This window comes from Bradyrhizobium sp. LA2.1 (genome assembly GCF_040547725.1).
In the GTDB taxonomy this organism is placed as follows: domain Bacteria; phylum Pseudomonadota; class Alphaproteobacteria; order Rhizobiales; family Xanthobacteraceae; genus Bradyrhizobium; species Bradyrhizobium barranii.
The window spans coordinates 111,970-167,542 of the sequence record NZ_JBEPQI010000018.1; the positions used below are offsets into that span (position 1 = coordinate 111,970).

Consider the following 55,573-nt stretch of genomic DNA (forward strand, 5'->3'; position numbering starts at 1 on the left):
AGCTACGCCGAAAACGTCGCGCGTCTCATGGTCGGCAAGCTGAGCGGTTTGCGCGACGAGACACGTCGGGCCCTGCTGGAGCTGGCCTGCCTGGGCAACAGCGCCGAGATCGCAACGCTCTGCCTCGTGCACGGAGCATCGGAGCAGACGCTGCACGCGGATCTGCGAGACGCGACGCGTCTCGAACTGGTCCGACGCCTCAAGAGCTCTTACGCGTTCGTCCACGATCGTGTGCAAGAGGCCGCTTATGCGCTTCAACCGGACCAGGACAGGCGAACGACCCTGCACCTTCGGATCGGTCTGGTCCTGGCAGCGCAGCTGACGCCCGACGAAACCAACGAGCGCGTCTATATCGTTGCCAACCAGCTGAACCGCGGCATCGCCGCTCTGACGAACGGCGCTGAACGCGAACAGGTCATTGCCGTCAATCTCGCCGCGGGCCGGCGCGCGCGAAATGCAACGGCCTACCACGCGGCAGCAACCTACCTTGAAATCGCCCGCGAACTGCTCGGGGAGGAAGGGCATCCGCGGTGCAGCCGGGACGCCTTCGCGATCGGCCTGCTCCACGCCGAATGCAAATTCCTGCTCGGCGAGCTGAACACGGCGGAAGCGGAATTGACGGTCCTGTCGCAGAGCTGTTCGGACATTCAGGCGAGCGCCGAGGTCGCCAGACTCCAGGCGCAGCTATACACCACCGCGGGACAGCTCGAGCGCGCGGTCGACGTTTGCCTCGCATTTTTGCGCAGAACCGGGATTGACTGGTCTCCTCATCCCAGCCGGAGCGAGGTGGACGAGGATCGGCGACGCCTGCGGAGCTTGACCGAAAAGCTGTCCGACGACCAGCTTCATGCGCTACCGCCGATGACCGATCCGGATCATCGTGCGACCATGGGCGTCCTGGCCGACCTCCTCACACCTGCGTTTCTCACCGATCGCAACCTCTCCGACACCATGCTCATGGAGGCCACTCGACTGACGCTCGAGCACGGGACCAGCCCTGAAGCGTGCTACCCGCTGACCGCCATATTCGGCGTGCTCGCGAGCAATTCAACCGATGCCGAACTTGGATTCCGATTATCACAATTTGGCGCAGCCCTTGCTGACAGGCAGCCGCAGACAGGGCTGAGCGGCCGGGCGCTTTTGGTATTCGGCCTTCACGTGACCCCATGGATTCTCCCGATCCGATCGGGACGGCCGTTCATTCGGCGCGCTCTTGCGATCTGCTTGACGACCGGAGATCTGGCATTCGCGGCGTATTCGCATCGCGGACTGATATCGGTGGATCTCTTCTGCGGCGATCCGCTCATGGACGTCTGCTCGAACGCCGAGCGGTCCCTGGCATTCGCCGAGGGTCTGGGCGTCCGATTGGCTGCGGAGGGCCTCATCAGGCAACGAGATCTGGCTCAGAGCCTTATGGGGCGCGATGGCCGGAATAACTTCGAGAGCCCCGCGGCGCTTCAGCCCTCGGATGCGAGCGAACCGATAAGCGCCTTCTTCTACTACGCGACGCAAATTCAGATCGAAGTCATTGCCGGACGTGACGATGTCGCGATTGCCCTCGCCGCACGCGCAGAAGCGCTCTCATGGTGCGCCCGCTCTTATTCGGATTTCACCGAATACCGGTTCTACACGGCGCTCGCTCATGCCGGGGCTTATCACGCATCACGCCCCGAGGATCGCGAGCGACGCCTCAACGACCTCCGCGAACACCACCGTAAGCTGACAGTCTGGTCCAACCGTTGCCCCGCGAATTACGCTGCCCGGCAGAAGCTCGTCGCGGCGGAGCTTGCGCGCATCGAAGGTCGCGAACTCGAGGCGGAACAGCTGTACGAGGAATCGATCCGATTGGCGCAAGAATCCGGCTTCGCGCAGATCGAGGCGATCGCTGCGGAACGCGCGGCAGGGTTCTACGAGGCGCGCGGCATTCGAACGGTCGTTCTTTCCTACCTGACAAAAGCGCGCGATTGCTACGCGCGCTGGGGCGCCGAGGCGAAGGTGAGCCAGCTCGAGAAACTTCATCCCAACCTGCGGGAGCGAGGATCCGCGCTCAGCGCCGCGGGGACGATCGGAGCACCTGTCGAGCAGCTGGACCTTGCGACGGTTCTCAAGGTGTCGGAGGCTGTTTCAGGCGAGATCGTGCTGGAGAAGCTCACGGAGACCCTGCTTCGTTCGGCCATCGAGCACGCGGGTGCGGAACGCGGCGTGCTGATTTTGCCGAGGGGTTCCGAGCTGAGAATTCGGGCGGACGCCGTGACTGGCGGCGGTTCGATCGCTCTCGATCTCGCCGATTCGCCGATCTCCGCCGCTGAAGTCCCGATGTCGATCGTGCTTTACACGGCTCGCACCCAGGAAAGCGTCGTGCTCGACGATGCCTCGACGAGCAGCGCGTTCGGCGGCGACGAATACATTCAGAAGAAGCACGTCCGATCGGCCTTGTGCGTGCCGCTCGTCAAGCAAGGCAGGGCGGTGGCATTTCTATATCTCGAGAACAATCTCGCCTCGCGCGTGTTCACGCCCGCCCGGATCGCGATTCTCAAATTTCTCGCATCCGAGGCTGCGACCTCGCTCGACAATGCCCGTCTGTACCGGGAGCTTCAGGAGCGGGAGTCGCGGATCCGGCGGCTGGTCGAGGCCAACATCATCGGGATCTTCATCTTCGATCACACCCCCGACATCCTCGATGCCAACGACGCGTTCCTGAAGACCATGGGATATGATCGCGAGGATCTCGCCGCGGGCCGGTTGCGCTGGGCAGATCTGACGCCGCCCGAATGGCAGGAGCGCACCGACCGCGCCCGGGCCGAATTGAAGGCGACGCGGGTTGTCCACCCGTTCGAAAAGGCGTTCTTCCGCAAGGACGGCAGCCGGGTGCCGGTGCTGACCGGCGGAGCCTTGTTCGACGACGAGCAGGAGCAAGGCGTTGCGTTCGTGCTGGATCTCAGCGAGCGCAAGCGCGCCGAAACCGAGGCACGCGAGAACGAGCAGCGTTACCGCGAGGCTCAAACGGAGCTGGCCCACGCCAACCGCGTGGCGGTGATGGGACAGCTGACGGCGTCGATCGCCCACGAGGTCAATCAGCCGAACACCGCCGTCATCGCCAGCGCGCAAGCGGCCTTGAGCTGGCTCGATCACCAACCACCGGCACTGGAGCAGACGCGCAGGGCGCTGACACGCGCCATCGAGAACGGCATCCGCTCCAGCGAGGTCATTGAGCGAATCCGGGATCTCGTCAAGAAATCACCGCCCAAACGGGATTCCCTGGCGATCAACAACGTCATCGGACAAGTCATCGAACTCACGCAGGCTGAAGCAGCGCGGCACGATGTGTCGATCCAGACGATATTCGCCGATCGTCTGCCCAAGGTCATCGGGGATCGCGTCGAGCTGCAGCAGGTCACGCTCAACCTGATCCTGAACGCCATCGAGGCCATGAGCGAGACAACGGGGGGCAAGCGCGAGCTGTTGATCCAGACCGCGAGAGCGGATGCCGAGAGCATACGCGTATCGATCACGGATTCGGGACCGGGCTTGTCGGCGGAGGGCCTCGCGCGGCTGTTCGAACCCTTCTACACGACCAAATCTGGCGGCCTGGGTGTCGGACTGTCGATATGCCGTTCGATCATCGTTGCGCATGGCGGCAGGCTCTGGGCGACTGCAAACGAACCGCGCGGAGCCGTCTTCCAGTTCACTGTTCCGATCGATGACGGCTTTACGGTTGGTTGAATCATCTCGGCTGGCGTCATCACACCGCAAGATTGGTGGGATGACCTGTAACCAAGGCCGGGCCGCGGACGAAATATAGGCATCGGATCGCGCCGGCGAAGCCAAGCACGGGCCGGAACAGGTCCGCCACCGACTGACGGTGCGCTGCAGGGAGAGATCAGTTGGGACTGTCCTGGCAACAAGGCCCGCTTTCAACGGGAGCAATCGGCCGCTTTCTCGTCCCCGAGCCGCTGCCCAAGCGACTCCTGTACGTCGAACCGTTACGCCGCCGCCTCCGCGTGCGCTTTGGGGGAAGCTGGATCGCCGAGAGCGAACGGGCGCTTCTGCTTTTCGAACCGGGCCGTTATCCCGTGGCCTATTTCCCGGAGGCCGATGTTTCCGCACATGTGCTGGAACCTACCGAGCACATCACTCAACACGCCGATCTTGGGCCGACGTCCTGGTACAGCGTTCGGGTCGACGAGCAACACATCGCGGCGCGAGGAGCATGGCGGCACACCAACCTGCCCGCCCATGCAGGCGATTTGCAGGGTCTGATCGCTTTTGCCTGGCGGGCCATGGATGCCTTCTACGAGGAAGACGAACGCATCGTGGGCCATGCCGCCGATCCCTATCACCGCATCGACATCCGCCAGACCTCGCGTAACCTCGTGGTCAACCACCAGGGCCGGGTCATCGCCGATACAAAGCGGCCGCTGGTCCTTTACGAGTCCGGCTTTGCACCGCGTTGGTATGTTCCACGTGCCGACATCGATGAGGCTGCCCTCACTCCGGTAAAGCTCCAGACCTTCTGCCCGTACAAGGGCCTCTGCAGCTATTACTCCATCGGAGACGCGCGCCAGGCGGCATGGTCGTATCCCGACGCCTATCCCGAAGTCCGCCGCATCTCCAATTTTGTATCGTTCGAGCCGGACATCGTGACCGTCCATCTCGATGGCACGCAGATACGTCTCGAACCCGGCCAATCGGTGGTGCCGCATGGCCCCGATCGTAATCTCGACATCGCCGAGGTGGTCGCCGAGCCAACGCCTGGTAGCCGGCCCCGCTGAAGCTGCAACCAGTCCCCTCCATCGACGCTCGTGAGACGAACGAGCATATCTTCGAGATCGCGCGGCATTCAGCCTTTCGCGTCCACGACTATTGTGTCCCGCAACGGAGCCGCTCATCCCGAGCCTCCACTACGGGAGCGCCACAATGTCCCATCGTTCGAACCAGACACGCTCGATCCGCTCCGCTTTTGCGGGCCTTCTCCTGATCGGCTTGCTGTCGCCCGCACATGCCTCCGACCGGAACAGCTCTCTCGACGTCCTCCCCGATCTGCCGTCGCGGGCCGCCGCGCGTCTCGCCTCGGCCGAGCCGACGTCGCGCCTGCCCTGGCTCGCTCCGGTCGGCCACCGTCAGCCGAGCCGGGCCGATGCGCCTCAATCGGATGCTCTGTCGGCCTGGGAGCGTGAGCAGCAGCAGCGCGATCAGATGCTGGATCGCAAGCTCATCATCTGCCGCGGATGCTGAGCTAGCCCGGCCACCTCACGCTCGCCTGCCTAGGCATTCTCGCCAGCCGATGCCGCCTCTGCACTCTTCGCCAGCTCCAGATCGTCAATCGTCGCAGGCGTCTGCGCAGACTTTCGCCATTGCGCGGGGGTGATGCCCATGTGGCTCTTGAACGCCCGCTGGAACGCCGCCTCGGACAGATATCCGACCGCTTCGGCCACCGCTCCGGTCGAGAGCGAGGATTTCCTCAGTTCGTTCGTTGCCAGCGTCATGCGGATGTCGGTCAGCAGTTCGCTGGGCGAACGTCCGACCTTCTCCTGGAATTGACGGGCGAGTGTCGCACGCGACATGTTGGCGAGCTGCGCGAGCTCGGGCAGCGTCCATGCGCGCGCGGGCGCATTGAACATGGCCGCGACGACCGGCGCGAGGCGTGGGTGACCTGCGAGCGCAAGCAGCCCGCGTGGCGCGTCTCCGATCTCGCTGGCGAGGCGCAGCACGAGCGCGAACATCGCCGTCGACAACGCGTTCAGCATCGCGCGGCCACCCAGCTGATCGTCTGCGGTCTCGCCGCGCATCAAGGCAACGAGGCCTGCGAGCTGCCCCGCCGTGTCCCGCTCTCCGGCCTGCGCGCCCGCCCTCACGATCAGCACCGGCGGCAGATAGTTGCGCAGCAGCCGGTCGTGCGGCGGGGCGATCGAAAAATGTCCGCACAACAGATCGAGCCGCGCGTCCGAGCCGGGATTCTCGCTGATCGTGAAGTTGAGTGACGCGCGGTTGCGGGCCTTCAGCGGCGCGGCTCCGCTGCCGTCGTGCATGACGTGCCGGGGGTTGCGCGGCAGCAGCAGAATGTCGCCGGCCTCCAGTAGCAACGGCCGGCCTCCCGCCGGATCGTCCAGCACCGCCGAGCCTGCGAGCACCGCATGGTACGGGATCTCGTTGGCCTCGCCCGGCCCCTGCTCGATCCGCCAGGGCGCGCCGTAGGAGCAGCGCAGGTCCAGACGGCCGCGTACCGGCATCATCTCGAACAGCCGGCTCAGCCAATCCATCGTATTCCTCTCTCTCGGCACGTCATTTGAGACGATTGAGCATATATACAAGCCTATCAAGCATTCAACATCTCAGATCGCGACCCTACTGTCACTCCGCAATCGTTCACCACCTCAACACGGAGTGCCATCATGTCCCGACTTTCCGTCCCGAACCTCGAAACTGACGCCGGCCCCTCTGGCCAGGTCTATGCCCAGATCAAGAAGGCCATCGGCAGCGTGCCGAACACCTTTGCGGCCATCGCCGCCCATGGCCCCGCTGCGCTCAAGGCCGTGCTCGCTGCCGACACTGTGCTCGCCTCCGGCGGACTGACCAAGTCCGACAAGGAGATCATCAAGCTCGTCATCAGCGAAGCCGCCGGCTGTGACTATTGTGTCGCCGCCCACAGCCATCTCGCAAAGCTCGTCGGGCTGGCGCCGGAGATCCTGAAGCAGATCCGCGATGGCCCGCCCACCGGTGATGCCCAGCGCGATGCGCTGGTCGCTTTTGTCGACAAGCTTGCGCGCACCAGCGGCACCGTCAGCCACAAGGATTTCGTCGCGATCAAGGCCGCCGGCTACAGCGACGCGCAGCTCGTCGACATCAGCCTCGCCTTTGCCACCACCGTGTTCACCAACGTCTTCAACCGCATCAACGACACCGAGATCGACTTCCCGGCGGTCGCCTAACGCGACGGCCGCCACGTCGATCATCACACATCAGGGATCACGACCATGACCACGCTTGCCAACACCCACACCGCCCAAAATCCTCTCGTCCGCGCCCTGCAGGGATCCGGCCTGCTCGCGGAAGATCTCGACTACCATGTCGTCCGCGCCTCGATGGTGATCATGTTCTTCTTCTTCGGCTACCAGAAGTGGTTTCCGTACGAATTCGAACGGCTGGTCCCGTTCATCAGCAACGGCCCGTTGATCTGGTGGCTCTATCCCGTGTTCGGCCATGCCGGTGCCAGCTATTTCCTCGGCGTCTCCGAATGGACCTTCGGCGCGCTGCTGCTCGCGGGCTTCTGGAGCCACCGGCTTGGCGTGCTCGGCGCCCTCGGCTCGACCGGCACCTTCATCGCGACCGTCACCATCATTCCCTTCATGCCGGAGGGTTGGGACCTCGCCGCGGGAGGCTTCCCCGCGATGACGGGCAACGTGCCCTTCCTGATGAAGGACGTCGTGCTGCTCGCAGTCTCCTTCTATCTGCTGAGGCAGGATCTGGTTCGCCTGACGCGGTGACGGGTGGCACTCTGCCCAGCGACGTGTCGTCGGCGAGCTTTCCCGCTCGCCGGCGATGGCACGTCGCGACGATCACGGCAGTGTGCCCGCAAGCAGCCGTTTTCGCAGAGCATCAATGAACGCTCTTACCCGGACCGGCATTTGCGCGCGAGTCAGGAAAACCGCCCATATCCCAAGCTCAACCGGCGCGGCATCCGCCAGAACGATGCGCTTCAACTCTCCGCGTTCAATCTGCTCGTACACATCCCAATAGGTCATCATGGCGACCCCCACGCCCGCAAGACAAGCCGCTCGAACAGCGTCGACTGTGCTGGCTGACAGCGGGCCGGCGATCCGGATCTGCTCCAATTCGCCTCCACGTACGAACGGCCAGGTCTCCATCGCATGAAGCTTGATGCAGGGGTGGCTCACCAGATCGCCCAGCGTTGCCGGTTCGCCGAAGCGAGCGATATAGGCTGGCGATGCGCAGAGGATGTAAGGATTGTCGGCGAGCCTTGTCGCGATCATGTCGGAAGGCTTCATCGGCGCAACGCGGATCGCGACGTCGAGACCCATCGAAGCGATGTCGACGCGATCGTCGCTCAGGACAAGATTGACCCGAAGCGCCGGGTTGTCCGCGATCAGCTTGGCCACGACGGGTACGATGACCGCATGGCCGATGACGTTCGGCGCGGTGACCTTGAGCACACCTGAGAGGCCCGAGCCGGCGGACGACACGGACTCGAATGCTGAATCGCGGGCGGCGATCAGGGCCGCGGCGTGAGGCAAAAAGGCCTCGCCCTCAGGGGTGAGCGATAGCGAGCGCGTGGTCCGATGAAACAGGCGCGCGCCGAGCTCAGCTTCGAGCGCTGCGAGCCTTCGACTGACCAACATTGGCGTGGTGCCCATCTCTCGCGCCGCGGCAGACAGGCTACCGGCGGTCACGATGCTGCGAAACAGGGCCACATCTGCAAAATCCATTTTATAACGATAATCGATAAAGTGCTTAGCTTCCAGCCGGGCTTCTGTCGGCTCACGACGAGCTTTAAATCGATCTCCAGCAAGGGAGGCCACTCCCGAAGGTAAAACCCCTGGAGATTCAAATGATGGACAGCGAAGCGAAGACGCTTTTCACGCCGATCGATATAAACGGCCGTACCGCGAAGAACCGTCTTGCTGTTGCGCCAATGACGCGCATCACGGCGACCCAGGACGGCCGGGCCACCGAAACCATGACGCGATACTACGAGCGGTTCGCGCGAGGCGGGTTTGGAACGGTCATCACCGAAGGCATCTACACAGACCAGGCGTTCTCGCAGGGCTACGTCCATCAACCCGGCATGACCGACGAAGTGCAGGCCATGGCCTGGAAGCCGGTCGTCAACGGCATCAAGTCGCACGGAGCGGTGGCCATCGCCCAGATGATGCATGCCGGAGCGATCAGTCAAGGCAATCGCTTTCGCGACAGCACGGTGGGGCCGTCTGCCATTCAGCCCAAGGGCGAGCAGATGACATTCTATCACGGAAAGGACCGCTACGTGCTGCCGGCAGCCATCAAGGAGGAGCAGATCGCCGACGCCATTGCCGGCTTCGCGGGCTCGGCTGCGCGAGCGATCCACATCGCCGGGTTCGACGCCATCGAGATTCACGGCGCCAACGGCTACTTGCTCGACCAGTTCCTGACCGACTACGCCAACAGCAGAACCGATCGCTGGGGCGGCGCCACGGAGAACCGCGTGCGGTTAATCGTGGAAACCTTCAAGGCGGTGCGCGCGAAGGTCGGGAGCGCAGTGCCGGTCGGCGTCCGCATCTCGCAAGGCAAGGTGAACGACTATCATCACAAATGGGCGGGTGCGGAGCGTGACGCCGAAATCATCTTCGGCAGCCTCGGCGATGCCGGCGCCGACTTCGTCCATGTGACCGAGTTTGAGGCGTGGAAGCCCGCTTTCGCCGAGGACGGCCCGTCATTGATGCGCCTCGCCAAGCGCTACGCCCCCAAAGCGACGATTTTCGCCAATGGCAGCCTGCACAACATCGAGCAGGCGGTGGCTGCGCTCGACGATGGCGCCGATGTCGTCACGATAGGCCGCGGGGCCTTGGCGAACCCCGACCTGCCCAAGCGTCTGTTGGACCGCAGCTCTCTGGATGAATTTGACCCTGCGATCCTCGGCCCCATCGCCGACATCAAGGACACCGAACTGATGATGTGAGCGCGTCCCGCGACGTCGATGCCGAGGGCCGACGCTCTGAAGATCGTGCACGCATCGAAAGGAACGATCATGACGGACGCGATCTCCGATGCCTCGGTGGCGTTGTCGCTCATGCTGGAAGCATTGCGCATGCTCGATGGGCCCGAGCATTCGAAGGCTGCGGCCCACCTTCGAGCGGCCATCGAGCAGCTATCGCCTCACACCGCGCAACAGTTGCTTCCACCTCTCGGTAAGGCTCCGAGCAGGTCCTAAGTCGTCGTCGGGGGTGTGACCGCAACGATCTCATCATCGTTTCGGCACCGCTCATCTCACCGCACGACCCGTGAAGACGGCAAGGCCGTGATGGTCGAGACCACCGGTGATTTCATAAAAAGACTTCTGATACAGTTCTTATGAATTTTCAAATTCATTCTGGATTACGACTCGCTATCGAAGATATGACTTGCACCAAGTATCTGAAATTACGCGGCTATATTATTTTCTTCGATCACGACAAAGCGAACCAATCCCACGCGTTCTTTGATGTGTTTTTATAAAAACGCATTTTATATAGAGATGCACAATAGTCGGATGCAACCGAAAGGATCAATGGCATGGCCAAGTTCGCCTTCTTCGTCGAGTTGAAAGCCAATCGGGGCAAGGAAGCGGAAGTCGAAGCTTTCCTGAAGCAGGGCGCCGCGATGGCGAAGGCAGAGGCCGGAATAGCGGCGTGGTACGGGCTCAAGGAAGAGGAGCCGGGACGCTACGGAATCATCGACACGTTCAATGACGAAGTTGGACGAGACGCGCATTTGAACGGCGAACTTGCAAAGGCGCTGTTCGCGAAGGCAGGCGAGCTGTTTTCCGAAGCTCCCAAGGTGCACCGGCTTCACGTCATCGCCCAGAAATAGAGCGTCTTACCGAGGCTCTTCGTTGCAAGGCAGATGATGAGCTTGGGCGACGCGACTTAACGAACACTTCAGCGAAGCGACCTCCCCCTAATTCTCCTGAAAAAGGACTCACGATGAACCAGGAATCGCCCAAGCCCACTGTCGTCCTTGTGCACGGGGCCTTCGAAGACGCGTCGATCTGGAATGGAGTGATTGAGAGGCTGCAGCGCGACGGCTACCCGGTCGTCGCCTTCGGCAATCCGCTGCTGGGCCCGGCAATCGACACCGCGTACCTGCGCAGCCTGTTGGACAAGATCCAGGGGCCCGTGATCCTGGCGGCCCACTCCTATGGCGGGGCCGTCATCACGCAGGCCGGGGACGACCCCAAGGTCAAGGGCCTTGTCTACGCGGCCTCCATCATGCCCGCGGTCGGAGAGGCCGCAACCCATTTGCTCGAACGGTACCCCGGCAGCACATTCCCCACGTCCGTCGAGCCGACCACTTACACCCTGCCCGACGGTACCAGCGGCACGTATCTCCTCTACCAGCCCGACAAGTTTCACAGCAACGTTGCCGCCGACGTGCCCGCGAGCGTGGCCGCCCTGATGCTCGCCGGCCAACGCCCCATGAACCTGGCGGCCCTAACCGAACCGCTGACATCCGCGGCATGGACGAGCAAGCCGAGCTGGCAAGTCAGGCCGCTGCAGGATCGCGCCATTCCGGTCGATGAATACAAGTTCGAAGCCGATCGCGCCCACTCCACCGTCATCGAGGTGAACGCTTCGCACGCCGTCCCCGTCTCCAACCCTGAAGTCGTGGCCGACGCAATCGAACAGGCCGCCCGCGCAGCAGCGAAATAACGGCGTCCGCAAAGGGCGGTTGTCTGGCATCATTCAAACAGGAGGCCCATCCGATGACGCAGGACGGTGAGCAAGAAGCAGCGCCGCCCTGGGATGCGGCTCGGGTGAACCTCACATCGAACGAACTGGCCCCCGGCGTTTTCGCGGTCATGCCTGACGACGTGTTCGAGAAAGACCACGTCGCCACCACGGCCGGCTTCGTGATCGGCGAACGCAGCGTACTCGTCGTCGAGTCAATGCTGAATGGCGATCTCGCCTCGCAGCTTATCGGGCTCGTACGGCAAGTGACGTCGAAGCCGATCCGCTTCCTCGTCAACACCAGCTATCATGGCGACCACGCCTACGGGAATTACCTGTTTCCCGACAGCACTGTCGTGATTCAGCATCCGGCGACCAAGCGCTACATGGAAGAAAGCTTCGAGGACGATCGCCGTTTCATGATCAGCCTCATGGGTAAGGGGAAGGGCATCGAACGCGTGCAGGCACGCGCCGCTGACATCACCGTCCCCGACATGATCAGCGTCGATCTGGGCAGCCGCATCGTCGAGGTCCGTCACTTTGGGTTCGCGCAGACGCCAGGCGATTTGGTCATATGGGCGCCAGACGCGAAGGTGCTTTGGGTCGGTAACATGATCCAAGCACCATCTCCGGCGCTTCCGTGGCTCCTCGAAGGGCGGCACAAGGAGACGATGACGACCCTTGCGCGCGTGCGCGACTTCCTGCCGGAAGACGCAACCATCATTCCAGGCCACGGCCGGCCGATGCGTCCCGCGGACATCGAATTCCCGCTTCGCTATCTTCGCGAGCTCGACAGCGCCGTGCGCACGGCGATCGCAGAAGGTCGATCGATCGAGGCCACGCTCGAGGCGGTCGCCATGGCGCACTACGGCGAGTACAGCCTGTTCGATTGGGCGCACAACTCCGTCAACGTGCCCGCCGCCTTCCGCCACCTGCAAGAGCCGGACGGCGGATTGGCCTAGGGGAACACGCATCGGAGTCGACCGCGAGCCTGGAGCATCTCGCCGTGTTCTCAACTCTATCGATGTAGCTGATATTACGTCGATTTCTCCCTTGCGTCGCCGGGAGAACGTCGATGCCGCCGACGTGTGAACGCAGCAGCGATCGAAGCGCTTGCTGTGTGCATCACCTCATTGTCGGCTCGCAAGGCAACCCCTTTCGCTGATAGACACGGGATCGGAGGCAGCTTTCGCCATGGAGCAGTTCGACTCGCTCCGAATCTTCCGGACCGCAGGTCAGAATCCGACTGCGGATTGGTCGGCGCAAGGAAGTCTGCCCCCGTTGTGGTCTTCGCCCCTTGGGCGATCAATTTGCGGGAGCAACCCTTGGCGAAAGGGTTACAGGAAGGGGAAATCAAGCAGGAGCTGCAAAATGGCGGGCACCTGCGCAATGTCCTCATCATCACCAAGACGATTGAGGGTATGGCCGAACACCTGGCCTATGTTCGGCCGAGCTGGCGACGCGAATTCCTGCCGCTGCGAACCTGGGGCGACAAGGAAGATCGTACCTACAAGGATCTGGACCGGCTGCTCGTGCTTCTCCGCGACGACTTCGGCTATCGGGGCTTCATTGGGCTCTACATGGATGGTGATCCCGATCTCGTGCGCTATCGCGCGCTTTCGGAAAGCGAAGAGGCCGACGACAAGCCGTAAAGTTCGGATCCGACGGTGCCGCTGCCTCACTGCGAGGCTCGCGGGGACATCAGGACTCTCACCCGCAGAATAAAAATGGCTCGCTTGATGCGAGCCATTTTCTCATCGGGACCGGTGAAGTCCGAACGTGGCGGCGGGATACACTACCGCGACCATGCTGGGACGACGCCGTTCAGCAATTTCGGGCCGCCAGGGCACGTCGCGCGTCAGCGAAGGCCGCCGGTGACGTGAAGTGTCTCGCCCGTGACGTAGGAGGCTTCGTCCGAAGCGAAGAAGGCCACCGCGGCAGCGATCTCCTCAACCTTGCCGATGCGGCCGAGCGGGGTGGTGGATTCGATCCAGTTGCGCATGTCGCCCTCGTGCAGGCCGGCGGACACGACGCCTTCGGTGGCGATCATGCCCGGATTGACGGCGTTGACGCGGATCTTGCGCGGCGCAAGCTCCTTCGACAGCACGGAGGAGATCGCATCCACCGATGCCTTCGTCGCGGTGTAGACGGCGGTATTCGCCGGCGCGATGGTCGATACGCCGGAGCTGATGTTGATGATGCTGCCCCCATTGGGATTGAAGTGCTGCACCGCTTCCCCCGAAATCAAGAGAAGCCCGAGCACATTGAGGTCGAAATGCTTGTGGAAATGCTCAGGCGTGATGGCCTCGAGCGCCGCGAACTCGTAGATGCCCGCGTTGTTGACGAGGATGTCGATCGCACCGAACGCCTTCACGGTCTCGGCGACGACGCTCTTCACGTTTTTGGCATCGGCCAGGTTGCCGTGGACGGCGACGGCTTTGCCACCCTTGGCGATGATGGCGGCGACCACGCGGTCGGCGGCCTCTTTGCTGGCGCTGTAGTTGACGGCAACCGCCGCACCCTCGGCCGCAAGCCGGGCGGAGATTTCGGCACCAATGCCTTTGGATGCGCCGGTCACGAGCGCAACTTTGCCTTCGAGTCTCTTGGTCATCGCATGTCTTCCGTTGTTCGGCGGGATGCCGATATTCAATAGTTCAATACTAGTGAACTATTGAATGAGTTCAAGGGACGTGCTATATTTTGAGCATGGTGCAGTTCGTTCACCCACCGCGGGACGAGATTACACTCGCCGGGGTGCTTGGAGCTCTCGCGGATCCAATGCGGCTGCGCATCGTCAAAAGCCTGGCCGCGCAAAACGACTGCATGTCGTGCACCGAGGCGGCGCCCTGCCCTGACATGGCGAAGTCGACCCTCTCGAACCATTTTCGGATCCTGCGGGAGGCCGGCCTGATCCGGACGTCAAAGCAAGGCGTCCAGCACCGCAACGTTTTGCGCGAAGAGGATATCAACGCGCGGTTTCCAAAGCTGCTGAAAATGATCCTGAGCTTTCCAGACTGAGGGCATTCGCGCACGACTGATTTGTGGAGTGCGCAAGGGATCGGCTGATGTTGCCACCGGGCGTATCCCAAAACAAAAATGGCCCGCGCTTACGTCCCGGCGCAGCGCGTTGCCCGGCGTTCGCGCCATGATCGATTTTCTGGCTACAGCGCTGAAGGCCCAGGTCTAGCGCGCCGTCTCTACGCCGACCTGCTAGGGCGGCAAGACATGTTGCTCCGCGCGCGTGACGGAGCCTCCAAGCAGGCAACCCACGGGCCGGCTGTCGGCGAAGCCAAGCCGCACCCGGATCTCGGACAACGACCCCATCGCCCGGCCCTGCATGATGGTGATCCGCGCGCTGTTGCGCTCGACCAGGCCGTTCTTGAGCAGTCCGAACGCGAGCGCCGCGGCGGCAATGCCGGTGGCTGCATCTTCCGGGTAGCCTGATGACTTCGGAAACTGTCGCGCCTCGAAGCGCCGTTCGCCCTGATGTTCGATGGAGTAGGGGTAAAGTCCGGTGGACCCGATCCGCCCGCAGCACGCCTCGATCTGCGCCGGGCCCGGCACCAGCTCGTTGAGCTCGCGGAGGCCCTTGATCGGGATGAGCGTCTTCACGCGTGACGTGACGGCGTTCTGCACCGGCATATCAAGCAGATCGCGGCGCGACAGCTTGAGGGTCGACAGAACGTCCTCCTCTTCGGCACGCGAGAGATCGACAACCTTGCCGACAGGCTGGCTGATCTCGACGGACGGTTCGCCCGAGTCCACACGATCGACATAGCCCGTCACCGATCCGCTGCGTGTCTCGATGCGGACCTGTTCGCCCGGCAAGCGCCCCTTGCTCGCGAGGACCCAGAGCGCGCCGATGGTCGCGTGACCGCACATCTCCATCTCGTGTCGCGGAACCCAGAACCGGAAGGCATAGTCGGCGTCGCCGCTGGGAGCCGGCAGGACGAAGCCCGACTCATGCCCGAAGTGCCGGGCCACCGACTGCATCCCCTCAGCAGTCAGGTTCGATGCATCGATGACAATTGGACAGGGGTTGCCGCCGCGCCCCATGTGGGTGAACACGTTGACAAGCTCGATCTCGGTCATTGGACAGCTCACTTCATGGAGTGCGCGACGGCGTCAACGATCGCGTTGGCAACAGTTTGATGGACCATGGTCAGATTCTGATGGCGCTCGAATGCCTCGCTGGGCGGAAGCGACAACCTCTGCATGTCGAATCCAAACCTGGGAAGTCGTAACGCTATTCAAGTTTTAGTGACATGTCCGGCTAGATCATTTCTTACAAGCGTCGAAATATTTGCACCGCGCCGATGTTTCTTATGCTGATGACAGCAACACCAGGATCCCCGATGCCCCCGGCTGCGCTGGTCTCCCTGGCGACGTCGGTGCCTCCCCACGTGTTTTTGCAAGAGGACGTGCTGACGGCGGCATGGGATGTCTTCGGCGCCCGCTTTCCCGAATTCGAACGGTTCTCAAGCATTTTCTCGAATACCGGCATAGTCAAGCGTCACGGCGTCAAGCCGTTCGACTGGTATCTCGAACGACGAGGCTGGCCCGAACGCACCGAGGCCTTTCTCGAGGGAGCTGAAGCGTTATTTGTCGATGTCGCCGAGAAGGCGCTGGCGAGCGCGCAACTTGCTGGCGGCGATGTCGACACTGTCGTGACCGTCTCTTCCACGGGAATCGCGACACCAAGTCTCGAGGCGCGCGTTGCTCGCCGGATGGGCTTCCGGTCCGACACGATGCGTGTACCGGTGTTTGGTCTTGGCTGTGCGGGCGGGGTTTCGGGTCTATCGATTGCGTCGCGCCTCGCCCAAGCGCGCCCTGGCACCAACGTGCTGCTGGTCACGATCGAGCTCTGCTCACTCGCACTTCGCCTGGACGAACTTACCAAAGCCAACATCGTCGCCGTCAGCCTGTTTGGCGACGGTGCTGCTGCAATCGTGTTGCGCGCGGGCGATGGCGGTGCGACGCAGATCGAGGCTGCCGGCGAACACCTTTGGCCGGATACGCTTGGCATCATGGGATGGAGTGTCGATCCGGAAGGATTCGGTGTCATCTTTCGCCGCACCATACCTGACTTCGTCACGAGGCATTTCAACTCCGCCGTGACCGAAATTCTCTCCAGAATGCGTCTTTCGGTGGAAGACATTGACCGGTTCATCTGCCATCCCGGCGGCGCGAAGGTTATCTGTGCATTGGAAGGCGCGCTCGCGCTCGACCAAGGAACGCTTTCCCACGAACGACAGATTATCGCCGACTTTGGTAACATGTCGTCACCCACTGTATTGTTCGTGCTTGAGCAGGCTCGCGCGAAAGGGCTGCCGGCGCGCTCACTGTTGACGGCGCTCGGACCCGGCTTCACCGCGAGCTGCGTCACGCTACGGCACACTGCGTGACGTTTGCTGAACTCATTCTCGGCGCCATCACGCTGCAGCGCGTCGGCGAACTCGTCATTTCGCGCGCCAACACTCGAAAGCTCCTGGCCCGCGGCGCCGTCGAGGTGGCACCCCGGCATTATCCGTGGATCATCACGGTTCATGCCGCCTGGCTGTTGTCGCTGTGGGTGTTCGGCCGCGACCAACCGGTGAACGTCGTTGCCCTGGCCGGCTATCTTATCCTTCAGTGCCTTCGCTTCTGGGTCATCTGGACGCTCGGCTCACGATGGACGACGCGGATTATTGTTCTGCCCGAACAGCCGCTCGTGTCAGCGGGCCCCTATCGATTTCTGTCGCATCCCAACTATGCCGTGGTTGCCGGCGAGATCGCCGTGCTCCCTTTGGTTCTGGGTCTGCCGCTGCTGGCCATCGTCTTCACCATCCTCAACGCCGCGGTTCTCGCGATCCGCATACGGGCCGAAAACCTCGCCCTCGCCGCATCCCGTGAGACATTATGCGTGGCGCATGATGACTGAACGGGTTACCGAGCCGAGTGCAGCTACGTGGCTTGGCTTCGTCCTGATGTGCCTCGGCATGTTCATGGCGATCCTCGACATTCAGGTCGTCGCCACTTCGCTACCCACGATCCAGAGTACACTCGCCATATCGCGAGAGGCGATGAGCTGGATTCAAACCGCGTATCTGATCGCCGAGATCATCGCCATTCCACTGACCGGGTGGCTTACGCGCGTTCTGACGCTGCGATGGCTGTTCGTTATTGCGATCAGCCTCTTTACCCTTGCCTCCATCGGCTGCGCGTTCAGCAGCAGTTTTACGACGCTTGTCAGCTTCCGCGTGCTTCAGGGCTTCGCTGGCGGCGTGCTGATTCCGGCGGTTTTTTCCGCTGTCTTTATGCTGTTTCCGATCCGTTTGCATCCCGTCGCCACCACCATGGCCGGCATTATGGCCGTGCTGGCGCCCACGGTCGGGCCGGTGGTCGGTGGCTGGATCACCGACACCTGGTCCTGGCATTGGCTGTTTCTGATCAATGTCGCTCCTGGGGTGGTCGCCGCACTCGCCACGCCAATGCTGCTGCCGCGCGAACGACCCCGGCTTTCTGATCTGGCTACACTCGACGTGCCGTCTCTCGGACTTCTTGCGGTTTCGCTTGCATGCCTGGAGATCGGTCTGAAGGAAGGCCCGCAACGCGGGTGGCTTTCTCCATTCTGCTCCATCCTGATCGTCTTGAGTGCTGCCGCGGCAACCGCCTTCGCCATCCGAACACTCAGGGCCGCGCATCCGGTGGTCGAACTGTCGACATTTAGATCGCGCTCGTTTGCGATCGGTTGCGCATTGAGCTTCTTCCTCGGAGTTGGATTGTTCGGCTCGGTCTATCTCATGCCGGTCTTCCTCGCCTATGTTCGACATCATGACGCATTTGAAATCGGTACGATCATGCTCGTCACCGGCGTTGCGCAGCTTGCCACCGCGCCGATTGCGGGCCTGCTGGAAAGCAGGTTTGATCCCCGTTGGTTGTCGGCGGCGGGGTTTGGTCTGTTCGCGATCGGGCTGGGTTGCAGTGCATTCGAGAGCCGTGTCGCCGACTTCCAAGAAATGTTCTGGCCGCAAGTCTTGCGCGGCGTTGCGATCATGTTTTGCCTGCTGCCTCCGACCCGGCTGGCGTTGGGTTCGCTGACCGCATCACGGGTACCCGACGCAAGCGGCCTGTTCAACCTGATGCGAAACCTCGGGGGCGCAATCGGCATCGCGCTGATCGATACGATCCTTTACGGACGCACCGGCGGGCATGCCGACGCTTTGCGCGAGCGCCTGATTGCGGGCGATGTGACTGCGGCTCAGGCGATCGGGCTTGACGTCACGCTGTTTACCCACCGCCCTCCGCATGTCTCCGATGCCACGGTTGAAGCCTATCTGCGTCCCATGGTCGAAAAGGCCGCGTTCGCGCTCAGCGCCAACGAAGCCTGGGCCCTCCTCGCTTGCGTGGCGCTGCTCGGACTGTTGCTCATTCCGTTCGCGGCCGGTCCCTTGGAAGGCGCTGATGAGAATTCAGGTGATGGCGCACTCAATTGAGCGGTGAATAGAGATCGCAATTGCCGCGACGCCCCGCCCAACCAGCGAAGTTCGGCGTGGTTCGCTTACCTATCTGAGGAAGGCCGCACTGACCGAGGGACTCGTCGTGACCTGAGACGGTAGGTGCCCGCCCCACCAAACAAAAATGGCCCGCGTAATGCGGGCCATTTTCGTATCGGAACCGGTAAAAGTCCGAACTTGGTTGCGGGGATAGGATTTGAACCTATGACCTTCAGGTTATGAGCCTGACGAGCTACCGGGCTGCTCCACCCCGCGTTAAACCGTTGCGCGCCTTCGCCGAAATGCCGGGGACGATGAATGAGGGCCGGCGCTATTCGCGTGGCTTGCTCTCGCGTCCCAAAGGCTTCCTTGGAAGGCAACCCCGGGGCAAAGCCCCTCGGGTGCGAGGCGTATGTACCAACCCGGGCTGCCTTTGGAAAGGGCTGCGGGGACGTTTTTTTCGACTTTATGACAGTGAGTTGGGCCGATTTCCGGCCCGTTTGGTGCGCTCTTGCCAGAAGTTCCACAAAGGGCCAGCTTGCGGCAACAAAACGTGGGGGGCCAACGCCATTTTCGGGAGGAACGCCATGGACCAGCCCCTGGATAAGTCCCCGGCGGGCGCCCCGCTTCGGGCCCTCAACGAGGCCTTCCACGCCATGGTCGCGCGGGCGCGGGCCGAGCCTGCACCTGACCTGGCCGAGCGGCTCGACCGGCTGGCGCGGCTGCGCACTGTTGTCGCCGACAACGAGGAGCGTTTCCGGCAGGCGATCTCGGCCGATTTCGGCCACCGCTCGGCCGTCGAGACCACCATCGCCGAGACGATGCTGGTGTTCTCCGAGATCCGGCATGCGACCAAGCACCTGAAGAGCTGGATGGCGCCGCAGCGCGTGGCCACCGCGCTGCAATTCCTGCCCGCGCGCAACCGCCTGATCCCGCAGCCGCTCGGCGTGGTCGGCATCATCGCGCCCTGGAATTATCCGCTCCAGCTCACGCTTGCGCCGGCGATCGGCGCGATCGCTGCCGGCAACCGTGTCATGATCAAGCCGAGCGAACTCTCGCCGCACTTCTCAGTGCTGCTGAGGGAGACGGTGGCCGCGAAATTCGATGCCACCGAACTACTGGTGACAGGCGTCGAGGACGAAATCGCAAAAGGCTTCGCACACCTCCCCTTCGACCATCTCGTCTTCACCGGCTCGACCCGGGTCGGCCGGCTGGTCGCGGAGGCCGCCGGGCGCAATCTCACGCCCGTGACGCTCGAGCTTGGCGGCAAGTCGCCGGCGATCATCGACGCCTCCGCCGATCTCGAGGAGGCGGCCGAGCGCATCGCCTACGGAAAGCTGCTCAATGCCGGGCAGACCTGCATCGCGCCGGACTATGTGCTGGTGCCTGAGCGCTCGTTGCAGGCCTTCGCCGAAAAAGTGCGCGCGCAGATGCGGCGCATGTTCGGCACCGATCCGGCCAACAAGGACTACACCTCCGTCATCTCCGACCGGCACTATGCGCGGCTGGAAAATCTCGTCGCGGACGCCGCCCAGCGCGGCGCAAAGATTTTGCAACCGGCGAAGGCGGACGACCCGAACTGGAAAGCACACCGCAAATTCCCGCCGACGCTGATCGTCGGCGCGACCGAGGCGATGGCGGTGATGCAGGAGGAGATTTTCGGCCCCGTTCTGCCGGTGCTGGGCTATCGCGATCCGGCGGAGGCGATCGCTTTCGTCAACGCCCGCGACCGGCCGCTCGCGCTCTACTGGTTCGGCAAGGATCGCGCCGCCCGCGACGACGTGCTGTCGCGCACGATCTCCGGCGGCGTCACCGTCAACGACTGCCTGTTCCACTTCGCGCAAGCCAACCAGCCGATGGGCGGCGTCGGCGCATCCGGCACCGGCGCCTATCACGGCGAATGGGGCTTTCGCACGTTCAGCAAACTGAAGCCGGTGTTTTATCGCTCCAAGTTCAACCGCCTCGCCGACCTCTATCCGCCCTACGGCGGCAAGATCGCGCGGCTGGAGAAGTTGATGCGGTTCATGTCGTAGCTTTCAGTCATTGCGAGCGAAGCGAAGCAATCCAGAATCCCGCCGCGGGGACAGTCTGGATTGCTTCGCTTCGCTCGCAATGACGAGAAGAAAATGCAGAGGGGGAAACATCAGTGACTGACACATTCGACTTCGTCGTCGTGGGCGCGGGCTCCGGCGGCTGCGCGGTGGCGGGGCGGCTGTCGGAGGATCCGGCGACATCCGTGGCGCTGCTCGATGCCGGCGGACGGAACGACAATTGGCGGATCACCACGCCATTCGGGCTTGCCCTGCCGTACAGCGCGGCCAATTGGGCCTTCGATACCGTGCCGCAGAAGGGATTGAACGGCCGCATCGGCTATCAACCGCGTGGCAAGGGCCTCGGCGGGTCCTCGGCGATCAACGCCATGGTCTATATCCGCGGTCATCGCGCCGACTACGACCATTGGGCCGCGCTCGGCAATGCCGGCTGGTCGTATACGGACGTGCTGCCCTATTTCAAGCGCTCGGAGAACAATTCCGATTTCGACGGCGAGTATCATGGCAAGGGCGGCCCGCTGCATGTCAACAGACTGCGCTCGGACAATCCGATCCATGACGTCTTCCACCAGGCCGCGCGCGAGGCACAGTTCCGCATCCGCGAGGACTTCAACGGCGAGGACCATGAAGGACTCGGCAGCTACCAGGTGACGCAGCACCATGGCGAGCGCTGGAGCGCGGCACGCGCCTATCTGCATCCCCACATGGAAAAGCGCGCGAATCTGCGCGTCGAGACGGGGGCGCAGGCCACGAAAATCCTGTTCGAAGGCGGGCGCGCGGTCGGCATCGAATATGTGCAGGGCAAGCAGACGAAGCAGCTGCGCGCCCGCCGCGAGGTGATCCTCGCCGGCGGCGCCTTCCAGTCACCGCAGCTATTGATGCTGTCGGGTGTCGGCGATGGCGATGCGCTTGCCGCGCATGGCATTGGCGTCGCGCATCATTTACCGGGCGTCGGGCGCAATCTGCAGGACCATCCGGATTTCGTGTTCGTCTACGCCTCCGACTATCCGCACTTCGTTCATTCATCACTCGGCCGGTTGCCATCCCTGCTCCGTGCGATCCAGCGGTATCGCCGCGAGCGACGCGGCCTGATGACCACCAATTTCGCCGAATGTGGCGGCTTCCTGAAGACCAGGCCCGACCTCGCGGTGCCAGACATCCAGCTGCACTTCGTCATCGCGATGCTCGACGACCACGGCCGCAAGAAGCACAAGGAGGCGGGCTTCTCGTGCCATGTCTGCCTGCTCAGACCGAAGAGCCGCGGCAGCGTCTGGCTGAAGAGCGCCGATCCGCTCACTGCACCCATGATCGATCCGAACTTTCTGGGCGAGGCGGAAGATCTCGAGTCGATGGTCGCGGGCTTCAAGACCACGCGGCGGCTGATGGAGACGCCCGCGCTGCGCGCGTTGCAGAAGAAGGACATGTTCACGTCGGATGTGAGAACGGACGACGACATCCGCGCCATCCTGCGCAATCGCGTCGACACCGTCTATCACCCCGTCGGCACCTGCAAGATGGGCACCGATGCGATGTCGGTGGTCGATCCGAAGCTGAAGGTGCACGGCATCGAGGGCTTGCGCGTCGTCGACGCCTCGATCATGCCGACGCTGATCGGTGGCAACACCAACGCGCCGACCATCATGATCGGGGAGAAGGCGGCGGATATGATCAGGGCGGAGGTGCGTGCGAGTTAGCGCGACGCCGCCACCCAATTCTCCGCCGTCGTCCCCGCGACCGAGGGGATCCATAATCACAGGGAGATGTTGTGGGGCGAGATGGCAACTCCGAGTCTTCGCCAAACATCTCCCTGGGGTTATGGGTCCCGGGCTCGCGCTACGCGCGCCCCGGGACGACAGTGGAGCTCAATTCAGCAGGAATCCACCGTCGACAGTGATGACACTCCCCGTCATATATCGCGACGCCTTCGAGGCCAGCAGCAGGATCGCGCCGTCGAGATCGGACTCGGCGCCGACGCGGCGCTGCGGGATGCGATTGGCCAGGCGTTCGCCCGGCGGGGTAGACCAGAAGGCGTGATTCATTTCGGTGTCGATATAGCCCGGCGCCAGCGCGTTGATCCGGATGTTCTGGCCTGCGAGCTCCAGCGCCATCGCCCTGGTCGCCTGGAGGATGCCGGCCTTGGAGATCGCATAGGGCGACACCGCCTTCAGCACGCCGGTGCCGAGCACGGAAGCGATGTTGACGATGTTGCCTTCCTGCTTGCGCGCGATCATGCGGCGCGCGACTTCGGTCGCGAGGAAATAAGCGCCTTTCAAATTGGCGCCGATCACGGCGTCCCAATCGGATTCGGTCTGCTCGGTCGCGAGCTTCTCGATGGCGATGCCGGCATTGTTGATCAGCACCGTGATCGGACCGAGCGCGGCTTCCGTGGCATCCACAGCCCTCGCGATCGATGACATGTCAGTGACGTCGAGCGCGACCGCGGCAGCGCGGCCGCCCTTGCCGCGGATCTCCTCCTCCAGGCTCTTCAGCTTGTCGGTCTGCCGCGCCGCGAGCGCGACGGCCGCGCCATGGGCCGCCAGAACCCGGGCAAATTGCCGCCCCAGCCCCTGGCTCGCGCCCGTCACTAGGATGGTTTCTTGACTGACGTCGAATAAGTCTGACATGACGCTTGCCTTGAGTGTTTTCCCTGAGCTTTGGAGCCACCAATACAGACGATTTTAACGATCTGAAACCGGAATGATCGGTCCGGCGTTCATTCGTTCCATTGACGCAAGCGTTCCATCGAGGCAGGCCTGACGCTCATGAACAGTTTCGATCTCGCGGTCTATGCGGCACTCGCCGTCGCGATCGGCTTCGGTTTCAGGACTGGCCTGCTCGGCAGCGCCATGACCATCCTCGCCTATCTCCTGGCCGCTCCCATCGCCGTCGCGCTGATGCCGCTGATCGTGCCGCAGGTCGCGAGCAATCCGAACGCGCCGCTGCTGCAAAACTGGATCTGGTTCTTCGGCATCTTCGTGGTCGTCGGCATGCTCCTTGGATATATCGGTCGCCTCGCGCTGAACGACACGATACGCGAAGCCGGGATCGGCGACCGGCTCGCCGGCGCCGCACTCGGCGCCGTCAGGGTCGGCCTCGTCGCCACCACGCTGGTGCTGGTGTTCGACCAGATCGTGCCGGCCAACCGCCAGCCGCCGTTCCTCGCCGGCTCGCATCTGCGGCCGCTGTTCTCGGCGGCCGGCAAGATGGGCTTCAAGACATTGCCGCCGGAGGCCGCCGCGGCGATCGACCGCCTCAAGCAGGAACGGCGCATCTAGCTTATTGTCTGGGCATGATCTTTTCGGAAAACCGCTGCACACTTTTCCGGATCATGCCCGCACATTTGCATCGCCGCGCGACCGCGCCATGCATTTTGACGCGGCCCCCTCCCTTATCAGCGGCGCCACGATTGGCTAGAGTGCGGCCCGTCTAAAACCTGCCTGACATTACGGGAGTGAAACAGTGGATCTTGGGATCAAAGGTCGCCGCGCCATCGTCTGCGCATCCAGCAAGGGCCTCGGCCGCGCCTGCGCCATCTCGCTGGCGGAAGCCGGCGTTGACGTCACGCTGACTGCGCGCGGCGCCGAAGCCCTGAAGAAGACGGCCGACGACATCCGCAAGGCCTATCCGAGCGTGAAGGTCACCGAGATCGTCGGCGACATCACGACGCCTGCGGGCCGCGAGGCCGTGCTGAAGGCCTGCCCCGAGCCGGATATCCTCATCAACAATGCCGGCGGCCCGCCGCCCGGCGATTTCCGCAACTGGACCCGCGACGACTGGATCAAGGCGATCGACGCCAACATGCTCACGCCCATCGAGCTGATCAAGTCGACCGTCGACGGCATGATGGCGCGCAAGTTCGGCCGTATCGTCAACATCACCTCGGCGGCGGTGAAGGCGCCGATCGACATCCTCGGTCTCTCCAACGGCGCGCGCGCCGGCCTCACCGGCTTCATCGCCGGCCTGTCGCGCAAGACCGTGATCAACAACGTCACCATCAACGGCCTGTTGCCGGGTCCGTTCGAGACCGACCGCCTGACCGGCACCGCGAAGGCCGAGGCCGACAAGCGCGGCACGACGCCAGAGCAGATCCTGGCCGAGCGAGCAAAACTCAACCCGGCCGGCCGCTTCGGCCAGCCCGACGAGTTCGGCTATGCCTGCGCCTTCCTCTGCGGCGCCAAGGCCGGCTTCATCACGGGCCAGAATATCTTGCTCGACGGCGGCGCCTTCCCCGGAACGCTGTGAGAGCGGTCTGGTACGAGCAAACAGGACCGGCCGTCGACGTCCTCACCTATGGTGAGATGGCGACGCCGGTCGCGGGTCCAGGCGAGGTTCGCATTCGCCTGGAGGCCTCCGGCGTCAATCCGGCCGATGTCGGCCGGCGCGGCGGCAGCTATCGCGCGATGGAATTTTCGCGCGTCATTCCGAACAGCGACGGCGCGGGTTTCGTCGACCAGATCGGCGACGGCGTAACGCGCTTCAGGGTCGGCGACCGGGTCTGGCTGTTCAACGGCCAGCGCAACGGCCGCGCCCTCGGCACGGCGGCCGAATATATCGCGCTCGCCGAGCAGCTGGTGACGCCGCTGCCGGATCATCTTTCCTTTGCGGAAGGCGCAACGCTCGGCATCCCCGCGATGACCGCATGGTGCGGCCTGTTTGCGGATGGGCCGATCGTCGGCAAGACCGTGCTCGTCACCGGCGGCGCCGGCGCGGTTGGCCATTATGCCGTGCAGCTCGCCAAATGGGGCGGCGCGCAGGTGATCGCGACAGTCAGCTCGGCGATGAAGGCGGAGCAGGCCCGGCGCGCGGGCGCCGATCTCGTGGTCAATTACAGGGACGAGGACGTCGTTGCCAAGGCGAAGGCGTTCACCGGCGGACGAGGTGTCGATCGCGTGGTCGATGTCGATTTCGGCGGCAACATCGCGACGACGTTGAAGCTGATGACGCTCAATTCGACGATCGCCGTCTACGCCACCAACGGCAACCGCACACCCACGGTGCCGATGCGCGAACTGATGGAGAAGTGCATCACGCTCCGCTCGCTCGTCTTGTTCGCGCTACCGCCCGCGCTGCTTGCGGCGGCGCAGGCCGATATCACGAAATGGCTGGCGGCAGGGCCGCGCATTCACAACGTCGCGGCGCAGTTCGCGCTATCGGATACCGCGCAGGCGCATCTCACGGTCGAGAAGGGTGACAAGCTCGGCACCGTGATCGTCGACTGCGCGCGATGACGACTTAGGATACCGGCGTGGTCCGCTCGTCGGTCCAATCTATGCCGAGCTCGTCCATGCCGTCGGCGAGCAGATCGCCCAGCATCGGCTCGCCCAGCAGATATTGCACCGTTTCGCGACGCGGGTTCTTGTATTCACCGCGCGCCTCGGCGGCGCGGGCACGCAGATCGTCCCACTCCTCCACTTCGCCATCGCCGCGGCCAAGCCACATCAGCGTGACGAGGTCGAGCTGCTCGTCCTCGTTCAGCGCGCGGATGAAACCGAACAGCTCGGCTGCGACCGGATCGGAATTGGTGTCCTCGAGCACGTCGATCTCGTCATCATCAGAGGGATTGGAGCCCGAGTCGGGGTCGGACGCCGCCTCCTTGACGTCGAATTCGCGGGCCTTCTCGATGATGAAGGCGACCTTCTCGGCGGAAATGGCAAGCTCTGGCATCGTCGCTCTCTCTGGCTGTCTCGGGGTTCCCCCGATAACGCAACATCGCGACAGATGATCCATTGCGTTCGACGGCGGAAGGCCGCATCTTTCGCGAAAGCAAGAAAATTGGGATCGCCGCATGCCGTGGACCGTGGGCAAGGTCAAAATCACCAAGATCGTGGAAATGGAGACGGTCGGCTCGACCCGCTTCATCCTGCCGGCCGCGACCAATGACGAGATCCAGAAGCTGCCCTGGCTGATCCCGCATTTCGCCACCGAGGAGGGCCGGCTGAAAATGTCGATCCACTCGCTGGTGGTGGAGACGCCGACGCGCCGCATCGTGGTCGACACCGGCCTTGGCAACGACAAGCAGGGCCGCGGTGTCCCGGTCTGGAATAACCGCAGCACGCCGTTTCTGGAGACCATGACGGCAGCGGGCTTTCCCCCTGACAGCATCGACACCGTGCTGTGCACGCATCTTCATGTCGACCATGTCGGCTGGAATACAAAGCTCGTCGATGGCAAATGGGTGCCGACTTTCCCCGGGGCGCGCTACCTGTTCGGCAAGACCGAGTATGAATATTGGCGCGACTATACGGCCGAGCCGGACAAGGTCGCGGTGTTCAACGATTCCGTGAAGCCGGTCGTCGATGCGGGCCTGACCGAGTTGATCCCGAGCGACCACCGGCTCTGCGAGGAGATCAGCGTGATCCCGACCCCCGGCCACAGCCCCGGGCACATGAGCGTCCTGATCGAATCCGGCGGCGAACAAGGGTTGCTCAGCGGCGACGTCGCCCATCACCCCTGCCAGATGGCGCATCTCGACTGGTGCTCGGTCGTCGACACCGATACCGCCCAATCGGCCGCGTCGCGGCACAAGGTGTTCTCGCGCTTTGCCGATACCCCGACGCTGGTGATCGGGGGGCATTTCTCGGCCGGGCACATCAAGCGGGACGGGGATGCGTTCAAATTTGTGGCGCTGCAATCGTAGGGTGGGCAAAGCCACCGGGTCGCGCGAATGCGCGCCCGATGACAGGCTCCGCGTGCCCACCATACCGGGCCATCAAAAAGAATTGGTGGGCACGGCGCTCCGCGCCTTTGCCCACCCTACAAAGGAAGGGCTGCAATGCGCCCCACTTTGAGCGGTTGAATTTCCCGCCGCCCTGTTCCATGAAGCTATTTAACCGATCGGTCCATCTCCAGGGAGAAACGAGAATGAAGCTTGTTCGTTATGGCGAAAAGGGTGCGGAAAAGCCCGGCCTGATCGACAAATCCGGCCAATTGCGCGACCTGTCGGCGCATGTGAAGGACCTGACCGGTGAGGCCTATTCACCGGAATCCCTGAAGAAGCTGGCGGGCCTTGACCCGGCCTCCCTGCCCGCCGTCTCCGGCAAGCCGCGCTTCGGCGCGCCCGTCACCGGCATCTCGAAATTCGTCGCCATCGGCCTCAACTACAGCGACCACGCCAAGGAAACCGGCGCCGCGATCCCGACCGAGCCGATCATCTTCATGAAGGCCAACACCTCGCTGTCCGGTCCGAACGACGCGGTCGAGAAGCCGCGCGGCTCGACCAAGCTCGACTGGGAAGTCGAGATCGCCGCCATCATCGGCACCCGCGCCAAGTATGTCTCTGAAGCCGATGCGCTGAACTACGTCGCCGGCTATTGCGTCTGCAACGACGTCTCCGAGCGCGCCTTCCAGACCGAGCGCCTGGGTCAGTGGACCAAGGGCAAGTCACACGACACCTTCGGCCCGGTCGGCCCGTGGCTCGCCACCAAGGACGAGATCAAGGACGTCCAGAACCTGTCGATGTGGCTCGACGTCAACGGCCAGCGTCGCCAGACCGGCTCGACCCAGACCATGATCTTCTCCATGGCCAAATGCGTCTCCTACGTCTCGCAGTTCATGACGCTGTTGCCGGGCGACATCATCACCACCGGCACCCCGCCCGGCGTCGGTCTCGGCATGAAGCCGCCGACCTTCCTCAATGTCGGCGATGTCGTCACGCTCGGCATCGAAGGCCTCGGCGAGCAGCGCCAGGAGATCGTGGCGGCGTAAGGCCTCCGCCCTCTCCCCGTCATTGCGAGGAGCGAAGCGACGAAGCAATCCAGACTATTTCCACGGAGACAGACTGGATTGCTTCGCTTCGCTCGCAATGACGATAACCAACTGCCGGTCACCGCGTAGGACATTTTCCGATGAAACTCTCCTTCTCTGCCGCCTCGCCCTTCGCCCGCAAGGTGCGCATCGCCGCGATCGAGCTCGGGCTGATCGACAAGATCGAGCTGACGCCCGCGACCGTCGCGCCGGGCACGGTCAATGAGGATTATTCGCGCATCACGCCGCTGAAGAAGCTGCCGGTGCTGATCACCAATGACGGTGACGTCATTTTGGATTCCTACGTGATCGTCGAATATCTCAACGAGATGGCGGGCGGCAGCCTGATCCCCGATTACGGCCCGCGGCGCTGGAAGGCCAAGACCAATCACTCCCTGATCAACGGCATGCTCGATTCCATGCTGCTGTGCCGCTACGAGAAGATGGTGCGGCCGCAGGGCCTGCAATGGCAGGCGTGGTCGGACGACCACTGGAACCGGGCCTGGACCGGCATGGCGCGCTTCGAGAACATGCCCGAAGTTTTGAACGGCCCGTTCGACATCTCGCAGATCGGGCTCGTGTGCGTGCTCGGCTATGCCGACTTCCGCTTCGCCGATTGCGGTTGGCGCAAGGCCTATCCGAAACTCGACGCCTTCCACCAGAAGATGCTGGAGCGCCCCTCGGTCAAGATCTCGGTGCCTCCAGCCGCCTAAAGCGCGATGAACATCATCGCGCTTTAGGATTGTTGTTTGAGCATGATCTTGTCGGAAAACCGCTGCACACTTTTCCGGATCATGCTGTACAGCGGGAGTTCTCATGAGCCTGAAATACGAGGTCGGCGATCTCACCATCCATCGCGTCATCGAGCAGGAAACCTCGTTCGTGCCGGCGCTGGAGATGCTGCCGGGACTGACGCCTGAGGTCCTAGCCGAGAACCGGGCATGGATGCGGCAGGCCAAGGCGCTGGACGAGCAGGACGTACTGCTCCTGTGCTTCCAGTCCTATGTGGTGAAGACACCGCACCACACCATTTTGATCGACAGCTGCATCGGCAACGACAAGCCGCGCCCGCAGCGGCCGAAATGGAACATGAAGACCGACGATACGTACTTGCGCGGACTCAACGCCGCCGGGTTCGCGGTCGACGACATCGATTTCGTGATGTGCACGCATCTGCATGTCGACCACGTCGGCTGGAATACGCGACTTGATAACGGCCGCTGGGTGCCGACCTTCCCCAAGGCGCGCTACGTCTTCGCCAAGCAGGAATTCGATCACTGGTCCGAGCAGAACGCGAAGGCGGAGATCCCGCCCTTCGCCGACAGCGTGCTGCCGGTGGTCGAGGCCAGGCGCCACGAGCTGGTCGGCAACGATCATCAGATCGGCGATCACGTCCGCATCCTGCCGACGCCGGGACATACGCCCGGCCATATCGCCATCACGATGGGCCGCGGCAAGGACGACGCCGTGTTCTCCGGCGACCTCATGCATTCGCCGCTGCAGACGCTTTATCCGGAGCTGTCGATCAAGTTCGACGTCGACCCGGCCGCGGCGGCGAAAACGCGCCGCAGCTTTCTGGAGCGCTATTGCGACACCGACACGCTGTGCTGCACCGCGCATTTTCCCTCACCGTCGGTGGGGAAGATCAGGCGCAAGGGCAGCGCGTTCGTGTGTGCGGCGGTGTAGCGCGCGGCAATCGCCCGGCTTCCGTCATGCCCGGGCTTGTCCCGGGCATCCACGTTCTTACAATCAACGGCAACAAGAACGTGGATGGCCGGGACAAGCCCGGCCATGACGAGGAAACAAAAAATGGCCGACCTCCCCGACGTCCCTCTCCCCGCCGGCATCCGCTCCCGTTACGTCGACGGCATCAACGGCTTGCGCATGCACGTGCTCGAAGCCGGCTTCGAGACCAAGGGGCGGCCCAGCATCCTCTTGCTGCACGGCTTTCCCGAGCTCGCCTTCTCCTGGCGCAAGGTGATGCCGGCGCTGGCCGCGGCCGGTTATCACGTGATCGCGCCGGACCAGCGCGGCTATGGCCGCACCACGGGATGGACCGCGGATTACGACGGCGATCTCACGCCGTTCTCGCTGCTCAACCTCGTGCGCGACGCGCTCGCCCTGGTGTCGGCGTTCGGCTACCGGCAGGTCGATCTCGCCGGGCATGATTTCGGCAGCCCGGTCGCGGCCTGGTGCGCCATGATCCGGCCCGACGTGTTTCGCTCGGTGACGCTGATGAGCGCGCCCTTCGGCGGAGCGCCACCGATGCCGTTTGGTACGGTCGATGTGCCGGCAAAGCCTGCAGTCGAAGACCCCGTGCATCGCGAGCTCGCCGCGCTGCCACGCCCGCGCAAACACTATCAATGGTATTACGCGACGCGCCCGGCCAACGCCGACATGCAGCACGCGCCGCAGGGCGTGCACGATTTCCTGCGCGCCTACTATCACCAGAAGAGTGCGGACTGGATCGACAACAAGCCATATCCGCTGAAGTCGTGGTCCGCGGGCGAACTCGCAAAACTGCCGACCTACTACGTGATGGACGCCGGCGAGACCATGGCGGAGACGGTTGCGAAGGAGATGCCCTCGCCGGCCGCGATCGCCGCCAACCAATGGCTGCCGGACAGCGACCTCGCCTATTACAGCGCCGAATACGGCCGCACTGGATTCCAGGGGGGCTTGCAATGGTACCGCTACGGCACCTCGGGCATGCTCAACAGCGAGATGCAGCTGTTTGCGGGCCGCAGCATCGATGTGCCCTCGTGCTTCATCTCGGGCAAGCAGGATTGGGGCACCTATCAGCGCCCCGGCGTGTTCGAGGCGATGCAGGGGCGCGGATGCACGAAGATGCTCGGCTGTCACCTCGTCGACGGCGCCGGCCATTGGGTGCAGCAGGAGCAGCCGGCCGAGGTGAGCCGCCTGCTGCTCGAGTTCCTCGCAAAAGCCGCCTGATTTGACCCGGGAACCCCGGCGCCTTATATAGTTTAGAATAATTCTAAACTATCAAACAGGGCCGCCGTGAAGAGTTTTGCCGAACTGACCGAGCGCGAGGTGCTTGCGGTCGCGATCTCCTCCGAGGAGGAGGACAGCCGCATCTACATGACCTTCGCCGAGGACTTGCGCGAGCGTTACCCGGACACGTCGAAGATTTTCGAGGAGATGGCCGAGGAGGAACGCGGCCACCGGCATCGGCTGCTGAAACTCTATGAGGAACGCTTCGGCCAGCACCTGCCGCCGATCCGCCGCGAGAACGTCAAAGGCTTTCTGCGCCGCCGCCCGATCTGGCTGACGAAAAACCTGCCGCTCGACACCATCCGGAAAGAGGTCGAGACCATGGAGCTCGAGGCCGAGCGCTTCTACGCGCGGGCCGCCGAGCAGGCCGAGGATGTCGGCGTGCGCCGCCTGCTCGGCGATCTCGCCGAGGAGGAAAAGCATCACGAGAACCGCGCCGTTGCGCTGACCGACGAGATCCTGAAGCCGGACGTGCGTGCCGAGGAAGACCGCACGCGACGGCGAATGTTCGTGCTGCAATATGTGCAGCCGGGCCTCGCCGGCCTGATGGACGGATCGGTCTCGACGCTGGCGCCGCTGTTCGCGGCGGCCTTCGCCACCCACCAGAACTGGCAGACGTTTCTGGTCGGCCTCGCCGCCTCGATCGGCGCCGGCATCAGCATGGGCTTTGCGGAGGCGCTGTCCGACGACGGCTCGCTGACCGGGCGCGGCTCGCCCTGGCTGCGCGGCATCACCTGCGGCGCGATGACGACGCTCGGCGGGCTCGGCCATACCCTGCCTTATCTCGTCCCGGACAGCTGGCCGAACGCATTCTGGATCGCGACGGGAATCGCCGGCGTCGTCGTGTTCTTCGAATTGTGGGCGATCGCCTTCATCCGCGCGCGCTACATGGACACCCCGTTCCTCCAGGCCGTGTTCCAAATCGTGCTCGGCGGCGCGATCGTGCTGGCGGTCGGGATCTTGATCGGGGCGGCGTAGACGCTCCGCACTCACTGTCATCGCCCGCGAAGGCGGGCGATCCAGTACGCCGCGGCTTCGCGATTCCATCACAACCGTCTCGGAGTACTGGATCGCCCGGTCGAGCCGGGCGATGACACCGACGTTGGTGTATGGCCGCCCCCCGATGACCACCAGCGAGGCATATCAATCGCGATCAAACGGCGGTTGCGGCATTCGGTCAAACTGCGCATCATCCCATCAGTGAAGCGCAGGAGCATGTCGTGGCGAAATCGGAATGGAGTTACAAGAGCGCGGTCGAGCTGTCGGCCGCGTTGACCGCAAAGAAGGTCTCCGCGGTCGAGCTCACGCAGGATGCGATCGATCGCATCGAACGACACGACGGCAAGGTCAACGCGATCTGCGTCCGGGATTTCGACCGCGCGCTGAGCGCCGCGCGGGACGCGGACGCGGCGCGGGCGCGCGGCGAGCGGAAGCCGCTGCTCGGCCTCCCAATCACCGTGAAGGAATCCTACAACGTCGCCGGCCTGCCCACGACCTGGGGCATTCCCGCGCAGAAGGATTTTGTCGCAAAGGAAGACGCGCTGCCAGTCACGCGGGTGAAGGACGCCGGCACCGTCATCGTCGGCAAGACCAACGTGCCGCTCGGGCTCGGCGACTGGCAGAGCTACAATGACATCTACGGCACCACCAACAACCCCTACGATCTCGGCCGCACTCCGGGCGGCTCGTCCGGCGGCTCCTCCGCGGCGCTCGCCGCGGGCTATGGCCCGCTGTCGATCGGCTCCGACATCGGCGGCTCGCTGCGTGTGCCGGCGTTCCATTGCGGCATCTATGCGCACAAGCCGACCTTCAGTCTCGTCGCCATGCGCGGCCACACGCCGCCGCCGCTGCCGCCTTTGCCGTTCGAGCGCGATCTCTCGGTGATCGGCCCGATGGCGCGCAGCGCCGCCGATCTTTCGCTTGTGCTCGACGTGATGGCCGGGCCCGATCCGATCGACGCTGGCCTCGCCTACCGGCTCGAGCTACCGGCGGCGCGCCACACGGCATTCAAGGATTTCCGCGTGCTGGTGATCGATACCGATCCGGTGCTGCCGACCGACACCGCCGTGCGCGGCACGATCAACCGGCTGGCCGACAATCTCGCCAAGGCTGGCGTCAAGATCGAGCGCAGCAGCCCGCTGCTGCCGGATTTCGCGGCCTCCTCGCGGCTCTATATGCGCATGCTGATGTCGTTCCTCGGCTCGACCTTCGCGCCGGATGTCTACGCCGGCGCCAAGGCAGCCGCAGCGGCGTTGCCAGAGGGCGACAACAGCTTGGCTGCCGAACGGCTGCGCGGTATCGCGCTCAACCATCGCGACTGGCAGGCGGCAAATGCCGGGCGCACGCGGCTGCGGGCGCGATGGCGCGAGCTGTTCAAGACGTTCGACGCGGTGATCTGCCCGGTGATGCCGACGGCGGCTTATCCGCACGACCATTCGCCGGACCAGGAAACCCGCCGCATCAAGATCGACGGCAAGGAGCACGTCTATCCCGACCAGCTCGCCTGGCCCGGCATCGCGACGCTCCCTGGCCTTCCCTCGACCGCGATCCCGACGGGCTTTGCGCCCGATGGCCTGCCGATCGGCGTGCAGATCGTCGGCCCGTGGCTGGAAGACCGCACGCCGCTCAAGCTCGCCGAGCTGATCGAGCGCGAATTCGGCGGGTTCGTGCCACCGAAGACGTTTGATGATTAGTGCCGCCGCGTCATTGCGAGCGAAGCGAAGCAATCCAGTCCGCGGAGAGATTCTGGATTGCTTCGTCGCTTCGCTCCTCGCAATGACGGAGTAAAACAATATCGGAATTCCGGGGCCGCGCTCGGCGCGCCCGGAATGACAGGGAGGACAATGCCATGAGCCAAGACCTCGACCAGCTCACCGCGCTCAACCACGACTATGTCGCCTCCATACAGAACTGCGACGTTAGACGCTTCGACGAAATCCTCGCGCCGGAGTTCTTTTGCTCCAATCCCGACAAGACATTGGTCGATCGCGCAGCCTTCCTGGAGCAGACGGCACGGCCGATCGCGATCCGCAATCTGCATGCGCATGATGTCATCATCCGCATCATGGGCGATTTTGCCATCATCCACGCAGCCACCAGCTACACCACCGCCGACGGCCAGCAGGCGACAGGGCGGTACACTGATTGCTGGACGAAGAAGAACGGGACGTGGCTCGCGGTATCAGCCCACGTGTCGCGGTGAGTTAGGCAAGCCATCCTCACACTCTGCTGTCATGCCCCGGCTCGACCGGGGCATCCAGTACGCCGCGGCAATAGTCGGTTCACACAGCTTCCGTCGCGGAGTACTGGATCGCCCGCTTTCTCGGGCGATGACACCGTCATTGCGGTTGCTAGCTATCAAACACAATCACGCTGCGCAGCGTCTTGCCGGCCTTCATGTTGGCAAAGCCCTCGTTGATCTCGCTGAGCTTCAGCTTGGCCGAGATCCAATCCTCGAGGTGCAGCCGGCCGCGCAGGTAGAAATCAACCAGCCTCGGCATGTCCACGCGAAAATGGTTGGAGCCCATCGACGAGCCCTGGATCCTGCGCTCGCGCAGGAAGTCGAAGCCGTGCAGCTCGATCTTCTGACCGAACGGGATCATGCCGACGATGGTGGCCGTGCCGCCGGACGCCAGCATGCCAAAAGCCTGCTCCGCGGTCTCCTTGCGGCCGAGCACCTCGAAGGAATGATGCACGCCGCCATTGGTGAGGTCGCGCACCTGCTTCACGACGTCGCCGTCGGTGGGATTGATGATGTCGGTCGCACCCAGCTTGGTCGCAAGCTGCAGCTTTGCCGGATTGGTGTCGATGGCGATGATGCGCCCGGCGCCGGCGATCTGCGCGCCGTTGATCGCGGCCATGCCGACACCGCCACAGCCGATCACGGCCACGGTCTCGCCGGCCGTCACCTTCGCCGTGTTCACGACCGCGCCGTAGCCGGTGATGACGCCGCAGCCGATCAGCGCGGCGAGATCGAGCGGCATCTCCTTGCGGATTTTGACGATGGCGTTCTCGTGCACCAGCATCTGCTCGGCGAACGACGAGAGGTTGAGGAACTGGTGCAACTTCTCGGGCTTCGACCATTGCATCCGGTTGGAGGCGCCCGGCAACAGCTTTACGGTGGTGTCGGTGCAGAGCACGGTGCGGCCCGTGGTACAGTTGTCGCAGGTGCCGCAGAACACCGACAGGCACGTCACGACGTGATCGCCCGGCTTCACATAGGTGACGTCGGAGCCGACCTGCTCGACGATGCCGGCGGACTCGTGCCCGAGCACCGCGGGCAGCGGATGCGGATACAGGCCTTCCATGAAGTGCAGATCGGAGTGACAGAGGCCGGCGACCGCCGTGCGGATCAAAACCTCGCGTGGGCCCGGCTTCGGCAGGCTGACATCCTCGATGACCAGCGGCTGATTGACTTCATAAAGGACGGCGGCCTTCATCGAGCACTCCCTATCGCTTCTTTTGGTTTGAGCGTGGAGTGCAGCCTACGCTGCCAGAACCAGTTCGCCAACCTCGCTCATGCCGGCGTCGCGATCCCCGAGCAGCAGCGCTGCGATCTTCGCTTGCGCGGCATTTTCCGTCAGCCGGAACGGATCGCTCGGCGCCACGCGATGGTCGATCACCAGCCGCGACAGCAGCAGCCGGCGCGCATCGCCGCGCATCTCGTTGATGCGATGCGCTTCCCAGGCGAGCGCGACCGCGCTTGCGACGTGATAGAGCAGGCTGGTCGCGCGGCGCGCATCGGCCTCGTTCTCGGAATTGCCCGCGACCTCGCGCGCGAAGCCGACGGCGCGATCGACCAGACCGCGCAAATTGTCGCGCCAGGCCTGCGGGACCGACACGCTATCATCGAGCCGCGCATGCAGATCGGCTGATAGCGCGGATTCGGCGCCGTGGCGGCCGACCGCGCGCCGGAGCGCATCGATGGCGACGATGTTGCCGGTGCCCTCCCAGACCGAGCCGAGATGCGCATCGCGCAGCAGGCGGGGCGTGGCGAATTCCTCGATATAGCCGATGCCGCCGCGCATCTCGAGCGCGTCGCCGCAGACTTTTCGCGCATCGCGCGTCGCACGGAATTTCAGCGTCGGCGTCAGGATGCGCAGGAGCGCGGCTGCATCCTGGCTTCCGGCCTCGGCGCGGTCGAGCGCGTCGGCGGTCAGAAAACTCATCGACAGCGCCTGCTCGACCGGCAGCATGATCTTCAGCATCTGCCGGCGGCCGAGCGGCAGATCGATGATGCGCTTGCCGAACACCACGCGGTTCTTCGCCACCGTCATCGCGTCATGATAGGCGCGGCGCATCAGCGCGGTGGATTTGACGCCGTTGGAGAGCCGCGACGAATTGACCATCTCGGCCATCTGCACGAAGCCGCGGTCGAGCTTGCCGACCGCATAGGCGATCGCGCCTTCGAGCTTGATCTCGCCCGAGGCCATCGAGCGGGTGCCGAGCTTGTCCTTGAGGCGCACGATCCGGTAGTGGTTCTGCGAACCGTCGTCGAGGAAGCGCGGCATCAGGAACAGGCCGACGCCGCGCGTGCCGGGGCCGGCGCCTTCGGGGCGCGCCAGCAGCATCACGACCTTGGCATCGGCGTTCGAGCAGAACCATTTCTCGCCATGGAGGCGCCAATGGTCGCCCTCCTGCACGGCGCGCGTGGTCAGCGTACCGACGTCGGAGCCACCCTCCTTCTCGGTCATGAACTGGCCGCCCTGGGTCAGCTTGCTCATGTCGGTCTGGGTCAGGCCGTCCAGATATTTCGCCTTCAGCGCCTCGCTGCCGAAATTCGCCAAGAGCTTTGCGCAGCCGTCGGTGACGTTGATCGGGCAGCCCATGCCGAATTCGGTCTGGTTGAACAGGAAGGTGAAGGCGTGCTTGGCCACGACGGGATATTTGTCGGGCCAGCCCATGATGCCCTTGCGGATCGAAAGCGCGTGGATGCCGAACTCGCCGAACGCGGCATTCTCTAGCTCGCGATAGGCCGGGTGATATTCGATCCATTGCATGTCGCGGCCGAACTTGTCGCGCTGGTGCAGCACCGGCGTGTGCCGGTCGGCGAGCCGCGCGCAATCGTCGAGATGGCCACCGGCGAGTTCGCCGAGGCGATTGAGATGCGGCTCGATGTGGCGGAACAGCGGGTCCGGCAGATGGATACGCAACAGATCCGTTAGCGCCGGATCGGCGCGATAGAAATTCATGCCTGATGTATCGGGCGCCAGCAGACCGGATGGTGCGGCCGCGACACTTTTTGGCTCACCTGTGACCGGCTTGTGCATGATCGTCCTCTTCGTTCCCACCCGACGGCAATTCTTATCGCTTGCCGCTTGGGATGATGTCGATCATGCTCCAGTCGCAAAGGCGGATAAAGCCGCAAATTGTCAGGGAGGCATGATCGCCGTGAAGGAGCAATTCGCTCTGCGGAATTATGATCGACCTGGCTGGTTGTCCGCACGGCGGATGCATAGATCAGCGGCTTCCCGTCTCCGAGAGATCACGCCATGGAACATCCGAAATACAAGATCGCCCTCATCGTTGGCGCCGGCGAAGGCCTGAGCGCCTCGCTTGCTCGGCTGCTGTCTGCGCAAGGCATCCGCGTCGCGCTGGCCGCGCGCAAGATCGAGAAATTAGGCGCGCTCTGTAGCGAGACCGGCGCCAAGGCCTATGCCTGCAACGCCACCGAACCTGAGGAGGTCGAGCGGCTGTTCGGCCTGGTCGAACGCGAGATCGGCACGCCCGACCTCGTCGTCTACAACGCCAGCGGCCGCACGCGCGGGCCGTTCGTCGATCTCGTCCCGGCCGATGTCGCGCAGGCGATCTCGATCAGCGCCTATGGCGGCTTCCTGGTGGCGCAGCAGGCGGCCAAGCGCATGCTGCCGAACAAGCACGGCGCGATCCTGTTCACCGGCGCCTCGGCGAGCGTCAAGGGCTATGCGCAGTCGGCCTCGTTCGCGATGGGCAAGTTCGCGCTGCGAGGGCTGGCGCAGAGCCTGGCGCGCGAGCTCTCGCCGCAGGGCATCCACGTCGCGCATTTCGTGATCGACGGCGGCATCCGCAGCGCGGCGCGCGCGGAGCCGGCCGACAAGCCGGATTCGATGCTCGATCCCGACGCAATCGCGCAGAGCTATTGGAACGTGCTGCAGCAGCCGCGCAGCGCCTGGAGCTGGGAGCTGGAGCTGCGGCCGTGGGTGGAGAAGTTTTAGACGCGCTGCCGTAGGGTGGGCAAAGGCGCGCAGCGCCGTGCCCACCGCCGTGAATGAACAAACAGATGGTGGGCACGCTACGCTTTGCCCACCCTACAAGGGCGGGAAACATGACCACGGAAACCACCATCGATACCGGCACCAATGAACTCCTCTGCGTCATCCGCGACCGCGTCGCGGTCATCACGCTGAACCGGCCGGAGGCGCGCAACGCGTTGTCGGACACCTTGACGCCGGCACTGCGGACGATGATCCGCACCTGTGGCGAGAGCCCCGATGTCGGCGCGCTGTTGATCACCGGCGCGGGCGCGGCCTTCTGTGCCGGCGGCAACGTCAAGGGCATGGGCGCGCATCGCGACCCGAAGAAGCTCGAGATGTCCTTTGACGACAAGGTCGCCGATCTCCAGGAACGGCAGCGGCTGCTCACCGGCGCGCTGGTGTCGGTGCGCAAGCCGACCATCGCCGCCCTGCCCGGTCCCGCGGTCGGCGCCGGGCTCGCCATCGCCATGGCCTGCGACATCCGCATCGCCGCGCAATCGGCCTTCGTCGCCACCGGCTACGCCCGCATCGCGCTGAGCGGCGACTACGGCATCGCCTGGCTGCTCACCCGGCTGGTCGGCACCGCGCGAGCCCGCGAGTTGCTGTTCACCGGCGATCGCGTCGACGCCGCGCGCGCCGAGACAATCGGCCTCGTCAACCGCGTCGTGCCCGACGACAGGCTGCAAGACGAGGCCTTTGCGCTGGCCAAATCGCTCGCCGAAGGCCCGCGCCTCGCGCTGCGCTACATGAAGGACAATCTCGACGAGGCCCTGCTGTTCGATTTCGAGACCGCCCGCGACCACGAAGCTGGACGGCTGATCCGCCTGACCACGACCGCTGATCACAAGGAAGCCGTGCAGGCCTTCATCGAGAAGCGGAAAGCGGTGTTCACGGGGAAGTAGGGGCCGCGGCGGGCGCCCTCGCAAAATCCACGAACGCGCGCAGCGCTGCCGGCAATTGGCGGCGGCTTGGGTAGTACAGGAAGAAGCCGGGATAGGCCGGGCACCAGTCGGCGAGCACGCGCACCAGCTTGCGCTTGGCCAGCAGCGCTTCGACCTGCGCCTCAAACACGTAGGCGAGCCCGATGCCGTCGAGTGCTGCATCCACCATCAGGTCCTGGTCGTTCATCGTCAGCGGTCCGGTGACGTCGATCGCGAGCTCGATGCCGCCGCGCTCGAATTCCCAATGATAGAGCGCGCCTGAGGTGAAGCGATAGCGGATGCAGGGCAGGCCTTTCAGGTCGCGCGGCGTGGTGGGCGGCTTGTGCGATTTGAAGAACGCGGGCGTGCCGACCACGGCAAAGCGGTGCCGCGGGCCGATCGGCACCGCGATCATGTCAGCGGCGATGGTTTCGCCGAAGCGGACGCCGGCATCGAAGCCGGCCGCAACCATGTCGATCAGGGCGTCGTTGATGACGATCTCGACGCTGACGTCGGGGAACGCTTTCAGAAAGCGCGTCACGATCGGAAGCAGCACCAGCTGCGCGGACTGGCGCGCGGCGGTGAGGCGCAGCGTCCCGGCGGGCTTGCCGCGGAAATTGTTGAGGTCCTCGAGCGCGTCGTCGATGTCGCGAAAGGCCGGCGTGATGCGGGCAAACAGCCGCTCGCCAGCCTCGGTGAGCGCGACGCTGCGGGTGGTGCGGTTGACGAGGCGCAGGCCGAGCCGCTCTTCGACATTGCGCAAAGCGTGGGACAGCGCCGATGGCGTGACGCCAAGCTCGGTCGCCGCCGCGCGAAAACTGCGGTGGCGGGCAATGGCCAGGAAGGTCGCGAGGTCGGACGGGTCGATCCGCATTGATGAATTATTCTCAGCAGCTTGCAAAGCATATAGCGGATTATCTCAGCTATGGCGAGCCGCTACACCTTGCCCATCGGCTCCGCACACCGCCGGGCCAAAATGGAAAGGGCAACATCATGCGTGTCTGGTTCATCACAGGAGCATCCCGCGGATTTGGCGCGTTGATCGCCGAGGCCGCCTTGAAGGCGGGCGATGCCGTGGTCGCGACCGCGCGCGATCCGTCCACGGTCACCACGCGCCTCGGCACGCACGAGCGCCTGCTGGCCACCCGGCTCGACGTCACCAGCGAGGCCGAGGCGCATGAGGCGGCGGGCCAGGCTGTGAAGCGCTTCGGGCGCATCGATATCCTGGTCAACAATGCCGGCTACGGCCTGCTCGGCGCGATCGAGGAGGCCAGCGGCGCTGAGACGCAAAAACTGTTCGGCACGAATGTGTTCGGCCTGCTCGGCGTCACCCGCGCGGTGCTGCCGCATATGCGCCGCCAGCGCTCGGGCCACGTCATCAACATCTCGTCGGTCGGCGGCTACACCGGCTATCCCGGCTGGGGCGTCGATGGCGCGACCAAGTTCGCGGTCGAGGGAATCAGCGAAGCGCTGGCCGGCGAAGTCGCGCCGCTCGGCATCAAGGTCACCGTGGTCGAGCCCGGCTTCTTCCGCACCGACTTCCTCGACGACACCTCGCTGTCGCGCACCGCGCAGGTGATCGACGACTATCACGAGAGCGTCGGCAAGACCCGCGCTCACGCCGTCGAATTCAACCACGGCCAGCGCGGCGATCCGCGCAAGCTGGCGCAGGCCTTCCTGACGCTGGTCGATGCCAAGAACCCACCGCTGCGCCTGCCGCTCGGCAGCGACACGGTGGAGCGGATCGAGGCGAAGAACGCATTCGTTGCGCGGGAGCTGGCGGGATGGCGATCCGTCGCAACCTCGACCGACTTCACCAATGACGGCGCTTGAGCGAAGGCAAAAAAAGGCCCGGCTCTGGATGACCAGGCCGGGCTCGTAGTGGTGTCAGGCCGAGGCTGAGGGGCTGTCGGCCTGACGGGAAAGGGCGGCGAGGCGCCAGCTCGCGCAGGGAATGTCTTTCGGTGCGACGGCGATCTCCTTGTCGAAGCGCACCAGCTTCCAGTCGTCGGGATGATTGACGAAAGCGAAACCGGATTTGCGGGCGAGCGAGATCATGGTCTCGTTGGAGCGCAGCGTGTCGCCGAACATGTGCTCGGCACCAAGAGCTGCCGCGCGGCATTCGAGATTCTTCATCAGCGCGGTGGCGATGCCGTGGCCCTGCCAGCGGTCGTCGACCGACAGGCCGAACTCGAGTGTCGAGGTTTCGGCATGGAAGGCGTAGCGCGCCTCGGCGACGATGGTCTCGAAGCCGTCTACCATCTTGGTCGCAACAACGGTGAAGCGCTCGCGCGCGCCGACATCGAGGAATTCGCTCAGCAGACCCTTTGGCAATTCGCTGATCGCACCGAAGAAGCGGTTGTAGCGGGAGCGGGTCGAGAGCGAGCGGAAATAGTGCTGGAGCTCCTCGGTGTCGCGCGGCTCGACGAAGCGGATGTTAATCGCCTCACCCTGCCGGGTGCGCAGCACGTCCGAATATTGCTTCAGATCTTCCAGGCGAAGAGTGCTCATGACACATGCCCTGCGGAAAGAGGGACCGCCGGCGCCCCTGTCATCAGGCGGCGCCGGCCTGGCGGCCAATCAGGCCCGCCAGAAGGGTTTGTCAGCCTCGTAGGCGATGTCGGTCCAGGACAGGCCGACGTCGTGGAGATCGCGGGCCGTCCAGTGGGTCAGTTCGCGGCGGGTCCGGTAGCGCTCGTGCCAGACGTGAAGCGTCTCGCCGATCTGCTGGATGAGGCCGGGCGCATGATGATTTGTCATCGAATTGTGGGTCAAAGTAGACATTTTCAGCTCCTTGAGCTAACTTGACTGCTAATATCTGCTTGCTACCGCGCTGCGACAAACGACAATTTGTACCCCTTCGCATGAAATAACGTCATGCATCCTGCTGCCAGATGACTGCCAGATTGCCCTCCCTGAACGGATTGCGGGCCTTTGAGGCCGCCGCGCGCCATCTCAGCTTCACGCTGGCCGCTTCCGAGCTGAACGTGACCCAGACCGCGATCAGCCATCAGATCCGGCGGCTCGAGGAGGAACTCGGCATCCGCCTGTTCGTCCGGCAGAACCGCGCGCTGGCGCTGACGCCGGAAGCGCGCGACTATTTGCCGGGCGTCCGCGCCGCCTTCAACGACCTCCGCCTCGCCACCGACCGGCTGCTGCGCAAGGACGACGACAAGGTGCTGACCGTCTCGACGCTGGCATCGCTCGCCGCGAAATGGCTGCTGCCGCGGCTGACCGATTTCCAGGAGCAGCACCCCGGCATCGACGTCCGCATCACCACCTCGACCAGCCTCGTCGATTTCCAGCGCGACAATGTCGATGCCGCGATTCGCTATGGCCGCGGTCAATGGCCGGGCCTGCGCGCCGACTGGCTGATGGCGGACGAGCTGTTTCCGGTGTGCAGTCCGTCGCTGCTGCGCGGCGACAGGCCGCTGCGCCAGCCTGAGGATCTCAAAGGCTATCCGCTGCTGCACACCTCCAATGCCAACAGCGATGACTGGCGGCTATGGCTGACGGCGGCCGGCCTTCCGGGCGACATCGCCAGGCAGCCCGGCATCACCTTCGACATGATCTTCATGACCATCCAGGCCGCAATCGACGGCATCGGCGTGGCGATGGGCCGGACCTCCTACGTCCAGGATGACATCGCCAAGGGCCGGCTCGTGGTGCCCTTCAAGATCGCGCTGCCGGCCGATGCGGGCTTCTACCTGGTCGCGCCGGAGGGCCGGCGCGAGGCGCCGAAGCTGGCCGCGTTCCGCGAGTGGATGATCGCTGCAACGCAGAATAAAGCGTGAAAAATCATCAGCTTCCCCGGTGAAATCGATTGACTCGCCGCGCCCCGCGCGAGAGGGGTAGGACAGATTGTCGCAGCCGACAATCTGATGCCTTGCCGTGAAATGAGTTCCGGTCCGGCCGCGCCTTCCAGGGGAGAAACGTCATGGCTGGACCAGCAACCAATCCGCCCGAGATCAAGTCGCGCATCGGCGCGATCCTGCGCGCCACCTCCGGCAATTTTCTCGAGCAGTTCGATTTCTTCCTGTTCGGCTTCTATGCCGCCGCCATCGGCAAGGCGTTCTTTCCCTCCAGTAACGAGACAGCCTCGCTGCTCAACACTTTTGGCGTGTTCTGGCTCGGCGCGCTGATGCGCCCCGTCGGCGCGATCGTGCTCGGCGCCTACATCGACCGCATCGGCCGCCGCCAGGGCCTGATCGTCACGCTCGGCATCATGGCCATCGGCACCGTCGTGATCGCTTTCTGCCCGAGCTATGCGACCATCGGCATCGCGGCGCCCGTCATCGTGCTGATCGGCCGCCTGCTGCAGGGATTCTCCGCCGGCGTCGAGCTCGGCGGCGTCTCGGTCTATCTCGCGGAGATCTCCACGCCCGGCAATCGCGGCTTCTACACCTCGTTCCAGTCGTCGAGCCAGCAGGTCGCGATCTTCGTGGCCTCGATCCTCGGCTTCATCCTGTCCGAGGTGATGCCGGCGGACGTCGTGACCGCCTGGGGCTGGCGCATTCCCTTCTTCGTCGGTTGCCTCATCATTCCCCTGATCTTCATGCTGCGGCGGACGCTCGAGGAAACGCCGGCCTTCCTCGCCATGAAGAAGCACCCGACGGCAAACGAGGTGTTCGCCTCCGCGCTCGCCAACTGGCGCATCGTCATCCTCGGCATGATGATCGCGGTCCTGACCACGACGACATTCTACTTCGTCACCGTGTACACGCCGACCTTCGGCAAGACGGTGCTGAAGCTCTCGACGCAGGACGCACTGCTCGTGACGCTGCTCGTCGCCGTGACCAACTTCTTCTGGAATCCCGTCGGCGGCGCGCTGTCCGATCGCATCGGCCGCAAGCCGGTACTGCTCGCCATCGCCGGCCTGGCGCTCGTCACCGCCTACCCGGCACTGTCCTGGCTGGTCGCCGCGCCGACTTTCGGCAAACTGCTCGCGGTCGAGATGTTGTTCTCGTTCTATTTCGGCATGTACAGCGGCACCATGCTCGGTGCTCTCGTCGAGATCGTGCCGGCGCATGTCCGCACCACCTGCTTCTCGCTGGCCTTCGCGCTCGCCGCTGCGCTGTTCGGCACGTTCACGCCATTCGCCTCGACCTTGCTGATCGACTACACCGGCAACAAAGCCTCACCCGGCTTCTGGCTGATGTTCGCCGCTGCGCTTGGCATCATTGCCGCATCGATCGTCTATCGCGGTGGCCGCCAAGCGGTGACGACGTACGATGCGACCGGTGAAGCGGCGCCGGCGGTGAGCCACTGATGGTCATTCCGGGGCGCCTCGAAGAGGCGAACCCGGAATCCATTTCTCCCAACATTCTTGCGGCACGATGGATTTCGGGCTCGATGCTTCGCATCGCCCCGGAATGACAGTAACCTAAAGCTCCACAACCACGTAATCGCTCTCGACCTTCACCGGAATCGTCTCGGCGACATAGGGCCCCTTCACCACGCTCGCGCCCGGCTCGACATGCGCCTGATAGGCCTTCACGCGGAAGCGGCGGGGGTCGCAATAGGACTGGCCGGTGCGGATGTCGAATTCCCAACCGTGCCAGGGGCAGCGGATGATCTCGCCGAGCTTGGTGTATTCGATCTCGCCGGGTTCCTTTGATTGCGCGAGCCCGATCAGCGGGCCCTCGCACAGCGCCGCGCCCTGATGCGGGCAGCGGTTCATCAGGCCGAAATACTCGCCCTTGATGTTGAAGACCGCAATCGGCCGTCCGTCGATCTCCAGAAATTTTCGCGTGCCCGGCGGAAGCTCATCCACCGCCGCAATCACGTGCCGCGCCATGCTTATGTCTTCCGCATGATCTGATCGGAAAACCGCTTCACACTTTTCCGGATCATGCGGCAATCCCATAGAGCTTGCGCGCATTGCCGAGATAGAACGCTTCGCGGTTGGCATCGCTGACGCCCGCCGGCAGCACGCGCGACGGCTCGTCATAGTCCCAATGCGGATAGTCGGTCGCGAACAGCAGTCGGTCCCAGCCGATCCATTTGATGACGTCGAACAGGTCCTCGCGCCGCTCCGGGTCCTCCATCGGCTGCGTGGTCCACCACACCTGCTCGCGGATATATTCCGACGGCGGCCGCTTCACATGCGGCACTTCGCTGCGCAGCCGGTGCCAGACCTTGTCGAGCCGCCAGGCGAGCGACGGGGCCCAGCCGAAGCCGGCCTCGATCATCACCATCTTCAGCTTTGGAAAGCGCTCGAACACGCCTTCCAAGACAAGGCTCGCCAGCGCCGATTGCTGGCACTGCGAGTGGCCCACCATCTCCTCGATGTAATAGGAAGGCCAGCCGGACGGCGTGATCGGATTGCCGCCGAAGCCGAAAGCGTGCACGCCGACGGGAAGTCCTGCCTCTTCCGCGGCCTGATAGATCGGCCAGTAGCGGCGCTGGCCGAGCGGCTCGACATTGCGGCTGAGCAGCAGTACCTGCACGAAATTCTTGTCGCCGGCGCGCTCGCGGATTTCGGCGGCGGCCGACAGGCCGTCCTCATTGCCGACGACAATGGACGCCTTCAGGCGCTTGTCCTTGCTGGTCCATTTGTCGATCTGCCAGTCGTTGATCGCCGAGCACAGCGCCGCCGAGAGCTCGTGATTGCGGATGCCCTGCCCAGTGTTGAGCGGATTAAGCACCCCGAGTTCCACGTTGTTGGGATCGAGCAGCTGCTTCTGCATGAAGGACAACGAAGAGCCCTGCGGCCCGCCTTCCGGCGGATAGGCGTCGCGACGCGATGCGTTGGGCTGGGCCTTCGGATAGGGCGGGCCTTCCATCATGCCCTGATAGGCATGGACGCCGTAGACTTCGAGATGATGCTGCCAGCGTTTCGCCAGATAAGGATAAAGCTCGGTGCGGGTGGCGCGTGCCGGATGGATGTCGCAGTCCGCGATTGCGGTTTTGACGGTCAGTGGGGAAGCGGCTTCGGTGCTCTCGCGGAATTGGACGTTCATCGCCTTGCCTCCTTTGGCAGCGGGCTAAGTCAGGCGGGGATAGGTCGCATGCGGATTTTCGATCATGATCTTGCGCACGAGATCGGGGGTGAGGCCCTCGGGCAGCGCGTCCTGGCCGTCGAATTGCCAGTGCGGATAGTCCGTGGAGAATAGAACCAATTCGTCGGACTGCATATGATCAAACAGGCGAATTAATGTCTCAGGTTCCGGCGGCGCATCAAATGGCTGTAAAGAGAACCGGATGTTGCTGCGCACAATGTCGAGCGGCGCGCGATCGACCCATGGCGTCTCCATTCGCACCCCGCGCCAGAACTTGTGCAGGCGCCAGAGAAAAGGGGAGATCCAGGAGACGCCGGATTCGAGCATCACCATTTTCAGCCGCGGATATTTGGCGAACACGCCCTCGACGATCAGACTGGTGAGCTGAGTCTGGAACGCCTGGGCCTGACCGACATAATCCTCGATGTGATAGGAACCCCAGCCCACGGCAGTCGGCGGATTGTGATAGGCGGAACCGGCGTGAATCCCGACGGGCAGCTGGAGCCGTTCCGCCGCTTCGTAGATCGGCCACAGCGCGCGCTTGCCGAGCGGCGTGTCGCCCATGACCAGCATCAGCACCTGCACGAAGCGGCGGTCCTGTGCGCAGCGCTCGATCTCGGCGACGGCTTTCTCGACACTTTGCGTGGGGATCACGATCGAACCACGCAGCCGTGAATCGCGATCGAGCCATTCCTTCACCAGCCACTCGTTCAACGCGCGGCAGAAAGCGGCCTGCAAATCTTCCGAAAACACCATCTGCACGCCGTAGAGTGGATTGCAGATGGCGTGCTTAAGCTGGAAGGGGTCGAGCAGATGGCGCTGCATGTCCTCCAGGCTTGCGCCGGGCTTGCCGGTTTCCGGCCGCCAATCGGGACGCGCAACGATCGGCGAGTTCTGCGGATAGGATTGCGAGACAAGGTCGACCATGCCGCGCGTCGTCACCTGATCGCGCCAATAGTCATTCAGGTACGGCAGCAGGCTGGTCAGATGCGGCACGGCCGGATGCACGTCGCAATCCACCCCGCCGGCGATCAGGGACGCCATCACGTCTCCTTCACGTTTCCTCGTCACGTTTTGTCTTGCCCACCATTCAAGCAGGCCTGCCCGTCGTCCGCAACTCGGCCAAGGCCGCTGTCATATGCTAGGAAGACACAGCTCCGTTGCGAGGACTGAGAGGTTAGAAGGATGAAAGAGCTCGTCGGCATTGCGGAACAGGTCGCGGCCCGACTAATCGCGCGCAAACAGACCATTGCAGTGGCTGAATCCTCGACCGGCGGCCTGATCTCGGCCAGCCTGCTCGCGGTGCCCGGCGCCTCCGCCTATTTCCTCGGCGGCGCCGTGGTCTACACCCGCGATGCCAGGCGTGTGCTGATGGATATTTCGGACGAAGGAATGAAGGGCTTTCGTTCCTCGTCGGAGCCTTATGCAAAGCTGCTGGCCGAACAGATGCGCAGCCGCTTCGGCTGCGACTGGGGCCTGTCCGAAACCGGCGCCGCCGGCCCCACCGGCAACCGCTACGGCGACGCCGCCGGCCACAGCTGCATGGCGGTTTCGGGACCCGCGGCGGAGGTGATCACGCTGGAGACGGGCAACAACGACCGGTTTGCGAACATGCAGGTATTTGCGGCCACCGCGCTGAAGCTGTTGCTGAGGAAGCTGGAGGGGTGAACGCCCTCACATGGGAACCGCACGCGCTCCCGATCTCTTGCCGGACTGACCGTCGTGCCGGCGCATGAGCAAGCGCGTCACCGCCCAGGTGCGATAGGAGCAATGATGCAATTGCCTGCGTTCGTCTTCGCTGCCCTGCTCGTCCTTGGGATAACAACGGCTCAAGCCGCCGGGGTCAGAAACTTCGACATTCCTGCCGGTCCGGCGGGACCGGCAATCCGATTGCTGGTCTGGACTCCGTGTGCAGAGCCACCTCGCGAGATGGACGCGCGTGGCGCCACCTTCTTCGCCGTGCCCGCATGTCCGGTCACCGGAGAAAAGCTTCCACTCATCGTGATGTCGCACGGCCGCCGTGGATGGTTCGGCGGTCACCATGACACCGCTGCGGCTTTGGCCGATGCCGGGTTCGTCGTGGCGGCGCTCAATCATCCCGGCGACACCATGCGTGACACCAGCCGCACCGACAGTCTTTCGGTTCTCGTCGAGCGCCCCACGGACATGAGCCGGCTGATCGACTATATGCTCGACGGGTGGCCGGACACATCCCGCATCGATCCTCAGCGCATCGGGCTCTACGGGTTTTCGTTTGGCGGCTACACTGGCCTCGTCGTCATCGGCGGCAATCCCGATCTGCGCAAGGGATTGCCGAATTGCGAGACGTCCAGCCTGAAGGCGTGCAAGCAGCTCGAGAGCGGCGAGCTTCCTGATCAGCCGACGACCCATGATAAGCGCGTCAAGGCCGCGGTCATTATCGATCCCTATCCGGTGTTCGTCTTCCCGGAGGAGAATCTGAAAGCAATAGCAGTGCCGGTTCAATTGTGGAGTTCTGACCCCGCGCAGAATGCCGATGGTCTATCCGGATGCTGTGCGGCAGCGATCAATCAAAGGCTTCCGATCAAGCCGGACTACCATTTCGTGGACAATGCCCGACATTTTTCCTTCCTTGCGACCTGCACCCCAAAGGACGCCCGGGAGGTCCCCGCCGTCTGCACCGATGCGCCGGATTTCGATCGCGTCGATTTCCATCGACGGCTTCACGCAGATGTCGTTGCGTTCTTTCGCAAGCATTTCGCCGAAAGCGCCAAGCCGTAACGCGGCCCTCGGCCCGGCGCCGCGCCGGCCTAAGAGCAGGACAAGCCGTTGCCGGGCTCGCGGCAGAGCTTCGCGCGAACCTCTACGATATCGATATCGTACCTCCCGGCTCTCCGCTTGCGCGAGGCGGAGGCCGAGTCGGCACTGTCCATTGAAAGCAGATTGAGCTGCTTCTTGGTCGCCGCGCTGCACATCAGAGCAGCGTTGCCGCCGAGGTATCTCGACTGGGCGCCAAGCTCCTGCCGGGTGAGCTCCGCGAATGGCCCCAGACGCAATTGCGTTTCGACCGCTGCGATTTCAGCGTCGCCCGCCTGCGTCCGGGCAACACCCTTCATCCTGCGTTCGAAGCCGTTTGCGATCGCCGCCCCATGTGCCGCACCAAGATCCGCAACCTCTTGCGCTGCGTCCGTAAACTCACCGCGCTGGGAACCGGCCAACAGATAGGACTTGCAAGCCAACGGGTTGCTCGCGAGCTTCAGGAGGGTCGCCAGCTCCGCCCGGTCCAGGGCATTGATGTGCTCGTCGTCGGCATAGACTTCCATCTCGCTCGCCAGGATCATGTTGAGTGCACCATTGGCGGCGGGCCATCCGCCCTCGTTGAAGGCCTCTTCGGTCTCCCGAAGGAAGACCGCCCTGAGCGCGGGATCGCTGCGGGCAATCGACGCGGCCAAAGGGAAGCGCGCGATGTTCTGATCGAAATCGCGCGCAAACGCGCTCGGCCCGGAGAGGCTCGCATATGCCAGGTTTCCGGCCAGCAGGGCGACGACGAGGAGCAGCAGGATTGATCTTCTGGTCATGTGAGAGTTTTGGTGTGGGTTACCGCGAGAGATCATCTCACGCCGGGTCACCACCATCCATTGCAACTACAGGCTGCCCTTAATGAATCCTTTCGCAGCCGTGGCGAGTTGCGCGGATGCCCTGCTATCTTGCCAAATGCCGCATGAAGATCCGCACCACATATCCCTGGACCCGCGGCGCTTCGTCATAGATATCCGACGCGAGCCGCTCGATGGTCTCACGCAGGGATAGGAATTGCGCCTGGCGCGCGCTGCTCTCGGTGCCCTGCATGCCCGCGAGCTCGTCCATCGCGGCATCGCTGATCTGGCAATGCACGACCTCATCCTCACGCATCATCGTGAAGCGGAAGGCCAACCGTTCGAGGTCGTGGCCGATGATCCTGTCGCGCGACAGCGGCATCCAATTGTCCCGTTCGCGCCCCCGAACGGGACAATGCTGAAAATCTGACGCTTTGTCACCACCCGCGCCAGGAGGCATCGCTGTCATGCGATGTTCATCAACAGCGAGCTTCCGTCGGTCGGCCCGGCTCCGACGTCAGTAGGCGAGCGCCGTGCCGGTCGGCTTGTCGAGTGCCGCGGCCAGCGATCGATACTCCTCACAATCCGTCCCGCAGATGGCAGCGATCCGGTTGAGATGATAGAGCGCCTGCTCGCGGTTACCCCGCTCGAGCTGCCACAACCCGTAATACTGCCACGTCAATACGTGGTTCGGATCTGCCTTCAACGCGCGCTCGTACCAGACCTGCGACTGCTCGTAGTCGCCGAGCTTGCGGTAGGAATAACCGATGAGGTTGGCGACGTTCGGATGGTCGTCATGGCCGAGCGATTTTAGTTGCTCGATCGCGGTCGCATAGTCGTTTCGCTCGTAGATGGTGTCATAAGCCACGCGGTAGCCGGCCGCGAAGGCGGGATCGCCGATACTGGACTGGTTGTTCGGCTTCCTGCCTTTGTGTGTTGCCTTGGTGCCCCAGCGCTTCGGGTAGACTGGCTGCGGCTGCAGCCTCTGATCCGCGTAGGCTCCGGCATAGGGATCAGTGGAGCTGATGCCGCCCCCGCCACCACCACCGCCGCCGCCGGCGGCAAAGGCCGGCGAGCTCAACAGTACTGCCGCAAATGTACCGAGCGTGACGAGCCTGATCATCGCTGTGATCATGTCTGCCTCCTGTCCTGTTCAAGCGGCCCCGGACGACGTGATAACCCTGCGTCGGCCGCGATATTCCGGGACACTGTGCTCACAGAGACGTCAGCGTTCGTACGACAGTCACGTTGTCCTTTACTGGAACGCGACCTCGGCGAAGCTTCGCAGCTTTCGCGAATGCAGCCGTTCCGATTCCTGCTGCTTGAGCCGCTCCAGCGCCTTCAGGCCGATCTCGAGATGCTGGCCGACGCGGCGGCGGTAGAATTCGCTGGCCATGCCCGCGAGCTTGATCTCGCCATGCAGCGGCTTGTCGGAGACGCACAGCAGCGTGCCGTAGGGAACGCGGAAGCGGTAGCCGTTGGCGGCGATCGCGGCCGATTCCATGTCGAGCGCGACCGCGCGCGACTGCGACATGCGGCGGATCACCTCGGGCCCCGAGATCTCCCAGTTGCGGTTGTCGACGCTCGCGACGGTGCCCGTGCGCATCAGGCGCTTCAGCTCGAAACCTTCGAGCCCGGTGACGTCCTCGACCGCCTGTTCGAGCGCGACCTGCATCTCGGCCAATGCCGGGATCGGCACCCAGAGCGGCAGCTCGCGGTCGAGCACATGGTCCTCGCGCACATAGCCGTGGGCGAGCACATAGTCGCCGAGCCGCTGCGTGTTGCGCAGGCCTGCGCAATGGCCGAGCATCAGCCAGGCATGCGGGCGCAGCACAGCAACGTGGTCGGTGACGTTGCGCGCGTTCGACGGGCCGGTGCCGATGTTGATCAGGGTGATGCCGCGATAGCCAGGCGCGACCAGATGGAAAGCCGGCATCTGCGGCGCGCGGGCAGGCGCCACCCCGCTGGTTGCGCCGCCGCTGCCCGTGCTCACATTGCCGGGCGCGACGAAGGCTTCGAGGCCGGCCTCGCCGGACTGCAGCCGCTGCTGGCAGAGCTGCGCGAAGGCATCGACATAGAACTGGTAGTTGGTGAAGATCACGAAATTCTGGAAATGCTCCGGATCGGTTCCGGTGTAGTGGTAGAGCCGCCGCAACGAATAATCGACACGGGCGGCGCGAAACAATGACAACGGCTCGGGCGCGCCCGGCTGAAGCTCGAAAGTGCCGTCGGCGATCGAATCGTCCATGGTGGCGAGATCAGGCACGTCGAACGCATCGCGCAGCGATCGCGTCACAAGGGAATTCTCGCTGGTGGTGATTGCGGCTTCGATATTGATGTCGCGGCGATAGGCGAAGTGGATCGGGATCGACTCGGCGGATTCGCCGATCTCGACGGGAACGCCGTGGTTCTGGATCAACAATCCGATCTGCTCGGTGAGATAGGCGCGGAACAGATCCGGCCGCGTGACGCTGGTCTCGTGCACGCCGGGGCCGGCGACGAAGCCGTAGGCGAGACGCGAGTCCAGCCGCGCATACGTCGCGGTGGTGACGCGGACGAAGGGATAATAGGCCCGCACCCGCGTCGTGATCGCCTCGCCGTTGACATAGGCCTCGAACCGGTCGCGCAGGAATTTCGTGTTGCGCTCGTAGATTTCCTCGAGGCGGGCGACGGCGAGGACGGCGTCGGTGAAGGATTTGGTGGCGATGGAGGGTGGGGACTGCATTGTTCGACCGCCGGGTTGCTGGACATGAGTCGAACTATAGCAAAGAACGATGGCAATCGTCAGCGAAGGGCGGTTTGCGGACCACACGCTCCACTGTCATGCCCCGGCTTGACCGGGGCATCCAGTACGCCGCGGCGTCCCGGTTCGATCACAGCCGCCTCTGGAATACTGGATCGCCCGGTCAAGCCGGGCGATGACAGCGAGTGTGCGGCGCGCTCCGGGACGACGCGCTTTCGCGCGTCACTTCTCGCGGAAGGCCCGCATCAGCTGGTCGTGCAGCGGCTTCATCAGATAGGACAGCATGGTGCGGTCGCCGGTCTGGACGAAGGCTTCCGCCGGCATGCCGGGGATCAGCTTGGAGTCGCCGAGCTTGGCGACCTCTTCCGCGGGCATCGATACGCGGATGGTGTAGTAGCTCTGCCCGGTGCGCTGGTCGGTGGTGACGTCGGGCGACACGCGGCTGACGACGCCGTTGAGCTCCGGCGTGGTGCGCTGGTTGAACGCAGACAGGCGAAGCAGCGTCTTCTGGCCGATCTGGAGCTTGTCGATATCGACAGGATTGACCTTGGCCTCGACCTGGAGATCGTCGGCCTGCGGCACGATCAGCATCAGCGCGTCGCCGGCGGTGACGACGCCACCGACGGTATGCACGGTCGATTGCAGCACCATGCCGTCCTGCGGCGCGCGGATGTCGACACGGCGGAGCTGGTCTTCGGCGGCGACCTTGCGCTCGATCATTTCACCGATCTTGTCGTTGGTCTCGCGCAGATCCTTGGAGACCTCGCTCACCATGTCCTTGTCGACCTGGATGATCTGTAGCTCGGTCTCGGTGATCTTGCCCTTGGCCTGCGCGCGCGAGGCGATGTATTGCGCGCGCTCGCCGTTGAGGCGGGCGCTGTCGCGTTCCAGCGTGGTGAGGCGGGAGATCTGCACCAGGTGCTTCTCATAGAGATCGCGGACACCGACCAGCTCCTGCTGCACCAGGACGATCTCCCTGTCCTTGGCCTTTTCCTGCGCGGAGAGTCCTTCGATCTCCTCGTTGAGCTGCTGGACACGCTCGCGGAGCTGCGCCTTCTGCCCGGCGCGGCCATTGACGCGGACGTCGAACAACTTGGTTTCGGCGGAGAGCAGGTTCTTGACGTCGGGATCGTTGCCGCGATCGAGGAGCGATTGCGGAAACTCGATCTTGTCGACACCGCGCTGCTCGGCCTGGAGCCGCGCCGTGCGCGCCAGCGCGGCGTCGAGATTCTTGGTGACGATGGCGAGGTTCGCCTTGGTGACCGTGTCGTCGAGCCGCACCACGATATCGCCGGCCTTGACCACGTCGCCGTCGCGGGCACGCAGCTCGCCGACCACGCCGCCGGTCGGATGCTGCACCTTCTTGACGTTGGATTCGACCACGACCTGGCCCGGCGCGATCAGGGCTCCCGAGATCAGCACCGTCGACGCCCAGCCGCCGAGACCGATGACGAGGGCCAGCACGATGGCCAGCCCGAGCATCAGATGAAACCTGATGGAATCCCGCACGGTCCTCTTCGCGGCGGGCTTCCTGCCGCCGATAGCCATCGTGCTCATGACTTGGGCACTCCGCCTTCGCTGACGATCTTGATCGGTGCCGGCGGCGTCACGCGCGGCTGAAGCACCTGGGCAAGCACCTGCTCCTTCGGCCCGAACGCCTGCATGCGGCCGTCGCGCAGCACCAGGATCTGGTCGACCGCCTCGACGCCGATCGGGCGATGCGCCACCACGATGACGATGGCGCCGCGCTCGCGCGCGCTGCGGATCGCGCGGGTCAGCGCCTCGTCGCCTTCGGTGTCGAGATTGGAATTGGGCTCGTCGAGCACGATCAGGAACGGGCTGCCGTAGAGCGCACGCGCCAGCGCCACGCGCTGCGCCTGGCCCGCGGAGAGCGCGGTGCCCTGCTCGCCGACCTGGGTGTTGTAGCCCTCGCGCATCTTGATGATCATCTCGTGCACGCCGGCTTCCTTCGCCGCCGAAATGATGCCGTCAGAGGTGGCCTCGGGATCGAAACGGCTGATGTTCTGCGCGATGGTGCCGCCGAACAATTCGACGTCCTGCGGCAGATAGCCGATGTGGCGGCCGAGCATGTCGGAGGCCCACTGGTCGAGCGCAGCGCCGTCGAGCCGCACCTTGCCACGGACCGGATGCCAGACGCCGACCAGCGCGCGGATCAGCGACGATTTGCCGGAGCCGCTCGGCCCGATCACGCCGAGGCCATTGCCGGCGGTGAGCGCGAAGGAGACGTCCTGCACGATGAGGCGCTGATCGCCCGGCGGCACCATGGCGATGCCTTCGACCGACAGACGACTGGTGGGCGCCTGCAACTGGGTCGGCATCGTCTGCGGCGGCATCTGCTCCAGCAGGCGCGTGAGGCGCTGCCAGCTCTGACGTGCCGCGA

General features: G+C 63.9%; 55 protein-coding genes and 1 tRNA gene (2 of these 56 running past the window's edge). 35 read left to right on the top strand and 21 right to left on the bottom strand.

The genetic code is table 11. The features are described from left to right. The 3 genes from ABIB95_RS30320 to ABIB95_RS30330 form a co-directional block, all read left to right on the top strand. Positions 1–3,723: the 3' portion of a trifunctional serine/threonine-protein kinase/ATP-binding protein/sensor histidine kinase gene (locus ABIB95_RS30320; RefSeq protein ID WP_354244765.1), read on the top strand. 1,797 nt of this gene lie to the left of the window's left edge; only the last 3,723 of its 5,520 coding nucleotides appear in the window; its start codon lies beyond the left edge, outside the window; the stop codon is at positions 3,721–3,723. A gap of 161 nt (positions 3,724–3,884) precedes the next feature. Then, positions 3,885–4,772, top strand: a complete 888-nt coding sequence (locus ABIB95_RS30325; RefSeq protein WP_354244768.1) for a DUF427 domain-containing protein — start codon at positions 3,885–3,887, stop codon at positions 4,770–4,772. A gap of 145 nt (positions 4,773–4,917) precedes the next feature. Continuing rightward, positions 4,918–5,235: a hypothetical protein gene (locus ABIB95_RS30330; RefSeq protein ID WP_247316178.1), complete on the top strand. Its 318-nt coding sequence runs from the start codon at positions 4,918–4,920 to the stop codon at positions 5,233–5,235. 29 nt (positions 5,236–5,264) lie between these two features. On the opposite strand, the gene ABIB95_RS30335 is transcribed toward ABIB95_RS30330, so the two are convergent. Next, positions 5,265–6,260 (bottom strand): AraC family transcriptional regulator, encoded by a 996-nt coding sequence (locus ABIB95_RS30335; RefSeq protein ID WP_354244771.1) that lies wholly within the window; start codon positions 6,258–6,260, stop codon positions 5,265–5,267. Between the two features lie 132 nt (positions 6,261–6,392). Between ABIB95_RS30335 and ABIB95_RS30340 the strand changes: the two genes are divergently transcribed. Further along, positions 6,393–6,929 carry a carboxymuconolactone decarboxylase family protein gene (locus ABIB95_RS30340; protein ID WP_354244774.1) on the top strand — a complete coding sequence of 179 codons (537 nt, stop codon included), beginning with the start codon at positions 6,393–6,395 and terminating at the stop codon, positions 6,927–6,929. Between the two features lie 45 nt (positions 6,930–6,974). Continuing rightward, positions 6,975–7,484 (top strand): YkgB family protein, encoded by a 510-nt coding sequence (locus tag ABIB95_RS30345; protein ID WP_354102378.1) that lies wholly within the window; start codon positions 6,975–6,977, stop codon positions 7,482–7,484. A 72-nt stretch (positions 7,485–7,556) separates the two neighbouring features. Here ABIB95_RS30345 and ABIB95_RS30350 read toward each other — a convergent pair whose 3' ends face one another. Beyond that, entirely contained in the window at positions 7,557–8,537 is a 981-nt protein-coding gene (locus ABIB95_RS30350; RefSeq protein ID WP_223153779.1) for a LysR family transcriptional regulator, read from the bottom strand. A gap of 32 nt (positions 8,538–8,569) precedes the next feature. Between ABIB95_RS30350 and ABIB95_RS30355 the strand changes: the two genes are divergently transcribed. The 6 genes from ABIB95_RS30355 to ABIB95_RS30380 all read left to right on the top strand — a co-directional run bounded on the left by ABIB95_RS30355 (position 8,570) and on the right by ABIB95_RS30380 (position 13,072). Continuing rightward, entirely contained in the window at positions 8,570–9,673 is a 1,104-nt protein-coding gene (locus ABIB95_RS30355) for an NADH:flavin oxidoreductase (RefSeq protein WP_502917886.1), read from the top strand. A gap of 69 nt (positions 9,674–9,742) precedes the next feature. Next, positions 9,743–9,925 carry a hypothetical protein gene (locus ABIB95_RS30360; RefSeq protein ID WP_155795486.1) on the top strand — a complete coding sequence of 61 codons (183 nt, stop codon included), beginning with the start codon at positions 9,743–9,745 and terminating at the stop codon, positions 9,923–9,925. 341 nt (positions 9,926–10,266) lie between these two features. Continuing rightward, positions 10,267–10,563 (top strand): putative quinol monooxygenase, encoded by a 297-nt coding sequence (locus ABIB95_RS30365; RefSeq protein WP_063980866.1) that lies wholly within the window; start codon positions 10,267–10,269, stop codon positions 10,561–10,563. 113 nt (positions 10,564–10,676) lie between these two features. Continuing rightward, complete coding sequence (locus ABIB95_RS30370) at positions 10,677–11,402, top strand: alpha/beta fold hydrolase (protein WP_063980865.1); 726 nt, start codon at positions 10,677–10,679, stop codon at positions 11,400–11,402. A gap of 53 nt (positions 11,403–11,455) precedes the next feature. Then, complete coding sequence (locus ABIB95_RS30375; RefSeq protein WP_354244781.1) at positions 11,456–12,382, top strand: MBL fold metallo-hydrolase; 927 nt, start codon at positions 11,456–11,458, stop codon at positions 12,380–12,382. A 321-nt stretch (positions 12,383–12,703) separates the two neighbouring features. Then, positions 12,704–13,072 (top strand): hypothetical protein, encoded by a 369-nt coding sequence (locus ABIB95_RS30380; RefSeq protein WP_155795487.1) that lies wholly within the window; start codon positions 12,704–12,706, stop codon positions 13,070–13,072. Positions 13,073–13,278: 206 nt separating this feature from the next. Here ABIB95_RS30380 and ABIB95_RS30385 read toward each other — a convergent pair whose 3' ends face one another. Next, positions 13,279–14,031 (bottom strand): SDR family NAD(P)-dependent oxidoreductase, encoded by a 753-nt coding sequence (locus ABIB95_RS30385; RefSeq protein ID WP_014498385.1) that lies wholly within the window; start codon positions 14,029–14,031, stop codon positions 13,279–13,281. 95 nt (positions 14,032–14,126) lie between these two features. On the opposite strand from ABIB95_RS30385, the gene ABIB95_RS30390 reads away from it, so the two are divergent. Further along, positions 14,127–14,438 (top strand): ArsR/SmtB family transcription factor, encoded by a 312-nt coding sequence (locus ABIB95_RS30390; protein WP_208073781.1) that lies wholly within the window; start codon positions 14,127–14,129, stop codon positions 14,436–14,438. A 192-nt stretch (positions 14,439–14,630) separates the two neighbouring features. Here ABIB95_RS30390 and ABIB95_RS30395 read toward each other — a convergent pair whose 3' ends face one another. Continuing rightward, the gene (locus ABIB95_RS30395) at positions 14,631–15,512 is read right to left on the bottom strand and encodes a PhzF family phenazine biosynthesis protein (RefSeq protein WP_354244786.1); all 882 of its coding nucleotides are present in this window, start codon (positions 15,510–15,512) and stop codon (positions 14,631–14,633) included. A 233-nt stretch (positions 15,513–15,745) separates the two neighbouring features. Here ABIB95_RS30395 and ABIB95_RS30400 point away from each other — a divergent pair, with 233 nt between their 5' ends. The 3 genes from ABIB95_RS30400 to ABIB95_RS30410 are packed head-to-tail and all read left to right on the top strand — an operon-like array spanning position 15,746 to position 18,895. Then, positions 15,746–16,825, top strand: coding sequence for a type III polyketide synthase (locus ABIB95_RS30400; RefSeq protein WP_283017981.1), 1,080 nt, complete (start codon positions 15,746–15,748; stop codon positions 16,823–16,825). Next, positions 16,822–17,340, top strand: a complete 519-nt coding sequence (locus ABIB95_RS30405; RefSeq protein ID WP_354244789.1) for an isoprenylcysteine carboxyl methyltransferase family protein — start codon at positions 16,822–16,824, stop codon at positions 17,338–17,340. Before ABIB95_RS30400 ends, ABIB95_RS30405 begins: the two co-directional genes overlap by 4 nt. Then, positions 17,330–18,895, top strand: coding sequence for a DHA2 family efflux MFS transporter permease subunit (locus ABIB95_RS30410; protein WP_354244792.1), 1,566 nt, complete (start codon positions 17,330–17,332; stop codon positions 18,893–18,895). Before ABIB95_RS30405 ends, ABIB95_RS30410 begins: the two co-directional genes overlap by 11 nt. Before the next feature lie 199 nt (positions 18,896–19,094). Here the strand turns inward: ABIB95_RS30410 and ABIB95_RS30415 are convergent. After that, positions 19,095–19,171: transfer RNA gene (locus tag ABIB95_RS30415), tRNA-Met, on the bottom strand. A gap of 311 nt (positions 19,172–19,482) precedes the next feature. On the opposite strand from ABIB95_RS30415, the gene ABIB95_RS30420 reads away from it, so the two are divergent. Further along, on the top strand, positions 19,483–20,928 hold the full coding sequence (locus ABIB95_RS30420; RefSeq protein ID WP_354244795.1) for a coniferyl aldehyde dehydrogenase: 1,446 nt from the start codon (positions 19,483–19,485) through the stop codon (positions 20,926–20,928). Positions 20,929–21,041: 113 nt separating this feature from the next. Next, positions 21,042–22,640, top strand: a complete 1,599-nt coding sequence (locus ABIB95_RS30425; RefSeq protein WP_354244798.1) for a GMC family oxidoreductase — start codon at positions 21,042–21,044, stop codon at positions 22,638–22,640. Between the two features lie 168 nt (positions 22,641–22,808). Here the strand turns inward: ABIB95_RS30425 and ABIB95_RS30430 are convergent, their stop codons facing one another. Continuing rightward, on the bottom strand, positions 22,809–23,570 hold the full coding sequence (locus tag ABIB95_RS30430; protein WP_354244801.1) for an SDR family oxidoreductase: 762 nt from the start codon (positions 23,568–23,570) through the stop codon (positions 22,809–22,811). A 138-nt stretch (positions 23,571–23,708) separates the two neighbouring features. Here ABIB95_RS30430 and ABIB95_RS30435 point away from each other — a divergent pair, with 138 nt between their 5' ends. The 3 genes from ABIB95_RS30435 to ABIB95_RS30445 all read left to right on the top strand — a co-directional run bounded on the left by ABIB95_RS30435 (position 23,709) and on the right by ABIB95_RS30445 (position 26,174). Beyond that, positions 23,709–24,221 carry a CvpA family protein gene (locus ABIB95_RS30435; protein ID WP_354244804.1) on the top strand — a complete coding sequence of 171 codons (513 nt, stop codon included), beginning with the start codon at positions 23,709–23,711 and terminating at the stop codon, positions 24,219–24,221. Positions 24,222–24,405: 184 nt separating this feature from the next. Next, the gene (locus ABIB95_RS30440) at positions 24,406–25,188 is read left to right on the top strand and encodes an SDR family oxidoreductase (RefSeq protein WP_354118769.1); all 783 of its coding nucleotides are present in this window, start codon (positions 24,406–24,408) and stop codon (positions 25,186–25,188) included. Beyond that, positions 25,185–26,174 (top strand): NADPH:quinone reductase, encoded by a 990-nt coding sequence (locus ABIB95_RS30445; protein ID WP_354244807.1) that lies wholly within the window; start codon positions 25,185–25,187, stop codon positions 26,172–26,174. The genes ABIB95_RS30440 and ABIB95_RS30445 overlap by 4 nt, the downstream gene beginning before the upstream one ends. 4 nt (positions 26,175–26,178) lie before the next feature. Here the strand turns inward: ABIB95_RS30445 and ABIB95_RS30450 are convergent, their stop codons facing one another. Next, on the bottom strand, positions 26,179–26,610 hold the full coding sequence (locus ABIB95_RS30450) for a DUF3775 domain-containing protein (protein WP_354244810.1): 432 nt from the start codon (positions 26,608–26,610) through the stop codon (positions 26,179–26,181). 121 nt (positions 26,611–26,731) lie between these two features. Between ABIB95_RS30450 and ABIB95_RS30455 the strand changes: the two genes are divergently transcribed. The 8 genes from ABIB95_RS30455 (at position 26,732) to ABIB95_RS30490 (ending at position 34,903) form a co-directional block, all read left to right on the top strand. After that, positions 26,732–27,583, top strand: coding sequence for an MBL fold metallo-hydrolase (locus ABIB95_RS30455; RefSeq protein WP_354244812.1), 852 nt, complete (start codon positions 26,732–26,734; stop codon positions 27,581–27,583). Between the two features lie 224 nt (positions 27,584–27,807). Next, positions 27,808–28,650, top strand: a complete 843-nt coding sequence (locus tag ABIB95_RS30460) for a fumarylacetoacetate hydrolase family protein (protein ID WP_071916817.1) — start codon at positions 27,808–27,810, stop codon at positions 28,648–28,650. Between the two features lie 140 nt (positions 28,651–28,790). Then, entirely contained in the window at positions 28,791–29,402 is a 612-nt protein-coding gene (locus tag ABIB95_RS30465) for a glutathione S-transferase family protein (RefSeq protein ID WP_028157261.1), read from the top strand. A gap of 103 nt (positions 29,403–29,505) precedes the next feature. Next, positions 29,506–30,375: an MBL fold metallo-hydrolase gene (locus tag ABIB95_RS30470; protein ID WP_354244817.1), complete on the top strand. Its 870-nt coding sequence runs from the start codon at positions 29,506–29,508 to the stop codon at positions 30,373–30,375. A 123-nt stretch (positions 30,376–30,498) separates the two neighbouring features. Further along, positions 30,499–31,641 carry an alpha/beta hydrolase gene (locus ABIB95_RS30475; protein WP_354244819.1) on the top strand — a complete coding sequence of 381 codons (1,143 nt, stop codon included), beginning with the start codon at positions 30,499–30,501 and terminating at the stop codon, positions 31,639–31,641. 66 nt (positions 31,642–31,707) lie between these two features. Beyond that, positions 31,708–32,679, top strand: a complete 972-nt coding sequence (gene mbfA, locus ABIB95_RS30480; protein ID WP_259259316.1) for an iron exporter MbfA — start codon at positions 31,708–31,710, stop codon at positions 32,677–32,679. Between the two features lie 242 nt (positions 32,680–32,921). Further along, on the top strand, positions 32,922–34,394 hold the full coding sequence (locus ABIB95_RS30485; RefSeq protein WP_354244822.1) for an amidase: 1,473 nt from the start codon (positions 32,922–32,924) through the stop codon (positions 34,392–34,394). A 155-nt stretch (positions 34,395–34,549) separates the two neighbouring features. Further along, positions 34,550–34,903: a nuclear transport factor 2 family protein gene (locus ABIB95_RS30490; RefSeq protein ID WP_354244825.1), complete on the top strand. Its 354-nt coding sequence runs from the start codon at positions 34,550–34,552 to the stop codon at positions 34,901–34,903. Positions 34,904–35,051: 148 nt separating this feature from the next. Here ABIB95_RS30490 and ABIB95_RS30495 read toward each other — a convergent pair whose 3' ends face one another. Beyond that, positions 35,052–36,140 carry a Zn-dependent alcohol dehydrogenase gene (locus ABIB95_RS30495; RefSeq protein WP_063980843.1) on the bottom strand — a complete coding sequence of 363 codons (1,089 nt, stop codon included), beginning with the start codon at positions 36,138–36,140 and terminating at the stop codon, positions 35,052–35,054. 45 nt (positions 36,141–36,185) lie between these two features. Then, positions 36,186–37,970 (bottom strand): acyl-CoA dehydrogenase family protein, encoded by a 1,785-nt coding sequence (locus tag ABIB95_RS30500; RefSeq protein WP_354244828.1) that lies wholly within the window; start codon positions 37,968–37,970, stop codon positions 36,186–36,188. Positions 37,971–38,192: 222 nt separating this feature from the next. On the opposite strand from ABIB95_RS30500, the gene ABIB95_RS30505 reads away from it, so the two are divergent. Together ABIB95_RS30505 and ABIB95_RS30510 are read left to right on the top strand one after the other, a co-directional pair. After that, a complete protein-coding gene (locus ABIB95_RS30505; RefSeq protein ID WP_354244831.1) occupies positions 38,193–38,894 on the top strand; it encodes an SDR family NAD(P)-dependent oxidoreductase in 702 nt (233 codons plus the stop codon). 110 nt (positions 38,895–39,004) lie between these two features. Beyond that, positions 39,005–39,835 (top strand): enoyl-CoA hydratase, encoded by an 831-nt coding sequence (locus tag ABIB95_RS30510; RefSeq protein ID WP_354244834.1) that lies wholly within the window; start codon positions 39,005–39,007, stop codon positions 39,833–39,835. On the opposite strand, the gene ABIB95_RS30515 is transcribed toward ABIB95_RS30510, so the two are convergent. Further along, a complete protein-coding gene (locus ABIB95_RS30515) occupies positions 39,822–40,727 on the bottom strand; it encodes a LysR family transcriptional regulator (protein WP_354244837.1) in 906 nt (301 codons plus the stop codon). The genes ABIB95_RS30510 and ABIB95_RS30515 overlap by 14 nt on opposite strands. Before the next feature lie 119 nt (positions 40,728–40,846). On the opposite strand from ABIB95_RS30515, the gene ABIB95_RS30520 reads away from it, so the two are divergent. Further along, positions 40,847–41,686 (top strand): oxidoreductase, encoded by an 840-nt coding sequence (locus ABIB95_RS30520; RefSeq protein WP_354244840.1) that lies wholly within the window; start codon positions 40,847–40,849, stop codon positions 41,684–41,686. A 54-nt stretch (positions 41,687–41,740) separates the two neighbouring features. On the opposite strand, the gene ABIB95_RS30525 is transcribed toward ABIB95_RS30520, so the two are convergent. After that, positions 41,741–42,364, bottom strand: a complete 624-nt coding sequence (locus ABIB95_RS30525) for a GNAT family N-acetyltransferase (RefSeq protein ID WP_354244843.1) — start codon at positions 42,362–42,364, stop codon at positions 41,741–41,743. Positions 42,365–42,433: 69 nt separating this feature from the next. Beyond that, positions 42,434–42,637 (bottom strand): DUF1127 domain-containing protein, encoded by a 204-nt coding sequence (locus tag ABIB95_RS30530; RefSeq protein WP_063980835.1) that lies wholly within the window; start codon positions 42,635–42,637, stop codon positions 42,434–42,436. Between the two features lie 110 nt (positions 42,638–42,747). Here ABIB95_RS30530 and ABIB95_RS30535 point away from each other — a divergent pair, with 110 nt between their 5' ends. Together ABIB95_RS30535 and ABIB95_RS30540 are read left to right on the top strand one after the other, a co-directional pair. Beyond that, positions 42,748–43,647 (top strand): transcriptional regulator GcvA, encoded by a 900-nt coding sequence (locus ABIB95_RS30535; RefSeq protein ID WP_354244845.1) that lies wholly within the window; start codon positions 42,748–42,750, stop codon positions 43,645–43,647. A 143-nt stretch (positions 43,648–43,790) separates the two neighbouring features. Continuing rightward, positions 43,791–45,122: an MFS transporter gene (locus tag ABIB95_RS30540; RefSeq protein WP_071916835.1), complete on the top strand. Its 1,332-nt coding sequence runs from the start codon at positions 43,791–43,793 to the stop codon at positions 45,120–45,122. A 114-nt stretch (positions 45,123–45,236) separates the two neighbouring features. Here the strand turns inward: ABIB95_RS30540 and ABIB95_RS30545 are convergent, their stop codons facing one another. The 3 genes from ABIB95_RS30545 to ABIB95_RS30555 are packed head-to-tail and all read right to left on the bottom strand — an operon-like array spanning position 45,237 to position 47,898. Then, a complete protein-coding gene (locus ABIB95_RS30545; protein ID WP_354244848.1) occupies positions 45,237–45,650 on the bottom strand; it encodes a Rieske (2Fe-2S) protein in 414 nt (137 codons plus the stop codon). Between the two features lie 52 nt (positions 45,651–45,702). Further along, a complete protein-coding gene (locus tag ABIB95_RS30550; protein WP_028149262.1) occupies positions 45,703–46,815 on the bottom strand; it encodes an amidohydrolase family protein in 1,113 nt (370 codons plus the stop codon). Positions 46,816–46,839: 24 nt separating this feature from the next. Beyond that, complete coding sequence (locus ABIB95_RS30555) at positions 46,840–47,898, bottom strand: amidohydrolase family protein (protein ID WP_354244851.1); 1,059 nt, start codon at positions 47,896–47,898, stop codon at positions 46,840–46,842. Positions 47,899–48,039: 141 nt separating this feature from the next. Here ABIB95_RS30555 and ABIB95_RS30560 point away from each other — a divergent pair, with 141 nt between their 5' ends. Next, positions 48,040–48,522, top strand: a complete 483-nt coding sequence (locus ABIB95_RS30560; RefSeq protein WP_071916839.1) for a CinA family protein — start codon at positions 48,040–48,042, stop codon at positions 48,520–48,522. Between the two features lie 261 nt (positions 48,523–48,783). Then, positions 48,784–49,614 carry an alpha/beta hydrolase family protein gene (locus tag ABIB95_RS30565; RefSeq protein WP_335622555.1) on the top strand — a complete coding sequence of 277 codons (831 nt, stop codon included), beginning with the start codon at positions 48,784–48,786 and terminating at the stop codon, positions 49,612–49,614. Positions 49,615–49,643: 29 nt separating this feature from the next. Here ABIB95_RS30565 and ABIB95_RS30570 read toward each other — a convergent pair whose 3' ends face one another. The 6 genes from ABIB95_RS30570 to ABIB95_RS30595 form a co-directional block, all read right to left on the bottom strand. Further along, on the bottom strand, positions 49,644–50,477 hold the full coding sequence (locus ABIB95_RS30570; protein WP_354244855.1) for a hypothetical protein: 834 nt from the start codon (positions 50,475–50,477) through the stop codon (positions 49,644–49,646). A 58-nt stretch (positions 50,478–50,535) separates the two neighbouring features. Next, entirely contained in the window at positions 50,536–50,811 is a 276-nt protein-coding gene (locus ABIB95_RS30575; protein WP_063980827.1) for a DUF1488 family protein, read from the bottom strand. Between the two features lie 135 nt (positions 50,812–50,946). After that, positions 50,947–51,564 (bottom strand): tetratricopeptide repeat protein, encoded by a 618-nt coding sequence (locus ABIB95_RS30580; protein WP_071916841.1) that lies wholly within the window; start codon positions 51,562–51,564, stop codon positions 50,947–50,949. Between the two features lie 120 nt (positions 51,565–51,684). Next, entirely contained in the window at positions 51,685–53,154 is a 1,470-nt protein-coding gene (locus tag ABIB95_RS30585; protein WP_063980825.1) for an AMP nucleosidase, read from the bottom strand. Between the two features lie 240 nt (positions 53,155–53,394). Further along, positions 53,395–54,729 carry an HlyD family type I secretion periplasmic adaptor subunit gene (locus ABIB95_RS30590; protein WP_354244858.1) on the bottom strand — a complete coding sequence of 445 codons (1,335 nt, stop codon included), beginning with the start codon at positions 54,727–54,729 and terminating at the stop codon, positions 53,395–53,397. Continuing rightward, positions 54,726–55,573, bottom strand: the 3' portion of a protein-coding gene (locus ABIB95_RS30595) for a type I secretion system permease/ATPase (RefSeq protein ID WP_071916843.1). It continues 901 nt past the right edge of the window; only the last 848 of its 1,749 coding nucleotides appear in the window; its start codon lies off the right edge, out of view — the gene reads right to left on this strand; its stop codon occupies positions 54,726–54,728. The genes ABIB95_RS30590 and ABIB95_RS30595 overlap by 4 nt, the downstream gene beginning before the upstream one ends.

What these genes read in the sequence shown, in the direction of transcription:
- ABIB95_RS30455 (WP_354244812.1), top strand. Translation starts at nt 26,732, where the DNA reads ATGCCGTGGACCGTGGGCAAGGTCAAAATCACCAAGATCGTGGAAATG.
- ABIB95_RS30435 (WP_354244804.1), top strand. Translation starts at nt 23,709, where the DNA reads ATGAACAGTTTCGATCTCGCGGTCTATGCGGCACTCGCCGTCGCGATC.
- ABIB95_RS30330 (WP_247316178.1), top strand. Translation starts at nt 4,918, where the DNA reads ATGTCCCATCGTTCGAACCAGACACGCTCGATCCGCTCCGCTTTTGCG.
- ABIB95_RS30385 (WP_014498385.1), bottom strand. Translation starts at nt 14,031, where the DNA reads ATGACCAAGAGACTCGAAGGCAAAGTTGCGCTCGTGACCGGCGCATCC.
- ABIB95_RS30470 (WP_354244817.1), top strand. Translation starts at nt 29,506, where the DNA reads ATGAGCCTGAAATACGAGGTCGGCGATCTCACCATCCATCGCGTCATC.
- ABIB95_RS30365 (WP_063980866.1), top strand. Translation starts at nt 10,267, where the DNA reads ATGGCCAAGTTCGCCTTCTTCGTCGAGTTGAAAGCCAATCGGGGCAAG.
- ABIB95_RS30555 (WP_354244851.1), bottom strand. Translation starts at nt 47,898, where the DNA reads ATGGCGTCCCTGATCGCCGGCGGGGTGGATTGCGACGTGCATCCGGCC.
- ABIB95_RS30530 (WP_063980835.1), bottom strand. Translation starts at nt 42,637, where the DNA reads ATGTCTACTTTGACCCACAATTCGATGACAAATCATCATGCGCCCGGC.
- ABIB95_RS30535 (WP_354244845.1), top strand. Translation starts at nt 42,748, where the DNA reads ATGACTGCCAGATTGCCCTCCCTGAACGGATTGCGGGCCTTTGAGGCC.
- ABIB95_RS30335 (WP_354244771.1), bottom strand. Translation starts at nt 6,260, where the DNA reads ATGGATTGGCTGAGCCGGCTGTTCGAGATGATGCCGGTACGCGGCCGT.
- ABIB95_RS30540 (WP_071916835.1), top strand. Translation starts at nt 43,791, where the DNA reads ATGGCTGGACCAGCAACCAATCCGCCCGAGATCAAGTCGCGCATCGGC.
- ABIB95_RS30510 (WP_354244834.1), top strand. Translation starts at nt 39,005, where the DNA reads ATGACCACGGAAACCACCATCGATACCGGCACCAATGAACTCCTCTGC.
- ABIB95_RS30390 (WP_208073781.1), top strand. Translation starts at nt 14,127, where the DNA reads ATGGTGCAGTTCGTTCACCCACCGCGGGACGAGATTACACTCGCCGGG.
- ABIB95_RS30420 (WP_354244795.1), top strand. Translation starts at nt 19,483, where the DNA reads ATGGACCAGCCCCTGGATAAGTCCCCGGCGGGCGCCCCGCTTCGGGCC.
- ABIB95_RS30410 (WP_354244792.1), top strand. Translation starts at nt 17,330, where the DNA reads ATGATGACTGAACGGGTTACCGAGCCGAGTGCAGCTACGTGGCTTGGC.
- ABIB95_RS30475 (WP_354244819.1), top strand. Translation starts at nt 30,499, where the DNA reads ATGGCCGACCTCCCCGACGTCCCTCTCCCCGCCGGCATCCGCTCCCGT.
- ABIB95_RS30465 (WP_028157261.1), top strand. Translation starts at nt 28,791, where the DNA reads ATGAAACTCTCCTTCTCTGCCGCCTCGCCCTTCGCCCGCAAGGTGCGC.
- ABIB95_RS30560 (WP_071916839.1), top strand. Translation starts at nt 48,040, where the DNA reads ATGAAAGAGCTCGTCGGCATTGCGGAACAGGTCGCGGCCCGACTAATC.
- ABIB95_RS30450 (WP_354244810.1), bottom strand. Translation starts at nt 26,610, where the DNA reads ATGCCAGAGCTTGCCATTTCCGCCGAGAAGGTCGCCTTCATCATCGAG.
- ABIB95_RS30550 (WP_028149262.1), bottom strand. Translation starts at nt 46,815, where the DNA reads ATGAACGTCCAATTCCGCGAGAGCACCGAAGCCGCTTCCCCACTGACC.
- ABIB95_RS30355 (WP_502917886.1), top strand. Translation starts at nt 8,570, where the DNA reads ATGGACAGCGAAGCGAAGACGCTTTTCACGCCGATCGATATAAACGGC.
- ABIB95_RS30340 (WP_354244774.1), top strand. Translation starts at nt 6,393, where the DNA reads ATGTCCCGACTTTCCGTCCCGAACCTCGAAACTGACGCCGGCCCCTCT.
- ABIB95_RS30580 (WP_071916841.1), bottom strand. Translation starts at nt 51,564, where the DNA reads ATGATCACAGCGATGATCAGGCTCGTCACGCTCGGTACATTTGCGGCA.
- ABIB95_RS30575 (WP_063980827.1), bottom strand. Translation starts at nt 50,811, where the DNA reads ATGCCGCTGTCGCGCGACAGGATCATCGGCCACGACCTCGAACGGTTG.
- ABIB95_RS30565 (WP_335622555.1), top strand. Translation starts at nt 48,784, where the DNA reads ATGGACGCGCGTGGCGCCACCTTCTTCGCCGTGCCCGCATGTCCGGTC.
- ABIB95_RS30400 (WP_283017981.1), top strand. Translation starts at nt 15,746, where the DNA reads ATGCTGATGACAGCAACACCAGGATCCCCGATGCCCCCGGCTGCGCTG.
- ABIB95_RS30460 (WP_071916817.1), top strand. Translation starts at nt 27,808, where the DNA reads ATGAAGCTTGTTCGTTATGGCGAAAAGGGTGCGGAAAAGCCCGGCCTG.
- ABIB95_RS30370 (WP_063980865.1), top strand. Translation starts at nt 10,677, where the DNA reads ATGAACCAGGAATCGCCCAAGCCCACTGTCGTCCTTGTGCACGGGGCC.
- ABIB95_RS30345 (WP_354102378.1), top strand. Translation starts at nt 6,975, where the DNA reads ATGACCACGCTTGCCAACACCCACACCGCCCAAAATCCTCTCGTCCGC.
- ABIB95_RS30395 (WP_354244786.1), bottom strand. Translation starts at nt 15,512, where the DNA reads ATGACCGAGATCGAGCTTGTCAACGTGTTCACCCACATGGGGCGCGGC.
- ABIB95_RS30520 (WP_354244840.1), top strand. Translation starts at nt 40,847, where the DNA reads ATGCGTGTCTGGTTCATCACAGGAGCATCCCGCGGATTTGGCGCGTTG.
- ABIB95_RS30505 (WP_354244831.1), top strand. Translation starts at nt 38,193, where the DNA reads ATGGAACATCCGAAATACAAGATCGCCCTCATCGTTGGCGCCGGCGAA.
- ABIB95_RS30430 (WP_354244801.1), bottom strand. Translation starts at nt 23,570, where the DNA reads ATGTCAGACTTATTCGACGTCAGTCAAGAAACCATCCTAGTGACGGGC.
- ABIB95_RS30585 (WP_063980825.1), bottom strand. Translation starts at nt 53,154, where the DNA reads ATGCAGTCCCCACCCTCCATCGCCACCAAATCCTTCACCGACGCCGTC.
- ABIB95_RS30515 (WP_354244837.1), bottom strand. Translation starts at nt 40,727, where the DNA reads ATGCGGATCGACCCGTCCGACCTCGCGACCTTCCTGGCCATTGCCCGC.
- ABIB95_RS30490 (WP_354244825.1), top strand. Translation starts at nt 34,550, where the DNA reads ATGAGCCAAGACCTCGACCAGCTCACCGCGCTCAACCACGACTATGTC.
- ABIB95_RS30495 (WP_063980843.1), bottom strand. Translation starts at nt 36,140, where the DNA reads ATGAAGGCCGCCGTCCTTTATGAAGTCAATCAGCCGCTGGTCATCGAG.
- ABIB95_RS30500 (WP_354244828.1), bottom strand. Translation starts at nt 37,970, where the DNA reads ATGCACAAGCCGGTCACAGGTGAGCCAAAAAGTGTCGCGGCCGCACCA.
- ABIB95_RS30360 (WP_155795486.1), top strand. Translation starts at nt 9,743, where the DNA reads ATGACGGACGCGATCTCCGATGCCTCGGTGGCGTTGTCGCTCATGCTG.
- ABIB95_RS30545 (WP_354244848.1), bottom strand. Translation starts at nt 45,650, where the DNA reads ATGGCGCGGCACGTGATTGCGGCGGTGGATGAGCTTCCGCCGGGCACG.
- ABIB95_RS30525 (WP_354244843.1), bottom strand. Translation starts at nt 42,364, where the DNA reads ATGAGCACTCTTCGCCTGGAAGATCTGAAGCAATATTCGGACGTGCTG.
- ABIB95_RS30375 (WP_354244781.1), top strand. Translation starts at nt 11,456, where the DNA reads ATGACGCAGGACGGTGAGCAAGAAGCAGCGCCGCCCTGGGATGCGGCT.
- ABIB95_RS30590 (WP_354244858.1), bottom strand. Translation starts at nt 54,729, where the DNA reads ATGAGCACGATGGCTATCGGCGGCAGGAAGCCCGCCGCGAAGAGGACC.